Genomic DNA, 55186 nt, shown 5'->3' with positions numbered 1-55186 from the left:
GCCCGCCTGGCTGGACGAGGCCGAGGACGCCTGGAGCGCGCTGCGGCCAGTGGCCGACGCCACCGCCGTGGTGCCCGTCTGGCGGCGGCCGTGGATGGTGCTGGGCAGGGACACCTTCGCGGGCGACGTCCTGGCCCGCCTCGGCGTGCGCAACGCCTACGCCGGTCACGCCGAGCGCTATCCGCGCGCCGGGATCGGGGAGCTGAACGAGCCGGGCCGGGCCGATCTCGTGGTGCTGCCCGACGAGCCGTACCGCTTCACCGCCGACGACGGCCCCGAGGCCTTCCCCGGGCTACCGGCGGCCCTCGTCAGCGGGCGGCATCTGACCTGGTACGGGCCCTCCCTGACCGAGGCGCCGACCGTGCTCGGCGCGGTGCTGGCCGCCGCGCTGTCCGGCCCGCCGACCGCCCCGCCGGCCTGACCGGTGCGCCGTTCTGACCGGAGCGCCCCGCTCCGTCGCGACCGATGGGGGCGCACCGGTCCTCCCGGGCGCCGGTTGCCGCTACTGTGCACGCCGTGAGCATGACGACACCGCCCGGCTGGTACGCGGACCCCGGGCACACGGGCCCCGGCCCGGCGCCCGAGCGCTGGTGGGACGGCTCGGCCTGGACCGCGCACACCCGGACCACCGCCTACGGCACGTACGACGCCTACGGCACGTACGACGCCTACGGCACGTACGACGCCTACGGCACGTACGACGCCTACGGCACGTACGACGCCTACGGCACGTACGGAGCCCGGGACTCCCACGCCCCGTACGGGCGGCCCGTCGCCCCCCCACCGGATCCAAAGGCGGGGCCGTCGCGCGGGCCGCTGGTGGCCGCCGTCATAGCCACCGCGGTCGTGGTGAGCGCGCTCCTGGCGGGAGGGCTGCTCCTGCTCGGCGGCTCCGGCGGCTCCGACGACCGCCGGGCCCGGCCCGGCGCCACTGCCGGCGCGGACGAGACCCCCGGCGGAACGCAGGAGGACGAGCCGGACAAGGACCCGGGGGGCGGGGAGGACGACCGAACGCCCGGCACCGCGATCGACCGCGTCCACGGCGTCGGCGTCCCCGTCCCCGAGGGCTGGAACGAGTCGGAGACCGACAGCGGGATCTGGCTGTCCTCCGGTTCCTACCCCTGCCCCGGGGACGCCTCCCTCACCTGCGTCCGCGCCGGGGTCTCCCTGCGGGCCGCCGACGACTCCGCGGGGGCCGGCCCGCGGGCGACGGCCGAGGCGGACATCGCCCGCAACGCCGAGGAGTCCTACGACACCAGGGGCTACGGCGGGATCGAGGAGCACGAGGTGGTCGCCTCCGGCGAGGTCACCGTCGCGGGGCGGAAGGGCCACCGGGTGCGCTGGCGGATCGCCAACGAGTTGGAGCCCGACGCGTACGTGGAGTCCGTCGCCTTCCCCGCGCCCGACGGCAGCGGCCGGATGCTGGTGATGCGTCTGGGCTTCGACATCCACGCCGACGCCCCGGACCCCGGCGAGATGGACCGGATCGTGGCGGGCGTCCGCGCCGTCGGCGGCCCCGGTATGGAGGTCTGAGACCCCGCCCCCTCCCGCTCCGGGCACGACGGGGGGCGGAGGCCGGTGGAGTCGGCGGAGGCTCACAGGAAGGTGCGGCCCTCGCCGCGGTAGGTCGGCACCGTCGCCGCCACCCGGCCGCCCTCGACCAGGTGCAGTGCCGCGAAACGCTCGCACAACTCCCCGGCCTTGGCGTGCCGGAACCACACCTTGTCGCCGATCAGCAGGTCGTCGGCGGGCGGCCCGAGTAGCGGCGTCTGCACCTCGCCCGGCCCCTCCGCCGGGTCGTAGCGCAGCCCGGACGGCAGATACGGCACCGGCAGCCGGTCCCGGCCCGCCGCGCCGGAGGCCGGATAGCCGCCGCCGAGCACCGTCACCACACCCACCCCGGGCCGCCGCACCACCGGCTGTGCGAACAGCGCCGCGGGGCGGCCGGAGAACGAGGTGTAGTTGTCGAACAGGCGGGGCATCAGCAGCCCCGAACCCGCGGCGATCTCGGTGACCGCCTCCTCGGCGGCGGTGTGCTGCACGCTCCCGGTCCCGCCGCCGTTGACGAACTCCAGGTCCGGCGCCACCGCCCGCACCGCGCGTACCGCCGCCGCGCGCCGCTGGACCAGCTCGCGCCGCGCGGCCGACTGCATCAGCCTTACCGCCCGCGCGCGCAGCGGGCGCCCGGGCGGAGCGTCGCCCACGCCCGCGATGTGCCCCTCGTACGCCATCAGGCCCACCAGCCGGAAACCGGGCCGGCGCGCCACCGACCGGGCCAGATCGGCCAGTTGGGCGGGGGAGTGCAGCGGCGAGCGCCGCGCGCCGATCCGCACCCGGCCCCCCAGCAGCCACAGCGAGGCGTCCAGCTCCAGACAGACCCGTATCTCCTCGCGTCCGCCGCCGCGGGCGGCGTCGATCAGGGCGAGCTGCGCGGGGTCGTCGACCATCACCGTCACGGCCGCGGCCAGCTTCGGGTCCGAGGCCAGCTCGGCGTAACCGGCCCGGTCCGCCGACGGATAGGCGAGCAGGACGTCGTCGAAGCCGCAGCGGGCCAGCCACAGGGATTCGGCGAGCGTGAAGCTCATGACGCCGGCGACCCCGTCCCTCGCCAGCGCGCGCTCCAGCAGGGCGCGGCAGCGCACGGACTTGCTGGCCACGCGCACGGGCTTGCCGCCGGCGCGGCGCACCAGGTCGGCGGCGTTGGCGTCGAACGCCGTCAGATCGACGACGGCGAGCGGCGCGTCGAGATGGGCGGTGGCCCGGTCGTAGCGGGCCCGGTCGGCTGCTGGGTCAGCGGTCGCGTCGAACACCCCGGCAGCTTGCCAGAGTCCACCGGGCCCAGGACAGACCCGGTGGCGGCGGCTCGGCCCCGCGCACGGGATGCAGGACCCCCCCGTGGAGACCGGGACGCGGGTTGCCGCCACCGTGCCGGATCCACGTAGAGTGACGCGCACACCACCGCCGACCACTGGTCGGCGGTGTGATGTCCCGATACCGACCGGCCTGCCCCGAAAGGGACTCGACGGGGTGGCACAGAACACGAGGGGGTGCCGGTGAGCACTGAGGCCGACCCGGTCCGGGCTCCGCTCCCACCCGTCGTCCCGCCGCGGCCCGCCGTGCCGCCGGGAGCCCCCCGGGTCGCGGCCGCCGCGCCCCCGATAGCGACGGGGCCGCCGCCACCGCGGTTCGACGTACCCCTGGTGTACCCGGACGCGCCGGCCGCCGCCCCGGAGCCGGGGCGGCGCGTGCGCGGGCCGGTCCGCACCGCCGCCGCGGTCGTCTGCCTCGTCCTGGGCCTCGGGCTGCTGGGCGGAGCCGCCGCCGGGGTCTGGCTCACCGGCGACTCCGGCGAGCGCCCCGCGGCCGACTACGCCGAGACGCGCTCGCTGTGGCGCGAGATACCCGTCGACACGATCTTCCCCCGCTCCCTGCGCGGCCGGGGCGCCGGACCGGGACGTGCCGACCGGCGCTGGACCCGGGTGGCGGTCGCCCCCGACGCCGACTGCCGCGACGCCTTCGACCCCTCGCTGGCCGAGGTCCTCTCACCGGCCGGATGCGAGCGGCTGCTGCGCGCCACGTACGCGGACGAGACCGGCAGCGGCGTCACCACGGTCGGGCTGCTGTTCACCGAGGCCGACGAGAAGGGCATGCGGGCCCTGCGCGAACGGTTCGACGAGGAGGACCTCGAACTGCGCGCCGATCTGATGCCCCGCCCCTACGCGGCGCGCGGCACCGCCGCGGCCCGCTTCGGCGACGCCCAGCGCGCCAGCTGGACGATCCGGCCGCTCACCGACGCCCCCGTGGTGGTCTACACCGTCTCCGGCTTCGCCGACGGCCGTACCGTCGGCGAACCGCAGCCGGCCTCCGAGGCCGTGCTGGAGGACCAGACCACCGCACCCGCCCAGGCGGGCCTGGGCCACGACGCCCGTGGCATCGCCGACCGCATCGAGCGCGGCCTGCGCCACATCGTCGCCCAGGGAACCGGACAGGACCGATGAACGCCACGGGTCTCCCCGCCACCGCGAACCCCCCGCACATCCGCCGCCCCCGCCGCGTCGCCGGGCTGGTCTCCGCGCTGTCGGCGTTCGCGGTGCTCTGCGCCTCCCTCCTGCTGACCGCGCCCGCCGCGCACGCCGATGAGGTGCGCGACCGGCAGTGGGGCCTGGACGCGGTGAGCGCGCGCGACGCCTGGAACACCACCAGAGGCCAGGGCATCACCGTTGCCGTGCTCGACACCGGCGTCGACGCCGGCCACCCCGACCTGCGTGGACGGGTGCTGAAAGGCAGGGACCTCATCGGATTCGGAGCCCGCCGGGGCGACGAGTACTGGGCCCGGCACGGAACCGCGATGGCCGGGATCATCGCCGGACGCGGCCACGGCCCCGGCGACTCGGAAGGCGTCCTCGGAGTCGCCCCCGAGGCGCGGATCCTGCCCGTGCGCGTCCTGCTGGAGGACGACGACCCGCAGCGGAGGAAGGCCCGCGAGGAGCGCGGCGGGGCACTGGCCGAGGGCATCCGCTGGGCGGCCGACCAGGGCGCCGACGTCATCAATCTCTCCCTGGGCGACGACAGCGCCTCCGCCCACCCCGACCCGGCCGAGGACGCCGCCGTCCGCTACGCGCTGGGCAAGGGCTCGGTGGTGGTCGCCTCCGCCGGCAACGGCGGGGAGGACGGTGACCGGGCTTCCTATCCGGCCGCCTACCCGGGTGTGATCGCCGTGACCGCCGTGGACCGCACCGGCCGGCGCGCCCCCTTCTCCACGCGCCGCTGGTATGCGACCGTCAGCGCCCCCGGCCACGACGTGATCATCACCTACCCCGACCGGGAGTACTACGAGGGCTGGGGGACCAGCGCCGCGGCCGCCTTCGTCTCCGGCTGCGTGGCCCTGGTGCGGGCCGCCCACCCCGACCTCAGCCCGGCGCAGGTCAAGGAGCTGATCGCGCAGACCGCCCGGAACACCCCGCCCGGCGGGCGCAGCGACGACCTGGGCAGCGGCATCGTGGACCCGGCCGCCGCCATCGAGCTGGGCACGAAGGTCGAACCGCGGCCGCAGCGGCCGGTGACCGAGGCGTACCCGAAGGAGTACTTCGGCGCCGGCCCGGCCCCCGAACGCGGGTACGGCGGCCGGCTGGCGCCCGCCGCCGCGGTCGCCGGCCTGTTGCTGGTGCTCTGCGCCGTACTGCTGTACCGGGGCGACCGGCCGGCGGGGCGGCAGGGGGAGCGGACCGGGGGACGGGCCGCCTGACCCGGGCGGATACCCTCGAGGCGTGGCGCTCAAGAACATCCCCGACCCCGGCTTCTCCGGCGACGACGGATCGGCCGACCCCGCACTCGCCCGGGCGCTGGCCGCCTGGGCACAGGACCGCACCGCCGAGCCGGAGGTGCTGGCCGCCCTGGCGAAGGCCCGGCTGCTGGTGCCGGTGGTCGCCGTCCTCGGCGAGACGGAGACCGGCGAGGACGGTCTGCGCCGGGAGAAGACCAGCGACATGGCGGTGCCCACGCTCAACGCGCCGGGCGGACGTAAGGCCCTGCCGGTCTTCACCTCCACCGACAGCCTGGCCCGCTGGCGCCCCGAGGCCCGTCCGGTCGCCGTCCCCCCGCGCCAGGCACTCCAGGCCCTCGCCCAGGAGGGCGCCGACACCCTCGTGCTGGACCTCGCCGGGCCGGTGACCTACCAGCTCACCGGCCCGGCGCTGCTGGCCCTCGCCGAGGGCCGTACGGAGACCGCCGATCCGCTGGAGGACCCGGCCGTCACCGAGGCGCTGCGCACGGTGCTGGCCGCCGAGCCCGCGGTGAGCGCCGCCCGGCTGGGGCCCGGCCGCGGCACCGACGGCGTACTGGCTCTGCGCCTGGATCCGGCCGCGCCGCCGCGCGAGACCGCCGGGCGGGTGGCCGCCGCGCTCGCGGCGGACGAGACCCTCCGCGCGCGCCTGGTGCGCGGTCTGGATCTGGCCCTGCTGCCGCCGGAGGGGGCCCTGCCGGGGCGCCCGCTGTACGACCGCGACTGACGTACGACCGCGGCCGGCAGGGACCGGGAGGCCGGGGCCGGCGGCCCCGGCCTCAGCCGATGACCGGGCCGGTGAACTTCTCGCCCGGCCCCTGACCCGGCTCGTCCGGCACCGCCGACGCCTCGCGGAAGGCGAGCTGGAGCGACTTCAGCCCGTCTCGCAGCGGAGCGGCGTGGTAGGAGCCGATCTCGGTGGCCGCGGCGGTCACCAGCCCGGCCAGCGCCTGGATCAGCTTGCGGGCCTCGTCCAGGTCCTTGTGGTCCTCGCCGCCCTCGGCCAGGCCGAGGTTGACCGCGGCGGAGCTCATCAGGTGGACCGCGACCGTGGTGATCACCTCGACCGCGGGCACGTCCGCGATGTCGCGGGTCATCGTCTCGAAGTCGGCCGCCCCTGCGGTCCCTCCGGCGGTGCCGGGGGAGGGGGTGGGGGTGCCGCTGTCGTCGCTCATCGTTCTCCGCTTCCTGCTGGTCGGGTGCGCTCCAGCCTAGGCTCCGTCCGTCGCGCGCGCGTGCGACGCCCGGGGAGGAAGTTCCCCCCGACCCTGCTATGCTGGGATATCGACCGGCCGGACGGCACTCCCGCCGCGATCACCCGAACGGATCGTCCAGACGATCCGCCCGAGCGATCCGCGTGGAGCGCGTTCCGGCCCGCAAGTGGAGGCTCCGAAGCTCCCACCCGACCGACCTCCGGGCCGGCGGGTCACAGGTCAGGCTGCGCCCCGCGGTGTATCGCGGCGGTGCTCCCGGTCAATGAGGAGCCCCGCCTGCGTCCCGTCCGGGGCGTTTTCGCGTTCCGGTTCGGTGGTCGTACCGAACGCAACCGTGCGCGGCTGTCCGCCAGGCATCCGCGTGGCGCAACCGAGGAGGCCCCATCAGCGCCGAGCCCCGCATCAACGACCGGATTCGCGTCCCCGAGGTGCGACTCGTCGGTCCCAGTGGCGAGCAGGTCGGCATCGTGCCGCTTGCCAAGGCCCTGGAGCTTGCCCAGGAGTACGACCTCGACCTGGTCGAGGTCGCGGCGAACGCCCGCCCGCCGGTGTGCAAGCTCATGGACTACGGAAAGTTCAAGTACGAGTCGGCCATGAAGGCCCGTGAGGCGCGCAAGAACCAGGCGCACACGGTCATCAAGGAGATGAAGCTCCGGCCGAAGATCGATCCGCACGACTACGACACCAAGAAGGGTCACGTCGTCCGGTTCCTCAAGCAGGGGGACAAGGTCAAGATCACGATCATGTTCCGCGGTCGTGAGCAGTCCCGTCCCGAGCTTGGCTACCGGCTGCTCCAGCGCCTCGCGGACGACGTCCAGGACCTGGGCTTCGTCGAGTCGAACCCCAAGCAGGACGGCCGGAACATGATCATGGTCCTCGGTCCGCACAAGAAGAAGACCGAGGCGATGGCCGAAGCCCGTGAGGCGCAGGCCGCCCGCAAGGCGGAGCGCCAGCAGCAGGGGAACGAAGCCCCTGCCGAGGAGCGCGCCGAGGCATGATCCGGCGGCCGCTGAGCCGGCCGCCGGGTCGCACGGGCCCCTTCCCGGGCCCGGACAGCAACCGAAACAGCTGACGCTGCCGCACGCCGGCCCACGGCCGGCTACGGCGGCGCCACCGACGAGGAGAGAACGGCGACATGCCGAAGAACAAGACGCACAGTGGTGCGAGCAAGCGCTTCAAGATCACCGGCTCCGGCAAGGTGATGCGCCAGCGCGCCGGCCGCCGCCACCTTCTCGAGCACAAGCCGTCCACGCTGACGCGCCGCCTTGCGGGCAAGACCGAGATGGCTCCGGCCGACGCCAAGAAGATCAAGAAGCTTCTCGGCAAGTGAGCCCGCCGCCCGCCGCTCTCCGTGATCGGCCGGGCGCAGGACACCGGACACCGGGACCCAATCGAACCTTCGGGCCGACGGCGCCGTAGCACGGCAGCCGGACCACCACACCGGCCCCGCGACAAGGAGTAATTCACGTGGCACGCGTCAAGCGGGCGGTCAACGCCCACAAGAAGCGCCGGGCGATCCTCGAGCAGGCCAGCGGCTACCGCGGCCAGCGCTCCCGCCTGTACCGCAAGGCGAAGGAGCAGGTCACCCACTCCCTCGTCTACAACTACAACGACCGCAAGCGCCGCAAGGGCGACTTCCGGCAGCTGTGGATCCAGCGGATCAACGCCGGCGCCCGCGCCAACGGCATGACCTACAACCGCTTCATCCAGGGCCTGAAGGCCGCCGAGGTCGAGGTGGACCGCAAGATCCTGGCCGACCTCGCGGTCAACGACCCGAACGCGTTCGCCGCGCTGGTCGAGGTGGCCCAGAAGGCGCTGCCGAGCGACGTCAACGCCCCCAAGGCCGCCTGACGACGGCACGGGACGTCACCGGACCCGCGGGCCATCGAGCCCGCGGGTCCGGTCGTTTGCCCCGGCCCACCGGCCATCCGCCCGCCCGCCCGTACGGTCCTTCCGCCCGCCGGGAAGCCCCGAGACACCCGAGAAGCGAGAACGCCGCGCCATGGCTGCCGCCCCGGAACTGACCTCCCCGCGCTCCCCTCGCGTCACCGCCGTCCGGCGGCTGGCCCGCCGCAACACCCGCGGCAAGGAGCGCCGCTTCCTCGCCGAGGGACCCCAGGCCGTACGCGAGGCCGTCGGCCACCGCAGCGGCGGCGAGCCCACGCTCACCGAGCTGTTCACCACCCCCGAGGCCGCCGAGCGGCACGCCGACATCGTCGTCGCCGCCCGCGCCGCCGGGGCCCGCGTCCGCACCGCCACCGACGAGGTGATCGCGGAGCTGTCGCAGACCGTCACCCCGCAGGGGCTGGTCGGGATCTGCCGCTTCCTCGACCTGCCCTTCGACCGGGTGCTGGCCGCCCGCCCCAGGCTGGTCGCCGTCCTCGCCAACGTGCGCGACCCCGGGAACGCCGGGACGGTGCTGCGCTGCGCGGACGCGGCCGGCGCCGACGCGGTGGTGCTCACCGACGCCTCGGTGGACCTGTACAACCCCAAGTCGGTGCGGGCCTCGGTCGGCAGCCTCTTCCACCTCCCCGTCGCGGTCGGCGTCCCCGTCGAACGGGCCGTGGCCGGGCTTCGCGGGGCGGGTGTGCGGGTGCTGGCCGCCGACGGCGCGGGCGAGCACGACCTGGACACCGAACTGGACGAGGGCGGCATGGGCGGCCCCACCGCCTGGATCTTCGGCAACGAGGCGTGGGGGCTGCCCGAGGAGACCCGTGCCCTGGCCGACGAGGTGGTGCGCGTGCCCATCCACGGACGTGCGGAGAGCCTGAACCTCGCGACCGCCGCGGCGGTGTGCCTCTACGCCTCGGCCCGTGCGCAGCGCGCACCCGGAGGGTGCCGCAGCGTCACCCCGAGCTAGTAGGGTGGCGGCCCCGGGTACCGAAGGGGGTGAGCGGGAGTGGACGTGAGGACGTCCGGCGCACAGGGCGGCGGGCCGCCCGAGGCGCCCGGCGTGACCCGCACACTCCGCGACCGCCCCGCGCGGCAGGATCCGCCGCGGCCCGACGGCACGGGGGTGATCCCCGACGACCTCCCCGACGGGCTGGTCGTCGCAGACGCCCGCGGCCTGGTCGTCTGCTTCAACGCCGCCGCCGCCCGTGTCACCGCGCTGCCGCGCGAGGACGCGCTGGGCCGCCCCGTGGAGCAGGTCCTGCCCCTGGAGGACCTGGAGGGGCGGCGCTGGTGGAAGGTCACCGACCCCTACGGGGGCCTGGCCATCCGCACCGGCCAGCCCGAACGCAACCTCTTACTCCCCGGAGGCCGGGAGATCCTGGTCTCCGCCCGGTACGTCCGCGCCCGCCCCACCGGCCCCGTGCAGCGGCTGGTGGTCACCCTGCGCGGCACCGAGGCCCGGCGGCGCACCGAGCGCAGCCACGCCGAGCTGATCGCCACCGTCGCCCACGAACTGCGCTCGCCCCTGACCTCGGTGAAGGGCTTCACCGCGACGCTGCTGGCCAAGTGGGAGAGGTTCACCGACGACCAGAAGCGGCTGATGCTGGAGACGGTGGACGCCGACGCCGACCGCGTCACCCGGCTCATCACCGAACTGCTGGACATCTCGCGCATCGACTCCGGACGGCTGGAGATCCACCGCCAGCCCGTCGACATGGCCGCCGCCGTGGAGCGGCACATACGGGCCCACATCGCCGCGGGCCGCCCCGAGGAGCGCTTCGTCCGCCGGATCGCCACCGTGCTCCCGCCGCTGTGGGCCGACCCCGACAAGGTCGACCAGGTGCTCGGCAACCTGCTGGAAAACGCCGTGCGCCACGGTGCGGGAACGGTCACCATAGAGGTGGCACCGGCACGGACGGAGACGGGCGACGAAGGAACGGCGGTCACGGTGAGCGACGAGGGCCCCGGCATCCCCGAGGAGTCGATGAGCCGCGTCTTCACCCGCTTCTGGCGCGGCAGCAAGCGCGGCGGCACCGGCCTGGGCCTGTACATCGTCAAGGGCATCGTCGAGGCCCACGGCGGGGTGATCACGGTCGGCCGCTCACCCGCGGGCGGCGCCGAGTTCCGATTTATCCTGCCCGCGAGCGTCCCGGCCTTCATGGCCTGAGCGGGCTCCTCCGGGTCAGTAGCGATCTTCCTCGCCCCGTAGACTCGACAACCGGTACCTTCGAGCGGCCCGGGAACCGGCTCCGCCGAGAGACAGGGTGCCGAAGCGCCGAGGCGGGGCGAAGCAACCAACCGAAATCACGGGCCAACCGAAAAGCACGGGAAGAGATGTCCGCACCCAACAAGTCGTACGACCCCGTAGAGGTCGAGGCACTGAAACCGGAAGAGATCGACCGGGCACGGGACGCGGCCCTCGCCGCGATCGCCGCCGCCGGCGATCTGGAGGCGCTGCGCGAGGTGAAGGCCGCCCACGCGGGCGACCGCTCGCCGCTGGCGCTGGCCAACCGCGAGATCGGCGCCCTGCCGCCGCACGCCAAGGCCGAGGCCGGCCGGCGTGTCGGCCAGGCGCGCGGCGCGGTGGGCCAGGCCCTCAAGCGGCGCCAGGAGGAACTGGAGGCCGAGCGCGACGAGCGCGTGCTGGTCGAGGAGGCGGTGGACGTCACGCTGCCCTTCGACCGCGTCCCCGCGGGCGCCCGCCACCCGCTGACCACACTGTCCGAGCGCATCGAGGACGTCTTCGTGGCGATGGGCTACGAGGTCGCCGAGGGGCCCGAGGCCGAGGCCGAGTGGTTCAACTTCGACGCCCTCAACATTGCCCCGGACCACCCGGCCCGCACCATGCAGGACACCTTCTTCGTCCAGGGGCCGGACGGCTCCGGAGAGGGGGAGTCGGGCGTCGTGCTGCGCACCCACACCTCGCCGGTGCAGATCCGCTCCCTGCTGGAGCGGAAGCCGCCGGTGTACGTGATCTGCCCCGGCCGGGTCTACCGCACCGACGAGCTGGACGCGACCCACACCCCGGTCTTCCACCAGGTCGAGCTGCTCGCCGTGGACGAGGGCCTGACCATGGCCGACCTCAAGGGCACCCTGGACCACATGGTCAGGTCCCTGTTCGGCGAGGACCTGCGCACCAGGCTGCGCCCGTCGTACTTCCCCTTCACCGAGCCGTCCGCCGAGATGGACATGGTGTGCTTCGCCTGCCGCGGGGAGTCCGTCGGCAACCCCGGCCGCCCCTGCCGCACCTGCTCCTCCGAAGGCTGGATCGAGCTGGGCGGCTGCGGCATGGTCAACCCGCGGGTGCTGACCGCCTGCGGCGTGGACCCGGAGCGCTACAGCGGCTTCGCCTTCGGGTTCGGTATCGAGCGGATGCTGATGTTCCGCCACAACGTCGAGGACATGCGAGACATGGTCGAGGGTGACGTCCGGTTCACCCGGCCGTTCGGGATGGAGATCTGATGCGGGTCCCGCTTTCGTGGCTGCGGGAGTACGTCGACCTGCCGGCCGGTGAGACCGGCCGCGACGTCGCGGCGAAGCTGATCGCGGCCGGGCTGGAGGTCGAGACCGTCGAGCGGCTCGGCGCCGGCATCACCGGGCCGCTGGTCGTCGGCCGGGTCCTGGCGATCGAGGAGCTGACCGGCTTCAAGAAGCCGATCCGCTACTGCCAGGTCGACGTCGGCGAGGCCAACGGCACGGGTGAGCCGCAGAACATCGTCTGCGGCGCCACCAACTTCGCCGTCGGCGACAAGGTCGTGGTGATCCTGCCCGGCGGCGTGCTGCCCGGCGACTTCCGGATCGGCTCCCGCAAGACCTACGGCAAGCTGTCGGAGGGCATGATCTGCTCGGCCAGCGAGCTGGGCATGAGCGACGACCACGAGGGCATCATCGTGCTCCCGCCCGAGCACGAGGTGGGCACCGACGCGATCGAGCTGCTGGAGCTGGTCGACGAGGTCCTCGACATCGCCGTCACGCCCGACCGCGGCTACTGCCTGTCCATGCGCGGCGTCGCCCGCGAGGCGGCCACCGCCTACGGCCTGCCGCTGCGCGACCCGGCGCTGCTGGACGTCCCCGTGCCCAACGAGCACGGTCACCCGGTCAACGTCGAGGACCGGCGCGGCTGCGACCGCTTCACCGCCCGTACGGTCACCGGTGTGCGGCCCGACGCCCACTCCCCGATCTGGCTCCAGCGGCGGCTGCAGAAGGCCGGCATGCGCCCGATCTCACTGGCCGTGGACATCACCAACTACGTGATGCTCGAACTCGGCCAGCCCCTGCACGCCTACGACCGCTCCCGCGTCGGCGGGGCGATCGGCGTGCGCCGGGCCCGGCCGGGGGAGAAGCTCACCACCCTCGACGGCACCAAGCGCGAGCTGCACCCCGAGGACCTGGTCATCACCGACGACAGCGGTCCGATCGGCCTGGCCGGGGTGATGGGCGGAGCCGACACCGAGATCGCCGACGCACGGGAGGCGACGGGCACCACCGAGGTCGTGATCGAGGCCGCGCACTTCGACGCGGTCTCCATCGCCCGAACCGCCCGCCGCCACAAGCTGTCCTCCGAGGCGTCCAGGCGTTTCGAGCGCGGCGTCGACCCGCAGGCCGCCTCCGCCGCCGCCCAGCGCACCGTGGACCTGCTGGTCCTGCTGGCGGGCGGCACCGCCGAGGCGGGCGTGACCGAGATCGTCTCGCCCAGCGGCCCGCACACCGTCAGGATGCGCGCCGACCACCCGGGCCGGGTCGCGGGTGTGGCCTACGGCCGCGAGACCGTGGCGCGCCGGCTGCAGGACGTGGGCTGCGACGTCTACGGCACCGACGAACTGACCGTGACCGTGCCCTCGTGGCGGCCGGACCTGACCGACCCCAACGACCTGGCCGAGGAGGTCATGCGGCTGGAGGGCTACGACGCCCTGCCCTCCACCCTGCCGCGTCTGCCCTCGGGCCGCGGCCTGACCGAGCGGCAGCGGCTGCGCCGCAGGGCCGGGCGGGCGCTGGCCGGAGCGGGGTACGTCGAGGCGCCGAACTACCCGTTCGTCGGGGACGACGCCTTCGACCGGCTCGGCCTGGAGGCGGACGATCCCCGCCGCCGCACCGTACGGCTGGTCAACCCCCTCTCCGACGAGGAGCCGGCGCTGCGCACCACGCTGCTGCCCGGGCTGCTCGCCGCGCTGCGCCGCAACGACGGCCGGGGCTCCCACGATCTGGCGCTCTTCGAGACCGGCCTGGTCTTCCGGCCCACCGGACAGGAGACCGCCGCCGTCCGGCTGCCGGTCGACCGCCGCCCCACCGACGAGGAGCTGGCCTCCCTCACCGCCGCGCTGCCCGCGCAGCCGCGCCGGGCCGCGGTCGTGCTGGCCGGGGCGCGCGAGCAGGCCGGCTGGTGGGGCAAGGGCCGCCCGGCTACCTGGGCCGACGCGGTCGAGGCGGCCCGCGCCGTCGCCCGCGAGGCCGGTGTGGAGCTGGAGGTGGAGGCCGACCGGCACGCTCCCTGGCACCCGGGGCGCTGCGCCGCGCTGTACGCGGGCGCCGATGGTGAGCGCACCCTGGTCGGGCACGCCGGCGAGCTGCACCCGCGCGTGATCAAGGCGATGCAGCTGCCCGCCCGCACCTGCGCCATGGAGATCGGCCTCGATCTGCTGGAGCGGGCCTCCTCGGGCGCTCCGCAGGCCCCGCACGTGTCCACCTTCCCGGTGGCCACGCAGGACGTCGCCCTGGTGGTGGACGCCTCCGTCCCGGCGGCCGAGGTTGAGTCGGCGCTGCGCGACGGCGCGGGCGAGCTGCTGGAGTCGCTGCGGCTGTTCGACGTCTTCACCGGCGAGCAGCTCGGCGAGGGGAAGAAGTCCCTGGCCTACGCCCTGCGCTTCCGCGCGCCCGACCGCACGCTGACGGCCGAGGAGGCCACGGCCGCCCGCGAGGCCGCGGTGGCCGCGGCGGTCGCGCGCACCGGCGCGGTGCTGCGCGGCGCGTAGCCGCCTCCCGTCCCCCGCCGCCGGCCCGTTTGGTGCCGGCGGCGGGGGACGTGGAACGCCGACGGCGGGGCGCCCCCCTTTCAGAAAGGGGGGCGCCCCGCCGTCGGCGTTCCCGCCTCCGCGGCGGCCCGGCGGGTCTCAGTACGTGTAGAAGCCCGCGCCGGTCTTGCGGCCCAGGCGGCCGGCGTCGACCATCCGCTGCAGCAGCGGCGGGGCGGCGTACAGCGGCTCCTTGTACTCCTCGTACATCGAGTAGGCGACGGAGGCGACGGTGTCCAGGCCGATGAGGTCGGCGAGCTTGAGCGGCCCCATGGGGTGCGCGCAGCCCATCTCCATGCCGTTGTCGATGTCCTCGCGGCTGGCGATGCCCGTCTCGAACATCCGGATCGCCGAGAGCAGGTACGGGATCAGCAGCGCGTTGACCACGAAGCCCGAGCGGTCCTGGGCGCGGATGGCGTGCTTGCCCAGCAGCTTGACGACCGCGGTCTCGGCCCGTGCGATGGTGTCGTCGGAGGTGGTCAGCGCCGGGATCAGCTCCACCAGCCGCTGCACCGGCGCGGGGTTGAAGAAGTGGATGCCGATCACCCGGTCCGGGCGGGAGGTCGCCACGGCCAGCTTCACCAGCGGGATGGAGGAGGTGTTGGAGGCCAGGATCGCGTCCGGGCTGGTCACCACCTGGTCGAGGATCTGGAAGATCTCGGTCTTGATCTGCTCGCTCTCCACGACCGCCTCGACCACCAGATCGCGGTCGGCGAACTCGCCGAGGTCGGTGGTGAAGGAGAGGCGCTCCAGGGTGGCGTCGCGCTCCGCCTCGCTGATCTTGCCTCGTGCGGCGGCCTTGTCCAGGGAGGTCACCAGCCGGGTACGGCCTATCTCCAGGGCTTCGCCGGTGGTCTCGGCGACCATGACGTCCAGGCCGGCCCGCGCGCAGACCTCGGCGATACCCGAGCCCATCTGGCCGCAGCCAACCACTCCGACGCGTTCGATGTCGGTCACATCGTGCCTTTCGCTGATCCACTGGTCCGTGACGCCGCCCCCGTACGGTTCCGGCCGCAGCGCCTCGCCGACCGACGTTACCGCGTCGCGCCGGAGAAACGGTCGGCCGGGGCTTGGCGGCCCCGGCCGGACGGCGGTCCGGACGGCGGTCCGGACGGCGGTTCGGACGGTGGTCCACGTGGTCAGTCCGCCGTGCGGGCCGCTCCGTTGAGCTCGAAGGCGTCGGGGACGCCGTTGGCGCCCGGCCAGGCGCCGGTGAAGCCGAAGGACGCCGGGGCGCCCGGCTCCAGCCGCGCGTTCCAGTCCATCGAGGAGGCCGTCACCGTGGCGCCGCTCCGGGTGAAGGAGGCGTTCCGCACCTGGCCGACCCTCTGGCCGTCCGAAGGAGCAGACCGCCTCCCGGCCGTCGGCGGCCGTGTCGGGGTGTGCCGGGAGGGCGGCGTGGCGCGAGCGGACGCGCACTCGTTCCGTCACACGCAGTTGCCGTGCCGCTACCCGGCCGGGATGATCGGGTGAGTCGTCGTCAGGAGGAGGCAACATGGGGCGTTTGACTCGGAGGACCTTCGGTGCGGCGGCGGTCGGAGTGCTCTCCGGCTCGCTGCTGACGGGTCCGGGGGCGGGCGCGGCGTCGGCCGGGGAGGCGGGCGGCGGGGGCGGCCGGTACCGGCAGCGCCCGCAGCTGCGCGGGATGTGGGTGGCCACCGTCGCCAACATCGACTGGCCGACCAGACCCGGGCTCGCCGCCGGCGAGCAGCGAGGACAACTGCTGGCGCATCTGGACACGGCGGTCGAGCGCCGCCTCAACACGGTGTTCCTCCAGGTGCGGCCCACCGCGGACGCCCTGTGGCCCTCGCCGTACGAGCCCTGGGCGCAGTACCTCACCGGCACCCAGGGCGAGGACCCCGGCTGGGACCCGCTGGGCTTCGCCGTGTGCGAGGCGCACCGGCGCGGGCTGGAACTGCACGCCTGGTTCAACCCCTACCGGGTGGCCAACCACACCGACCCCGGACGGCTGGCCGACTCCCACCCCGCACGCCGCCACCCGGAGTGGGTGGTGACCTACGGCGGCAAGCTCTACTACAACCCCGGACTGCCCGAGGTGCGCGCCTTCGTCCAGGACGCGATGTTCGACGCGGTGGAGCGCTACGACATCGACGGCGTGCACTGGGACGACTACTTCTACCCGTACCCGGTGGCGGGCGAGGTCTTTGACGACGACGAGGCCTACGAGCGGTACGGCGGCGCCTTCGCCGACCGGGCCGACTGGCGGCGCGACAACATCGACCGGCTGGTGCGGGAGACCGCGCTGCGCCTGAGGCGGACCAAGCCGCGCGTACGCTTCGGGGTCAGCCCCTTCGCCGTGTGGCGCAACGCGGGCACCGATCCGGAGGGCTCCGACACCCGCGCGGGCGTGGAGACCTACGACGACCTGTACGCCGACACCCGCAAGTGGGTGCGCGAGCGCTGGGTCGACCACATCGTGCCGCAGGTGTACTGGAACATCGGCTTCGCCGCCGCCGACTACGCGAAGCTGGTGCCCTGGTGGGCCGACGTGGTGCGGGGCACCGGCGTCGAACTCCACATCGGTGAGGCGCTGTACAAGGCGGGCGATCCGGCCCAGGGGCCGGCCTGGCACGACCCGGCCGAGCTCTCCCGCCACCTGACGCTCTGCCGCCGGTACCCCGAGGTCCGCGGCAACGTCTACTTCTCGGCGAAGCACGTCGCCGCGGACCCGATCGGGGCGATGAGCCGGGTGGTGGAGGACCACTACGACCGCCCGGTGCGGGCGCCCCGCTGACCGGTCTCCCGGGGCGGCCCCGCCTCCCTTCGTCCTGTGCGCGGCCCCGGCGTCAGCGGCGCCGGGGCTCGCCGTGCTCCAGCAGGGGTTCGCCGTGGTGCCGTACCACGGAGTCGGGCCCCGGCGACATCACTGTCTCGTGTCCGTCCTCGAAGCGGACCCGGTACGGCGGCTCGCCGTTCGTCCCCAGTACCTCGATGATCTCCGCGACCCTCTCGTGCTGTCCCACGAACCTGCCGTGGACCAGCAGCAGGTCGCCCGCGTTCGCCTGCATCGGCGGTCTCCTTCTGCCTGTATCGAGAAGAAAATACTTTTGATCCCGATTCTAGAGGCGGAGGGGGGCCGGGCGCCTGCGAGCGCGGAAACGGAGAGGCGTAAGGAGACGGAGGAGAGTGGAGGGAAACGGGGGATGTGCGAGGAAACGGGAGGAAGTACGAGGAGAGGCAAAACCGGTCGACGGTCCGCATGGCCGGCTGTCAGGCTCTCCCGCCATGAGCACCTCGTACGAGATCTCCGCCGACCCCGCCCGCCTCGACGCCGCACGCGTCCACCACTGGTTGTCCACCGACGCCTACTGGGCACTCGGCCGCAGCCGCGGCAAACAGGACAGGGCCATCGCGGGCTCGCTCAACCTCGGGGCGTACGACAGGGCCACCGGCGAGCAGCTCGGCTACGCGCGTGTGGTCACCGACCGGGCCACCTTCGCCTGGCTGTGCGACGTCTACGTGGCCCCCGCCGCCCGCGGCCGGGGCCTGGGGAAGGCGCTGGTGCAGGCCGCGCTCACGGAGCTCGAACCGTACGGGCTCGGGCGGGTGCTACTGGCCACCGAGGACGCGCACGGCCTCTACGAGGGGTTCGGCTTCCAGCCGCCCGCGGAGTTCGGACGGCTGATGGCCCTGATCCCCGAGTGATCAGGGCATACGTCCGAAAACAGTCCGTGCCCGACCGTCGAACAATCCGGTTCACGGTTCTACCATCCGGTAATGCATCTGCGGATCACGCTGCTCGCCGCCGCCCGCAGCTCATCCCTGCTGGACGTGCGCTTCGAGGACGACCGTCCCCTGGACGCCGCCGGGTGGCGGGAGGCGGAGCGGGCCATCGCGGCGTACGGGCACCTGGCGGGCGCCGAACTGCGCTACTGCTCGCCGACCATGCGCTGCCGCGAGACCGGGGACGTCCTGGGGATGCGGCCGCTGGCCCAGCCAGCGCTGCGCGAGTGCGACATGGGGCGGTGGCGCGGGCGCACCCTCAGGGAGGTCGCCGCGGTCGAGCCGCGGGCCGTGGACGCCTGGCTCGCCGACCCCCACGCCGTCCCGCACGGCGGCGAGTCGCTGTTCTCCTTCATCCTGCGGGTGGGCGACTGGCTGGACACCCGCCCGGGCGGCGAGGGCGACACCCTGATCGCCGCGGTCGTCGAACCGACGGTGCTGCGCGCGGCCGCGGTGTACGCGCTGAAGGCGCCGCCGCACACCTACTGGCGCGTGGACGTCCGGCCGCTGTCGTCGGTCACCCTGGCCGGGTGGGCGGGGGACTGGACACTGGCCATGGACCACTGACGCGCGGCGGTGCGCGGCCGGCGGTCCCGGCGCAGGCGCTACGACCTGCGGTGGGGCCTGCCGCGCCTGCCGCCGCCGGATCCTCTTGAACGGCCGGATCCCCTGCCGCGGCCGGCCTGCCCGCCTCCCGCGGGCTTCCGCCGGGCTCCGGCCCCGTCCGAGCGCCCCGGCTTCGCCCCGTCCTGCCCGTCCCGCCTGCCCGGCTTGGTCTCCCCGGCGACGGCGGGGCGCCGGCCCCGGGTGCTGTTGACCGTCCGCCCCCGGACGATCCCGATGAAGTCCTCCACCAGGTCGGTGGTCCGGTCCTCCCGCCACGACAGCGCGACGCGCGACTGGGGGGTGTCCGTGACCGGCCGGTAGGTGAGGTCCCTGCGGTGGTGCAGGCGGGCGAGCGACTGCGGTACGACGAGCAGCCCGATCCCCGCCGCCACCAGTTCGATCGCGTCCGCCGTCGTGGCGGGGCGCTCCAGGGCGGGCCGTCCCGGGGGGTGCTCCCAGTCCAGGGTGTCGTCGAGGGGGTGCAGCACGATCTCGTCGGCCAGTTCCCCGGCGGACACCTCCTCGGCCGCCGTCACGAGATGGTCCTTGGGGACGACCACCACCGTGGTCTCGGTGTAGAGGGGGATGGCGCTGAGATCCCTCCGGTCGGTGGGCAGCCGCAGCAGACCTGCGTCGGCGCCGCCGTCGCGCAGCACGCCGGGCGCCTCGGCGGCGGACACCTGGACGAGGTCGAGCGGGATGCCGGGCAGACGCTCGTTCCAGATCCGCACCCACTTGGCGGGTGTCACTCCCGGGACGTACGCGAGCCGGAACGAGGGGGACGCTTCCGAGCGGTTCACCAAGCCAGGCTACCGGCCGGGCGGCGGGAGGAGCGGCGGGCGCTCGATACCCTGGGCTCCATGAAGTCGCAGCAGACCGCCCAGACGATGAAGCCCGCCACCGCGGCGAAGAAGCTGGGTGTGTACCTCGAGGCCACCCCCGCCGAGTTCCGGGAGGGCGTCGTCTCGCGCGCGGAACTGGACGCGCTGCAGAACGACCCGCCCGAGTGGCTGCGGGAGCTGCGGCGTGACGGACCGCACCCCCGTCCGGTGGTGGCGGCGAAGCTGGGCGTCTCCAACTCGGGACTCGCGCGCGGCGGGATCACCGAGCCTCTGACCACCGAGCAGATCGAGGCGCTGAAGGCGGAGAACCCCGAGTGGCTGCGGAAGGAGCGCGCCACCCAGGCCGAGGTCCGCAAGGAGGCGGCGCGCCTGAAGGAGCGGAGGGCGGAGCAGGACGACGGGCCCCGCCCGCCCCGCACCTGACCGGGGTCTCTACCCCCTCGCGGTCCCCGTGTGACGCCGCGCCCGCGGCCGCACCCGCGGTTCAGTCCGGCCCGCCGACCGGTCCTCCCGACCGGTCGGCGGGCCGGACGTCTTCCTCGCCCCCGTTCCCCGATCTCCGAGGCCGCAGGGGCCGTCGCATGCATTCATTGCATAAAACTGCCAACATGCGTATAGTCATGCTGTCGATGAGGAGGATTCCATGGCAGTGCGAGCGGCGGTGGCGGGAGCGAGCGGCTACGCGGGGGGCGAGATCCTGCGTCTGCTGACCGGACACCCCGAGGTCGAGATCGGGGCGCTGACGGGCAACTCCAACGCCGGGCAGCGCCTGGGCGCGCTCCAGCCGCACCTGCCGCCGCTGGCCGACCGCGTCCTGGAGGTCACCACGGTGGAGGCGCTGAGCGGCCACGACGTGGTCTTCCTCGCCCTGCCGCACGGCCAGTCCGCGGCCGTCGCCGAGCAGCTCGGGGACGAGGTGCTGGTCATCGACTGCGGTGCCGACTTCCGGCTGAGCGACCCGGGCCAGTGGGAGCGCTTCTACGGCACTCCGCACGCCGGCACCTGGCCGTACGGCCTCCCCGAGCTGCCGGGGGCACGCGACGCGCTGACGGGGTCCCGGCGCGTCGCGGTCCCCGGCTGCTATCCGACGGCCGTGACGCTCGCGCTCTTCCCGGCGTTCGGGGCCCGTCTGGCCGAGCCCGACGTGGTGGTGGTCGCGGCCACCGGCACCTCGGGCGCGGGCAAGGCGCCCAAGCCACACCTGCTGGGCAGCGAGGTGATGGGCTCGATGAGCCCCTACGGCGTCGGCGGCGTCCACCGGCACACCCCCGAGATGGCCCAGAACCTCTCGGCCGTCGCGAACGAGCCGGTCACCGTCTCCTTCACCCCGACGCTCGCCCCGATGTCCCGGGGCATCCTGGCCACCTGTACGGCCAGGGCCCGGCCCGGCCTGACCGCCGGCCGTCTGCGCGAGACGTACGACAAGGCGCTGGCCGCCGAGCCGTTCGTCCACCTGCTGCCCGAGGGCCAGTGGCCGTCCACCGCCGCCGTGTACGGCTCCAACAGCGCACTGATCCAGGTCGCGTACGACGAGACGGCCGACCGTGTGGTCGTCGTCAGCGCCATCGACAACCTCGCCAAGGGCACCGCGGGCGGCGCGGTGCAAAGCATGAACATCGCCCTCGGCCTGCCCGAGGAGACGGGTCTACCCGTCACCGGGGTCGCCCCGTGAGCCGGGAGCGGCACCTCCCGGCCGCGGCCTGTGACGCACGCGCGGCCGCCGGCCCGCTGTCGACGACGATGCCCGCGCCGTGCCGCGCGGGCGGAGAAGGGAGCGGAACAACACCATGAGTGTGACCGCTGCGAAGGGATTCACCGCGGCGGGGATCGCCGCCGGGATCAAGGACAACGGCAACCCCGACCTGGCTCTGGTCGTCAACACCGGGCCGCGTCTGGCCGCCGCCGGTGTGTTCACCTCCAACCGCGTCAAGGCCGCGCCCGTGCTCTGGTCCGAGCAGGTCCTCAGGGGCGGGCAGGTCTCGGCGGTCGTCCTCAACTCCGGCGGTGCCAACGCCTGCACCGGCCCGCTCGGCTTCCAGGACACCCACGCCACCGCCGAGAGGGCCGCCGAGGTGCTCGGCCACAGCGCCGGCGAGGTCGCCGTCTGCTCCACCGGCCTGATCGGCGTCCGGCTGCCGATGGACCGGCTGCTGCCGGGGATCGAGAAGGCCGCCGAGGCCCTGTCCCCGCACGGCGGCGACAGGGCCGCCATCGCCATCAAGACCACCGACACCGTGCACAAGACCGCCGTCGCCGAGGGATCCGGCTGGGTCGTGGGCGGCATGGCCAAGGGCGCGGGCATGCTCGCCCCGGGGCTGGCGACGATGCTGGTTGTCCTCACCACCGACGCCGACGTGGACACCCCCGGGCTGGACGCCGCGCTGCGCGAGGCCACCCGCACCACCTTCGACCGGATCGACTCCGACGGCTGCATGTCCACCAACGACACCGTGCTGCTGCTGGCCTCCGGAGCCTCGGGCGTCGCCCCGGAGGCGAAGGAGTTCGCGGAGGCCGTGCGGGCCGTCTGCGACGACCTGGCGCAGCAGCTGATCCGGGACGCCGAGGGGGCCTCCAAGGACATCCGGATCGAGGTGGTGAACGCCGCCGTCGAGGACGATGCCGTCGAGGTGGGCCGCTCCATCGCCCGCAACAACCTCCTCAAGTGCGCCGTCCACGGCGAGGACCCCAACTGGGGCCGGGTGCTGTCCGCCATCGGCACCACATCCGCCGCCTTCGAGCCCGACCGGCTGAACGTCGCCATCAACGGAGTGTGGGTCTGCCGCGACGGGTCGGTGGGCGAGGACCGCGAACTGGTGGACATGCGCTACCGCGAGGTCCGCATCACCGCAGACCTGGCGGCGGGCGAGAAGTCCGCCGTGATCTGGACCAACGACCTCACCGCCGACTACGTCCACGAGAACAGCGCTTATTCGTCATGAGTACACGTAGGCACACCGCCCTGCCCAAGGCCCAGATCCTCATCGAGGCGCTGCCCTGGCTGACCCGCCACCACGGGAAGACCGTGGTCGTCAAGTTCGGCGGCAACGCCATGGTGGACGAGGAGCTGAAGGCCGCGTTCGCCCAGGACGTGGTCTTCCTGCGGCACGCGGGCCTCAGGCCCGTCGTCGTCCACGGCGGGGGTCCGCAGATCAGCGCCCATCTGGACAGGCTCGGCCTGGTCAGCGAGTTCAAGGCCGGACTGCGGGTCACCACCGACGAGGCGATGGACGTCGTGCGGATGGTGCTGGCCGGCCAGGTGCAGCGCGAGCTGGTCGGCCTGCTCAACCGGCACGGCCCGCTCGCCGTCGGCATGACCGGCGAGGACGCGCACACCCTGACCGCCACCAAGCGCTACGCGCACATCGACGGCGAGCAGGTGGACATCGGCCGCGTCGGCGAGATCACCCGGGTGGACGCGGGAGCCGTCCAGGCCCTGCTCGACGACGGCCGCATCCCGGTGATCTCCTCCATCGCCCGCAGCGCCGACGACGGGCACGTCTACAACATCAACGCCGACACCGCGGCCGCGGCCCTCGCGGCTGCGCTCGGCGCCGAGACGCTGATGGTGCTCACCGACGTCGAGGGCCTCTACGAGGACTGGCCCAGCAGCGACGACGTGATCAGCCGCCTGACCGCGAGCGAGCTGGAGAAGCTGCTGCCGGACCTGGCCAGCGGCATGGTGCCCAAGATGGAGGGCTGCCTGTACGCCGTGCGCAACGGCGTCAACACCGCCCGGGTCATCGACGGACGCGTCCAGCACTCCATCCTGCTGGAGATCTTCACCGACGAGGGGATCGGAACCATGGTCGTGCCGGACGGCGCCACGCCGGAGAAGGAGGAGCGGGCATGAGCGACACCACCGCCACACCCACCGCCACCACCACGCACGCGCCCCCGCCCGGCAACGCCGGTCTCACCCGGCGCTGGCAGGGCGCGCTGATGGACAACTACGGCACCCCCCGCATCCCGATCACCCACGGCGAGGGCGCCCGGCTGTGGGACGCCGACGGCAGGGAGTACCTGGACTTCGTCGGCGGCATCGCCGTCAACTCGCTCGGCACCGCCCACCCGGCGGTCGTCCGCGCGGTCTCCGGGCAGATCGCGACCCTCGGCCACGTCTCCAACCTCTTCGTCGCCGAGCCTCCGGTCGCCCTGGCCGAACGGCTGCTCCGGCTCTTCGGCCGCACCGGGCGCGTCTACTTCTCCAATTCCGGGGCCGAGGCCGTCGAGGCGGCGTTCAAGATCGGCCGCCGGACCGGCCGCACGCACATGGTCGCCACCGAAGGCGGCTTCCACGGCCGTACCATGGGTGCCCTCGCGCTGACCGGCCAGCCCGCCAAACGCGGCCCCTTCCTGCCGCTGCCCGGCGAGGTCACCCACGTCCCCTACGGCGACGCCGACGCGCTGCGGGCGGCCGTCACCGAGGAGACCGCCCTGGTGATCCTCGAACCGATCCAGGGAGAGAACGGCGTCGTCGTCCCGCCCGAGGGCTATCTGGCCGCCGCCCGTGAGATCACCGCCGCCACCGGCACCCTGCTGGTGCTGGACGAGGTCCAGACGGGAATCGGCCGCACCGGGCACTGGTTCGCCTGCCAGGCGCAGGGGGTGCGGCCCGACGTCGTCACCCTCGCCAAGGGACTGGGAGCCGGTCTGCCCATCGGCGCCACGGTCGCCTTCGGCGAGGCCGCCGAGCTGCTGGGTCCCGGACACCACGGCTCCACCTTCGGCGGCAACCCGGTCTCCTGCGCGGCGGCGCTCGCCGTCCTGGACACCATCGCCTCCGAGGGCCTCCTCGATCACGTCGAGCGGATCGGCGGCCGGCTGCGCGACGCCGTCCAGGGGCTGGGGCACCCGCTGGTCGACCATGTACGCGGCGCCGGGCTGCTGCTCGGTATCGTACTGACCGAACCCGTCGCACCCCAGGTGCAGCAGGCTGCCCAGGACGCGGGCTTCCTGGTGAACGCGTGCGCTCCGGACGTCGTCCGGCTGGCCCCGCCGCTGATCATCGGCGAAGCCGAGGCGGACGCGCTGGTCCGGTCCCTCCCCGCCGTCCTCGACGCCGTCGGCGGGACCCGACGAGCCGGAGACTGACGAGACGATGACCGAGGCGCAGGCGCAGGGCGGCAACCACGGCGGCCCGGCCGTACCCCACACGCGTACGGCCCGGCACCGCCGGATCGTGGAGATCCTGAACCGCGAGCCGGTCCGGTCCCAGAGCCAGCTCGCCAAGCTGCTCGCCGACGACGGGCTGAGCGTCACCCAGGCGACGCTCAGCCGGGATCTGGACGAGCTGGGCGCGGTGAAGATCCGCAACACCGGGGGCGAGCTGATCTACGCCGTCCCCGGCGAGGGCGGTGACCGCACGCCCCGGGCTCCGCTGGGGGAGTCCGCGAGTGAGGCGAGGATGGCACGGCTGGCGGGCGAGCTGCTGATCTCCGCCGAGGCGTCGGCCAATCTGGTGGTGCTGCGCACCCCGCCCGGCGCCGCCCAGTTCCTCGCCTCGGCCATCGACCAGGCGGAGGTGCACGACATCATCGGCACCATCGCCGGCGACGACACCCTGCTGCTGATCAGCCGCCACCCCACCGGCGGGCAGGCCCTGGCCGACCATCTGCTGCGGCTGGCGCAGAAGAACTCCCACCAGGGCAACGGCGCCTGAGGCCCGGACCCCGGCCGGGCCCCGGTCCCAGGCGCCGTTCGCCCCCGTCAGCCGTGTGCGCCCTTCCCGCCGGCCGCCTGCCACTCGTGGGCCAGCACAGCCCAGACCTGGAGGTCTTGACGGCGACCGCTCACGGGGAACGCGCTGCGCAGGGTGCCCTCGTGCGTCATGCCCAGCCGCTTGGCCACCGCGATGCTGGGGCCGTTGTCCGGGGAGACCAGCCACTCCGCCCGGGCCAGGCCGCGCACCCCGACCGCCCAGTCGATCATGCGCCGGGCGGCGGTGGTGACCAGCCCGCGCCCCTGGGCCTCGGGGGCCAGCCAGGCGCCCAGCTCGCAGGAGCCCTCGGAGGCGCTGAACAGCCGGAAGAACATGCCGCCCACCAGCTCGCCGTCAAGCCGGATGCCGTAGATCCGGCCCTCGTCGGCGGCCTGTTTGTCGGCGTACCGCTGGAGGAAGGCACGGGCCGAGGCGGTGTCGGTGACGGTGTGGGCCCACGGCAGCCAGGGCGCCAGGTGGCCGCGCGCCCGGTCGGTGTGCGCGGCCAGCTCCGCCGCCTGCCACGGCTCCAGGGGGCACAGCCGTGCGCCGTCGCCGAGAGGGATGCTGAGCATGAGGACTCCTCGGAAGGTCGCTTGCCGGTGTCGGTGGGGGTGTGTGGCCGCGGCGGTCCCGCCGCGACCGGTGGCCGCCATGACCGGGTCCGCCGTCACACCGGCAGCGCCCGCCGTCAGCCGGCTCGGAGTGGTTTCTTGTGGAAGAGGGTCGTGGGCCGGAGCACGCCCTCGGTGTCGGCGGCGTAGTCGGGGATCGTGCCGGCCTCGGTCCAGCCGGCCGAGCGGTAGAGGCGCTCGGCCGGGCTGCCGGTCTGGGTGTCCAGCACCAGCAGGGAGATCCCCGCGTCGGCGGCCTCCCGTTCGGCCGTCGCCAGCAGCCGCCGGCCCAGCCCCCGGCCCCGGGCGTCCCGGTGCACGATCAGCTTGGCCATCTCCGCACGGTGGCGGCCGTTGGGCGTGCCGCAGAACCTCAGCTGCACGGTGCCCAGGGTCCGGCCGCCGACCCGGGCGACCCACACCGCCGTCCCGCCGTCGGCGACCTCGGGCACCAGGCCCTTCCACCAGGCCGCCGCCTCGGCGGGGTCGAGCGGGGCGAGGAAGCCGATCGAGGAGCCGCCCTCGACGGCGTCGCAGAGCAGGGCGGCCAGCTCCCGGGCCGCGGCGGGGATCTCGGTGGCCGGCAGACGGGTGATCACCGGCGCGGCACTGCTGATGTGTTCGGTTCGCACCGCCCGATGGAACTCCTTCCGGGGCTCCGGCCGCAAGAACGTTCCGCCAGGTGGTCCGGTGTCCGGGCGTTCAGATGGTCAGGCGGGTGTGGGGGGCAGGGGGAGCGGCAGTCCCGGGAGGCCGTCGATGCTGGTGGCGACGTGTTCCTTCTTGTGGAAGTAAGCGTCCAGCGACTCGTCCGTCTCGCGCTCGAAGCGCGAGCCGTGCAGCGGGCGGTCGCTCTCGTACGTCATCAGCGGCACGGCGTAACCGCAGGTGTCGCGTATCAGCTCGGCGGTGACCACGATGACCGCACGCAGGCCGTGCCGGGAGTGGTCGATGCCGGGGAAGCGGGCGATCAGCTCTCCCCAGCGCGGGTCGTCGCGGAAGACGGGCTCCCCGCGGCCGTGGACGCGCACGATGTTCGGCGGGCCGGAGAAGGCGCACCACATCAGGGTGATCCGGCCGTTCTCCCGCAGATGGGCGACGGTCTCGGCGTTGGAGCCGGCGAAGTCGAGATAGGCGACGGTGCGCTCATCGAGGACTGCGAAGGAACCCCTCAGCCCCTTGGGGGAGAGGTTGACGGTGCCGTCACCGGACAGCGGCGCGGTGGCGGTGAAGAAGACGGGCTGGGCCTCGATGAAGTCCCGCAGCCGTCCGTCGATGCGTTCGTATGTCTTTCCCACACGGGCATCATGCCGCCGTGCGCGCGTGCGCGCCCGGTATTTCCGGCGCAGGCTGGGCACATGGCCGAAGGCAGTGGAACAGGCGGGGACGGGCGCGGGGAGCCCGGGGTGCGGGTGCGCCGTGTGTACGAGGAGGCCGGCCCCGGGGACGGCCGGCGGGTGCTGGTGGACCGGATCTGGCCGCGCGGTCTGGGCCGGGACGCGGCGGAACTGGACGAGTGGTGCAAGGAGGCGGCCCCGTCGGACGGGCTGCGCCGCTGGTACGGCCACGACCCGCAGCGGTACGAGGAGTTCGCCGGACGCTACCGCGCGGAGCTGGAGGAGGCGGGGCGGCAAGAGGCGGTGGAGCGGCTGCGGGAGTCGGCCGAGGAGGGGACGCTGACGCTGCTGACGGCCACCAGGGACGAGGAGCGCAGCCACGCTGCCGTACTGGCCGAGGTACTGCGGGAGACCGCCCGGGACGCCCCCGGCTGACGCGTTCAGTGCGCCGCGGCTCATCGGAAGACGGTTGACCTGCGGTTTTCCTGATGGATCACTACTCTTTGACGAACCATACGGAGGAGTGCATACTTATACCAGTCACCGTATGCATCGTAAGGAGCCCCCCGTGACCGAGCGCGTCGTACTCGCCTACTCCGGTGGCCTGGACACTTCCGTCTGCATCGGCTGGATCGCAGAGGAGACGGGCGCCGAGGTCATCGCCGTCGCCGTGGACGTCGGCCAGGGCGGAGAGGACCTGGACGTCATCCGCAAGCGCGCGCTCGCCTGCGGCGCCGTCGAGGCCGAGGTCGCCGACGCCAAGGACGAGTTCGCCGAGGAGTACTGCCTCCCCGCGATCAAGGCGAACGCGCTCTACATGGACCGCTACCCGCTGGTCTCCGCCCTCTCCCGGCCGACCATCGTCAAGCACCTGGTGGCCGCCGCCAGGAAGCACGGCGCCACCACCGTCGCCCACGGCTGCACCGGCAAGGGCAACGACCAGGTGCGGTTCGAGGCCGGCATCTCCTCGCTGGCCCCCGAGCTGAAGTGCGTCGCGCCGGTGCGGGACTACGCCATGACGCGCGATGCGGCGATCGCCTTCGCCGAGGACAAGGGCCTGCCGATCGCCACCACCAAGAAGTCGCCCTACTCCATCGACCAGAACGTCTTCGGACGGGCCGTGGAGACAGGCTTCCTGGAGGACATCTGGAACGCGCCGACCGAGGACGTCTACGACTACACCCGGAACCCGGCCGCCGCGCGCGAGGCCGACGAGGTGGTCATCACCTTCGACAAGGGCGTCCCCGTGGCCCTCGACGGCAGGCCCGTCACCGTCCTGCAGGCCATCCAGCAGCTCAACGAGCGGGCCGGGGCCCAGGGCGTGGGCCGGATCGACATGGTCGAGGACCGGCTGGTGGGCATCAAGTCCCGCGAGGTCTACGAGGCGCCGGGCGCCATCGCGCTGATCACCGCCCACCAGGAGCTGGAGAACGTCACCGTCGAGCGCGAACTGGCCCGCTACAAGCGGCAGGTCGAGCAGCGCTGGAGCGAACTGGTCTACGACGGCCTGTGGTTCTCCCCGCTCAAGCGCGCCCTGGACGGCTTCGTCGAGGAGGCCAACGAGTATGTGTCCGGCGACATCCGGATGACCCTGCACGGCGGCCGGGCCACCGTCACCGGCCGGCGCTCCCACAAGTCGCTGTACGACTTCAACCTGGCCACCTACGACACCGGTGACACCTTCGACCAGTCGATGTCCAGGGGCTTCATCGAGATCTTCGGCATGAGCAGCAAGATCGCCGCCAAGCGGGACCTCGCGCAGTAACCTGCCCCCGCGGCAGCCGCACACCGCCCGCTTCCTCCGCCCCCGTGGTGGGGGAGGCGGGCGCCTTCCCGTCCCGGCCGGGTCCCGACACGGCCCGGCACCGCCCGACAACGCCTGAACCCGCCCGGCACGCCCGGCGCGACCGGTAAGCGCACGAGGAGCACCGATGACCAACGCCCCCCAGACCCCGCCCCCCGCCACAGGCGGCGACGTACGGCTGTGGGGCGGCCGGTTCGCCGACGGACCGGCCGAGGCGCTGGCCGCCCTGTCGGCCTCCGTCCACTTCGACTGGCGGCTGGCCCCCTACGACATCGCCGGGTCGCGCGCCCACGCCCGGGTGCTCCACCGGGCAGGCCTGCTGACCGCCGACGAGCTGGAGAAGATGCTCGCCGGCCTCGACCGGCTGGCCGCCGACGTCGCCGACGGCACCTTCACCGGCACCGTCGCCGACGAGGACGTGCACACCGCCCTGGAGCGCGGGCTGCTGGAGCGCCTCGGTCCCGAGCTCGGGGGCAAGCTGCGCGCCGGGCGCTCCCGCAACGACCAGGTCGCCACGCTGTTCCGGATGTACCTGCGCGACCACGCCCGGATCATCGGTGGTCTGCTCGTCGATCTGAACGAGGCCCTGGTGGCCTTGGCCGAGGCGCACCCGGACGTGGCGATGCCCGGCCGGACCCACCTCCAGCACGCCCAGCCGGTCCTCTTCGCGCACCACGTCCTCGCCCACGTCCAGGCGTTGTCCCGGGACGCCGAGCGGCTGAGGCAGTGGGACGCGCGCACCGCCGTCTCGCCCTACGGCTCGGGGGCGCTGGCCGGTTCCTCGCTCGGCCTGGACCCCCGCGCGGTCGCCGCCGACCTCGGCTTCGAGCACGGCTCGGCCGCCAACTCCATCGACGGCACCGCCTCGCGCGACTTCGTCGCCGAGTTCGCCTTCATCACCGCGATGATCGGCGTGGACCTCTCCCGGATCGCGGAGGAGGTGATCATCTGGAACACCAAGGAGTTCTCCTTCGTCACCCTCCACGACGCCTTCTCCACCGGCTCGTCGATCATGCCGCAGAAGAAGAACCCGGACATCGCCGAGCTGGCGCGCGGCAAGTCCGGCCGGCTCATCGGCAACCTCACCGGGCTGCTGGCCACCCTCAAGGCGCTGCCGCTGGCGTACAACCGCGACTTGCAGGAGGACAAGGAACCGGTCTTCGACTCCTGCGACCAGCTGGAGATCCTCCTGCCGGCGTTCACCGGGATGATGGCCACCCTCACCGTCAACCGCGAACGGATGGCCGAGCTGGCCCCGGCCGGCTTCTCGCTGGCCACCGACGTCGCCGAGTGGCTGGTGAAGCGGGGCGTGCCGTTCCGGGAGGCGCACGAGATCGCGGGGGGGTGCGTCAAGGTCTGCGAGGCCGCCGGGATCGAGCTGGACGAACTGACCGACGAGCAGTTCACGGAAATCTCGCCCCACCTCACCCCCGAGGTCCGCACTGTGCTGAACGTCCCCGGTGCCCTGGCCTCCCGGGACGGACGGGGCGGCACCGCGCCGTCCGCCGTCGCGGTCCAGCTCGCGGAGGTCAGGGAGGACCTGGCCCGGCAGCGGGAGTGGGCCGGGGAGGACCGCCCGGGCGCCGTGGCCTGACCGTCCGCCAGGCCGCCGCCAACCGGGCGGCGGCCACGGCCGGACGGGCCGGCGGCCGGGTGCCCGCCGTACACGGCTCCGGCGTCGCGGCCACCGCTCCGCAGCGCTCGTGCCCCGGGACGCCCACCAGCGGCACGCCCGGCTCCACCGGCCCGTACTCGGGGCTCGCGGTACGTCCGCCCGGACAGCGTCCGCCGGAGGCACCGGGCAGTCCACACACAGGCCGCCGGAACGGCGGCGACGGGGCGCGGGGCGGCGGAGCACCCGCCGCCTCCCCTCCTCGCGCCTCTCGTGCCTCTCCTGGGCCGGCAGCCGTTGCCCTCGCGCAGCAGCCGCAGCTCACCAGCGGGGGCGAGCCGCCGCTCACCGGCGCCCGCGCCTTCCGCCTCCGCGCCCTCCACGCAGTCCGGCCGGCCCTCCCGCGCGGCGCCGCCGGACGGGCAGGCGGCTTTGCGCAGTGCTGTCCGGCGGTGGTTCACAGGAGAGCGCGGCACGTGTTCCTCCGGGGTTGTCGTCGTCCTGGGAAGCATGGACAGCTGCGGGCCCGGGCATGCCGCCGGAAGGAGTGAACCCGGGTGTGCCAAGGGGGACGCGGTCACCCGCGGGAGTGGCTGTCCGCCCGGACACCCGTCCGGGGCACCGTGGACCGCGCCGCTCATCTGCGGCGGTGGTGAGACGGTGGCGACGCGGTGGCGACGAGGAGGAGCGGAGGAGGTGCGGGAGCCCGGTAGGACCGGCAGACCGGACTGGCTCTTCGGCACGGGCGCGACGCCCGCGCAGAAGGGTCTGGCCCACGCCGTGGCGGCGTCCGGGTGCGCGGTCCTCGCGGTGTACGGCCGGGACGAGGGCTGGACCTTGTGGCAGTGGTCGCTGGGCCTGTTGCTCGTGTGGGACCTGGCGGGGGGGCGTGGTGGCCAACGGGCTGGACACGGCCAAGCGCTTCTACCACTCGCCGCCGCCTCCGGGAACGGGGACGGTGGGGCGCTTCCTGCACCATCCGGTGGGCTTCACCGCCGCGCACGTCCAGCCGGTCGCGGCCGGCCTCGCCTTCGACGGCGGGCCCTGGTGGTGGGGCCCCTGTGGTACCTCTGGGCGCTGGCCGGCGCCGTACTGGTGGCCCGGGTCCGCGAATCCCTCCGGCGCCCGGTGGCGCTGGGGGCCGTCGGTCTGGGGGCCATGGTCGCGCCGCTGGTCACCGCACCCGGTGGGATGGCCTGGCTGCCCGTGGTGCTGCTGCTCAAGCTGGTCCTCGCGCATGGTGTTCCCGAAGGAGCCGCCGCGCCGGCCGGACCGCGCGGGCGCCCGCTCCGGTGAGCTGAGCCGTCCGCCCGGTGAGCCGCCCGCCGTCCGGCGGCGGAAGGACGACGGGGCCCGGCACCGCCCGTGGCGGTACCGGGCCCCGGGAGCCGGAGGGCGCTTCAGGCCGCCTTGGCCTTGGTGGCGTACACGTCCACGTACTCCTGGCCCGACAGGCGCATCACATGGCTCATCACCTCGTCGGTCACGGCCCGCAGCACATAGCGGTCGCGGTCCATGCCGTCGTAGCGCGAGAAGTCCAGCGGCTCGCCGAAGCGGACGGTGATGCGGTGGCCCGGGCCGATCCGGGGCAGTCCGCTGCCGCCCGGCTGCACACGGTCGGTGCCGATCATCGCGAACGGGACGACCGGCGCGCCGGTCATCAGCGTCAGCCTGGCGATGCCGGTGCGGCCCCGGTACAGGCGGCCGTCGGGGGAGCGGGTGCCCTCCGGGTAGATGCCGAAGACGTTGCCCTCCTCCAGCACCCGGCGGCCGGTCATCAGCGCCGCGACACCGCCGCGCCCGCCGTCGCGGTCCACCGGGATCATGCCGACGCCGGTGAAGAACCACGCCATCAGGCGGCCCTTGAGGCTCTTTCCGGTGACGTACTCGTCCTTGCCGATGAAGAAGACCTGCCGGTCGACGACGAGCGGGAGGATCATCGAGTCGATGAAGGTCAGGTGGTTGCCGGCCAGGATCACCGGTCCGCTGCCGGGGATCCGCTCCGCTCCCTCGACCTGCGGACGGAACAGCACGCGCAGGAGCGGGCCGAGCAGCGCCTTGATGAGCAGGAAACGGGACAACGTGCCCTCCGGTCGTGATGGTCAGCGCGCGCACCCGCGCAGGTCGGTACGGTACTCGCCGGTCACCGGCGGGCGCGCGCCGGGTCCGTCCCACGGATACCCCGCGATGGCGCGATTTGTCAGCCGTTCACGCCGCGTTTCGTGCGCGGTCTCCCGCGGTGAATTGACGCACACCTACCATGCGCGGGTTCCGTTGCTTGTCAGGTGCGGGACAGTCACACGCGTGTGAAGTCGAGAGGAGTGCCCATGGGACAGGCGCAGAGGCCGGACCGCAGAACCGTGCTGGGCGCGGCGGTGCTGGGCGCGGGCGCGGCGGCGCTGGGACCGGCCGCCGCCGCGGCGGCCGACGGCGGGCGCGATGGAGGGGCGGGCCGGGGACGCACGGCCCTGCCGGTGCCCGCCGTCATCGCCCACCGCGGCGCCAGCGGCTACCGGCCGGAGCACACTCTGGGGGCCTACCAACTCGCCCTCGACATGGGCGCCGACGTCATCGAGCAGGATCTCGTGCCCACCCGGGACGGCCATCTCGTCTGCCGCCACGAGAACGACATCACCGGCACCACGGACGTGGCCGACCACCCGCGGTTCGCCGGCCGCAAGGCCACCAAGACGGTGGACGGCACCGAGATCACCGGCTGGTTCACCGAGGACTTCACCCTCGCCGAGCTCAAGACGCTGCGCGCCACCGAGCGCATCCCCGGCACCCGCCCCGACAACACCCTCTACGACGGCCGCTGGACGGTCCCGTCCTTCGAGGAGGTGCTGCGCTGGGCCGAGCGCGAGGGCCGCCGGCGTCGCCGCCCCGTCTGGCTCCACATCGAGACCAAGCACCCCAGCCACTTCCGCGGGCTGGGCCTGGGCCTGGAGGAGCGGCTGGCGAGGCTGCTGCGCCGGTACGGGCGGCACCGCGCGGACTCCCCCACGTTCCTGCAGTCCTTCGAGCCGAGCAGCATGGAGCGGATGAGCCGGCTGGTGAGGACCCCGCGCGTGGTGCTGCTCTCCTCGGCCTCCTCCCGCCCGTGGGACTTCACCGAGGCCGGCGACCCGCGCACCGTGGCCGACCTGGTCACCCCCGAGGGGCTGGAGTGGATCTCCGGCTTCGCCCAGGGCATCGGACCGACGCTGGACCTGGTCGTCCCCAGGCGGGCGGACGGGCGGCTGGGCGAGCCCACCACCCTGGTGCGCGACGCCCATGCCCGCGGGCTGCTGCTCCACCCGTACACCATGCGCAACGAGAACCGGTTCCTGCCCGCGGACTTCCGCCGCGGCGCCGACCCGGACGCCTACGGGGACGCCTTCGGCGCCCTGCGGGCGTACTTCGGGACGGGCATCGACGGAATCTTCGCCGACCAGCCGGACACGGCCCTGCTGGCAGCCGAGGACTTCCGCCGGAGCTGACGGCCGGACCTGTCCGGAACCGGCCGGAGTCGAGGGTCGCGCGGGCCGCGGTGCTCACCCGTGAGGGTGGCGCACTCGCGGCCCGCGCGGCCGTTTCGCCCTCCCGGCGGGACTCCGCGGGCACCCCGCCCGCCGGAAGCGGCCCGCGAGTTGGGAATCTCACAGGGCGGTCCCGAACCGATTCGTTCCCCTTGCACCGGTCGCCCGCGCAGAATGCTCACGACGGAGGTTGCGCCCCCCGAACCAGGGGGAAGGGTGCGGTGAACCACCGGCGTCATCAGGGCAGACAGTTCCGGCGCGCGACCCTCGTTCGACACGCGTGCCCGGACGCGACGAGACATGGGGAGACGTGCGCACATGGGAACGAGCGTGACCATCTCGGCGGCGACGGACGAAGACGCCGAGCAGATCCTCAAATTGCAGTACCTGTGCTACCAGTCCGAAGCCGCGCTCTACGGCGACTACGGCATCGAGCCGCTCACCCAGACCCTCGACGGTCTCCGCGCCGAACTGGCCCGCGGCTGCGTGCTCGTGGCCCGGCTCGGTGCGGAGGTCGTCGGCTCGGTACGCGGCCGCGTCGAGGACGACGGCACGGCCGTGATCGGCAAGCTGATCGTCCACCCCCGCATGCAGCGGCACGGGCTCGGCAGGAGGCTGCTGTCCGCGGTCGAGGAGCGGCTGGTGCGGGAGCGGTCCGCCCGGCGCTACCGGCTGTCCACCGGGCACCGCGGCGAGGGCAGCATCCGCCTCTACCGCAGGCTCGGCTACACCCCGGTGGCCACCGAGCGGGTCTCCGCCAGGCTGGACATGGTGACCCTGGAGAAGGCGCCGGAGCCCTCGCCGGCGGGCGGGGACGTCTCCCGGACGTACGCCGCCAGCGCCTGACCGCGCCCCCCGCGCGTCCCGCGCACGCACGGCCGCCCCGGCGGGACCCCGCCGGGGCGGCCGTGCGTGCGCGGGAGGGGGTCAGGCCGCACCCGCCCCGGCGGGCGAGCGGCGCAGCCAGAGCAGGCCGATCACCGGCAGGACCAGCGGGAGCAGCAGATATCCCAGGCCGTAGTCGGACCAGACGGTCGCATCGGGGAAGGCCGACGGGTCCAGCACCGTCCAGGTGCCGACCGTGAGCACCCCGGCCAGCTCGGCCGCGCAGCACACCAGCGCCACCCGGCGGGCGCCCCGGCCGCCGCGGACCAGGGCGACGGTGATCACCACGTACACCGCGGCGGCCACCGCCGACAGGAGATACGCCAGTGGCGCCTCGCCGAAGCGGGTGGAGAGCTGGTAGACCGAGCGGGAGGTCGCGCCGATCGCGAAGACCGCGTACAGCGTGACCAGCAGCCGGCCCGGTCCGCGGTTCAGACCCGGCCGAGCCGGAGGGCCGGACGGGACCCGGGGTCCCGAGGGCTCAGCCATGCCCGCCTCCCCACACGTCGTACAGCCGCACCTGGAGGACGGCCATCACCACCGCGCCCGCGGCGACCGTCGCCGAGCCCCAGCGGGTGCGTTCGGCCAGCGACATGAAGCCGACCGCGGGTACGCAGGCCGCCACGCCCAGCAGATAGGAGACGAAGACCACCGTGCCGCCGTCCGGCTTCTCGCCGCGCGCCAGCTGCACGACGCCGACGACCAGCTGAACCAGGGCCAGTACGGTCACCACGGCCATGCCGGCGAAGTGCCAGTCCTTGGTCGGCTGGTCCCGGTAGGCCGCGAAGCCGCACCAGGCGGCCAGGGCGAGCGCGGCCACGGCGACCGCGACCGTCAGCGGGATGAGCATGTCGGCACCTTATTCGAGCCCGTCATCGCGGACGAAACGACCCCTCCCGAAGCCCTGGCCGACCGTGGCCCTGACCACAGGCCGGGTCGCTGACCGCACGGCCCGCGAACAGCGTTCACGCAGGTGGCAGCGGGTGAAGCGGCTTTCCGGCGAGGGCGGGCGGGCCAGCCGCCACGCACTCGCTTGTCCATTATTCGGACAAGGGCGTCCGCTTTTTACGTGTAGGAGGCAGGGGTCTGCTTTACTCGTCCGCATGACCGCGACGAGCTGCCGCATCCGTGCGACCGAGGCGACCACGACGCCCGGTGCTCGCCGTATGTGTCGAATGTGTGACCGCTGAGGGCCCCCGCCTGAGCCGCCTCGCGCCCCGAAGCGAGACCTGAGCCCCCGCCTCCCGGCGGTCCGCCGGGAGGGCGCCGGATGTGCTCGGCCCCGCGCTCGCCCGCCGTCCGCCCGCACAGCCCGCACCGGGCGTGGCCCGGATTGCGGTTTCCCACCCCTTTCGCCAGGAATCCCCCGTGCCCGGCGCCGCATCCCCGCGCCGCGCACTCGACAGTGATGGACACCCAGTGATCACCACCACGGGACTCACCAAGGTCTACCGTTCCCGAGGCCGCGACGTGACAGCGCTCGACGGCGTCGACCTCCATGTCCGCGAGGGCGAGGTCTTCGGCGTCGTCGGCCGCAGCGGCGCGGGGAAGTCCTCCCTCATCCGCTGCGTCAACCTGCTGGAGCGCCCCACCTCCGGCACGGTCGTCGTCGACGGACAGGACCTCACCGCCCTGGCCGGGCGCGGACCGCGGGCCGGCGCCGAACTGCGCCGGGCCCGCAGCCGCATCGGCATGGTCTTCCAGCACTTCAACCTGCTGTCCTCCCGCACCGTCCAGGGCAACGTCGAACTGCCGCTGGAGATCCTCGGCGTCCCCGGCCGCGAGCGCGCCCGCAAGGCCCGCGAACTGCTCGGCCTGGTCGGCCTCGCCGACCACGCCCGCTCCTGGCCCGCACAGCTCTCCGGCGGCCAGAAGCAGCGCGTCGGCATCGCCCGGGCGCTGGCGGGCGACCCCGGGGTGCTGCTGTCGGACGAGGCGACCTCCGCGCTCGACCCGGAGACCACCCGCTCCGTCCTGGCCCTGCTGCGCGACCTCAACCGGCAGCTCGGTCTGACCGTCCTGCTCATCACCCACGAGATGGACGTGGTCAAGACCGTCTGCGACTCGGCCGCGCTGATGCGGGACGGGAAGGTCGTCGAATCCGGCACCGTCTCCGGTCTGCTGGCCACCCCGGGCTCGGAGCTGGCCCGTGAGCTTTTCCCCCTCGGGGGAGCGGCCCCGGCGGGGGAGACGGAGGCCGGGGACGGTGCGGCCCGGGAGCGCACCGTCGTGGACGTGACCTTCCACGGCGAGAGCACCGGACGGCCGCTGATCTCCCAGCTCTCACGCACCCACGGTATCGACGTGTCGATCCTCGGCGCCGCCATGGACACCATCGGCGGCCGCCAGGTGGGCCGGATGCGGATCGAACTGCCCGGCCGCCGCGCGGACAACGCCGTGCCGGTCGGCTTCCTGCGCGAGCGGGGACTGACCGTCGAGTTCCCCGGGGCGGCCGGAGCCGCCCGGGCCTCCGGAATCCCCGGGGCTTCCGAGGCGCCCGAGACACCCGAGACCTTCGAGACCGTGGAGAAGCCCCGATGACCTGGCCGGAGATGCAGCCCATCCTGCTCCAGGGCACCGTCGACACCCTCTACATGGTCGGCTGGTCCACCCTCGTGACCGTCCTGGGCGGCCTGCCGCTGGGCGTACTGCTGGTGCTCACGGACCGCGGCGGGCTGCTGGCGAACAGGGCGGTCAACAAGGCCGCCGGCACCGTGGTCAACGTCGGGCGCTCCCTGCCCTTCATCATCCTGGTCGTCGCCCTGATCCCCTTCACCCGCATGGTCGTCGGCACCTCCATCGGCCCGACGGCCGCCGTGGTGCCGCTGTCCATCGGCGCCATCCCCTTCTTCGCCCGCCTGGTGGAGACGGCCGTGCGCGAGGTGGACCACGGGCTGGTCGAAGCCGTCCTGTCCATGGGCGGCGGCACCGGCACGGTCGTCCTCAAGGCGCTGCTGCCGCAGGCCCTGCCCTCCCTGGTGGCCGGCCTGACCACCACCGTCATCACCCTAGTCGGCTACTCCGCGATGGCCGGCGCGGTGGGGGCCGAAGGACTGGGCAGCAAGGCCATCACCTACGGCTACCAGCGCTTCGAGACCGGCTTCATGCTCGCCACCGTCGTCGTGCTGCTCGCCCTCGTCACCGCCGTGCAGCTCCTGGGCGACGGCGCGGTACGCCTGCTCTCCCGCCGCGAGCGCACCACCTGAACCACCCCCGATCCACCCCCCCCCACACATGGAAGCCGGACCCCTTGTCCGGCACCGACCGGAGCCCCGGCACCCCGGAGCCCGGAGAACGCACAACGGAAAGAGGCACTCTTCGTGCGCACCGTCACCAAGTCCGCCGTTACCAGGGCCGCCCGCACCAGGGCCGCCGCCCTGGCCACCACCGCGCTGGCCCTGTCGCTGACCGCCTGCGGCACCGACTCCGACCCCGCCGCCTCCGGCGGTCCCGGGAACGCCGACGCACCGCTGACCGTCGCCGCCTCCCCGACCCCGCACGCCGACATCCTCGGCTTCGTCAGGGACAACCTGGCCGAGAAGGCCGGACTGAAACTGGAGGTCAGGGAGTTCACCGACTACGTCCTGCCCAACACCGCCACCGAGAACGGCGAGGTCGACGCCAACTACTTCCAGCACAAGCCCTACCTGGACGACGTCAACGCCAAGCAGGGCACCCACCTGGTGCCCGTGACGGGCGTCCACCTGGAACCGCTGGGCCTGTACTCCTCCACCCTGAAGAAGGCGTCCGAACTCGGCGCCGGCGACACCGTTGCGGTGCCCAACGACACCACCAACGAGGGCCGCGCCCTCAAACTCCTGGACGACCACGGCCTGATCGAGCTGAAGGACGGTGCCGGGCAGGACGCCACCCTGGCCGACATAGCCGACGCCAAGGGCCTGGAGTTCAAGGAGCTGGAGGCGGCCGCGCTGCCCCGCTCCCTCGAAGACGTGGACGCCGCCGTCGTCAACGGCAACTACGCCATCGAGGCCGGTCTGGAGCCCGCCGAGGACGCCCTGGCACTGGAGGCGGCCGAGGGCAACCCCTACGTCAACCTCCTCGTCGTCAAGGAGGGCAACGAGGACGACCCGAGGGTGAGGAAGCTGGCCGACCTGCTGGTCTCCCAGGAGGTCGCCGACTTCATCGAGAAGGAGTACCGGGGCTCGGTGGTGGCCGCCTCCGACGCCTCCTGACACCGGTGGGGTGGTGGGCCGGGCCCCGGCGGGGGTCTCCGGGAGCCCGGCCCACCACCGGGGCCCGCGCTGCACACCGCCGGGGTGATGCTGCATGCTGTGCACTCGACCCCGTCAGGCTGGAGCGGCGCATGACATCCATCTTCCCGGAGATCTCGATCAGCACGGAACGGATCGTGCTGCGTCCCCTCGAGACCGAGGACGCCCCCGCGTTCACCGAGATGATGAACGACGAACTGGTCACCGCCTGGACCTCCGTGCCCGTCCCCTACACCGAGGAGCACGCCCTGGAGTGGATAACCCGGGGTGCGCCCGCGGAGCGGACCGGGGGACGCGGCATCGTCTTCGCCGTCACCGAGTTCCTCACCCAGCGCCTGGTCGGCACCGTCCATCTGCGCAAGGCCGACTGGCGGGTGCTGTCCGCCGAGGCCGCGTACGTGATCGCTCCCTGGGCGCGAGGCGAGGGGTACGCCGCCGAGTCGCTGCTCGCGGCCGCCCAGTGGCTCTTCCAGGACCGGAAGTTCGAGCGGCTGGAGATCCGCACCCCGGCCGACAACACCGCCTCCCAGCAGGTCGCCCAGAAGGTCGGCTGCGTCAGCGAGGGCGTGCTGCGCAACGCCTGGATAGCCCGGACCCGCACCGAGGACGGGAGCTGGACCGACATCCGCACCGACCTGATCGTGTGGAGCCTGCTGCCGGAGGACCTGGAGGACGGGCCGGGCGAGGCGGCCGACGCCGGCGGCTACTCCGCCTACCCCGAGGCCGGGAGCTACTCCGCCTACCCCGACTGGCGCTGACGGCCCGGAAGCACGGGGCACCGGAAGCACGGAGTCCGAGCCGTGAAGCCCCGGGCGTCCCCCCGCGCCGGGCGCGGTAACCTCACTGCGGCGGTGCCGTCCCACCGGCACCGCACCCCGAACCCGTGCGCGCCCCCGCAACGCCTTCCGTCCCCGCCCCCACGACACGCCAGGAGAGAGCCGACGATGGCCGACCGTGTCACCGTGATCGGGTGGGACGGCTCGCCGCTGACCGAGGCCGCCCGCGCCGCCCTCGGAGCCGCCACCCTCGTCGCCGGTGCCGCCCACCACCTGGCCCTCCCCGAAGTCCCGTCCGGTGCCGAGCACATCCGGCTGGGCAGCGTGGCGCTGGCCGCCCGCCGCATCGCCGGGCACCGCGGCACCGCGGTGGTCCTCGCCGACGGCGATCCGGGGTTCTTCGGCGTCGTGCGCACCCTGCGCGCGCCCGAGTACGGCCTGGAGGTCGAGGTCGTACCCGCCGTCTCCTCCGTCGCAGCGGCCTTCGCCCGCGCGGGGATGCCCTGGGACGACGCCCGGATCGTCGTCGCCCACGGCCGTACCCTGCGCCGTGCCGTCAACGTCTGCCGCGCCCACACCAAGGTCGCCGTCCTCACCTCGCCCGGTGCCGGGCCCGCCGAACTGGCCCTGCTGCTGGAAGGGGTGCACCGCACCTTCTTCATCTGCGAGGCGCTGGGCACCGAGCGCGAGCGGGTCACCGTACTGACCTCCGACAAGGCCGCCGACCACGTCTGGCGCGACCCCAACGTCGTGATCGTGGTGGGCGGTTCGGCGGCCGCGGCCGGGCCCGGCACGGCGGGCCGGGGCGGATGGCTGGCCGGATGCGATCCGAACTACCCGCCCACCGTGCGGGGCTGGGCCCTTCCGGCCGCCGAGTACACCGGGCAGGACACCCGGGTGGCCGCGGCGGGGACCGCGGACTCCGCGCAGCTGCGCGCCGCCCAGCTCGCCAGGCTCGGCCCCAGACCGGGCGACCTGCTGTGGGACGTCGGCGCGGGCAGCGGAGCCGTCGCCGTGGAGGCCGCCCGCTTCGGTGCCGCGGTCCTCGCGGTCGAGCGCGACGCGGCGGCCTGCGCGCGGATGTCCGCCGCCGCACGGCACTTCGGCGTCCAGCTCCAGGTCGTGCACGGCATCGCGCCCCTGGCGCTGGAGGCGCTGCCCGAACCCGACGTGGTGCGCGTCGGCGGGGGAGGGGCGCGCACGGTCGCCGCCTGCGCCGACCGCAGGCCCGAGAGGATCGTCACACACGCCTCCACCCGCGACGAGGCCGAGGCCGTCGGGAGGGTGCTGGCGGACGGCGGATACGCCGTGGAGTGCGCCCTGCTCCAGTCCCTGGAACTGGACACCCGGGAGTGGACGGAACGCGAACGCGCGGTCGTCTTCCTGCTGTCCGGCAGCCGGATGTGATCTCGTCCGAGACGAACCGGACCAACCGGGGCCAGTCGTCCACCCCCGCCCCCCACGGGGTGCCGTGGCGGGTAGGCTGATGGACCGTTGTGCCGCCTGCCGGTATTGACACTTTGTCTGTCGATGTCCGGACGGGGCGGACGGGGGCACGGCGGGCGCCCGCTGGGGCCGGAAGGAGCACTACCGATGGGCGAGGGGTACGCATGACTGACACCGGCCGGGTCCCGGACGAGGGACAGCCGGAGAACGCAGGCGGACAGCCGGAGCAGCCGGGCGCACCGGCACCCGGCACGTACACCTTCGCGAGCCCGGTCGAAGGTGTGGCTTCGGGCTACGAGGATGATCTGCTGCTGCCCGGCTCCCACGGATGGGGCGAGGCGCCGGCGTCCGCGCAGCCTCAGGCGCCCGCACCCGTACCCGGCCCGCGAGAGCCGGACGGATACGGGCAGCACCCCGCGCCGCCCGCGCAGACGGTCCAGGGGCACGCGCCCCACACCGCCGCGACACCTCCCAGGCCGCCGCACCTGGGGCCGCCCGTGCCCGAGCAGTCCGGCGTGGTGCGCACGCTGGCCGACCGCAGCAGCGCTCCGGCGCCCACGCCCCCGCAGGGTGTGCCCGTGCGGCAGCCTGGGCCACCGACCACGGGGCCCGAGTACTTCGACGTCGTCCACGAGGAGCCCGCGGCGCAGGCCGCTCCCTCCCCGGAGGCACCCGAGTCCGTCGCGCCCGCTCCCGCCGCGCAGCCCGGCACGCTTCCGTCCGACCCGGTGCAGCCCGGCGCCTGGGCGCCGCAGCCCCCGCCGGCGGAACCCGTGACCGCTCCCGTGCGGCCGGAGGCCGGATGGCCGGCCGAGCCGCTGCCCGGCCCGGACCTCGCCTCGATGCCTCCCGTTCCGGAGACCGGTGAGGCGCCGGCCGCGGAGGCCCCCGCCCCCACTCCCGCCCCGGAGGCGGAGGCCGCGCCCGAGACGGAGACCGTGCCCGAGGCGGAGGCGGCAGAGCCGCAGCCCCAGGAGCCCGCGCCGACGCCGGTGGACGAGACGCCCGCTCCCGCTCCCGCTCCCGCTCCGGAGGCGGAGCCCGTGCCCGAGGCGGAAGCCGGGGCGGAGGAGCCCCCCGTGGCCGCCGCACCTGGCGCCGTGTCACCGGCCGCCGAAACCGGCGCACCCGAGCCCCCCGTGGCCGGCCCCGGACCGCAGCCCGTCCACGAGCCGCGGGAAGTGGAGCCGGAGCAGCCCCAACCCGCCGCCCGGCAGGAGCCCGAACCCGAGGCGCGCAGGACCCCGGGAGACCCGGAGAACGCCGGGGAGCCCGTCGCGGCGGAGGCCCCGGTGGACACCTCGGCGGGGGCGGCCCCCGCCGCGCCCGCTCCCGCCGAACCCACCTCCGGGGAAGCCGCTTCCCAGGAGACGGCCGAGGTGCCTGCCTCCGAACCAGCGGTCACCGAAACCGCGCCGGCCCGGGTGCCGTCCGAGTCCTCCTCCGCCGGGGCTCCCGCCCAGGAGCCCGCGCCGGCGCCGGCGGAGGAGGACCCCGAACCGGCCCCCGAGCAGCAGCTCGCCGTGGCCGCGGTACCCGGCGCCGGGCCGCAGGTGATGGAGGCCGTGGCGGTCACCGCCGAGCCCCCCCGGCAGGACGACGCACAGCCGCCCGCCGACGGCGGGCCCGCCGTACCCGCCGCCGGGCAGGAGCCCGGAACCGGGACGCCGGAGGCGGCCGCCACCGAAACCGACGGAGCTCAGCAGGACGCCGCCGGAACCGGCACCGCCCCCGCCGCCCCGGGCTACGACGAGGCCGAACGCGAGACGCTGCACCGCCTCATGCGCGAGCGGCGCGACATCCGCAACGGCTTCCGCTCCGACCCGATCCCCGACGACGTGCTGCTGCGCGTCCTGGAGGCGGCCCACACCGCCCCCAGCGTCGGCCACTCCCAGCCGTGGGACTTCGTCCTCATCCGCTCCGAGGAGACCCGCAGGACGATGCACGAGCTGGCCATGCGCCAGCGCGAGGCGTACGCCCGGTCGCTGCCCCGGGCCCGCGCCAAGCAGTTCAAGGAGCTGAAGGTCGAGGCGATCCTCGACACCCCGGTCAACATCGTCGTCACCGCCGACCCCACCCGGGGCGGCCGCCACACCCTCGGCCGTCACACCCAGCCGAAGATGGCGCCCTACTCCTCGGCCCTGGCGGTGGAGAACCTCTGGCTCGCGGCCCGCGCCGAGGGCCTGGGCGTGGGCTGGGTCAGCTTCTTCGACGAGCGCGAGATGGTCCGGGTCCTCGGCCTGCCCGAGCACCTGGAGGTCGTCGCCTACCTGTGCATCGGGTACGTGGACGCCTTCCCGGACGAGCCCGAGCTGGTGCAGGCGGGCTGGTCCAAGCGCCGCCCGCTGTCCTGGGTCGTCCACGAGGAGTCCTACGGCCGCCGGGTCCTGCCCGGTGCGGAGGAGCCGCACGACCTGCTCACCGAGACCCTGGCGGGTATCCGCCCGCTGGACGCCAAGGCGCTCGGCGAGGCGTGGGAGCGCCAGAAGCGGATGACCAAGCCGTCCGGCGCGCTCGGCATGCTGGAGATCATCTCCGCGCAGCTCAGCGGTCTGGCCCGGCAGTGCCCCCCGCCGGTCCCCGAGCCCGCGGCCGTCGCCGTCTTCGCCGGGGACCACGGGGTGCACGCTCAGGGCGTCACCGCCTGGCCGCAGGAGGTCACGGCGCAGATGGTCGCCAACTTCCTGGGCGGCGGCGCGGTCTGCAACGCCTTCGCGAACCAGGTGGGCGCCGAGGTCTGCGTGGTGGACGTGGGCGTGGCCGCCGATCTGCCGTCCGCGCCCGGTCTGCTGCCGCGCAAGGTGCGGCCCGGCACGGCGGACTTCACCGCCGGACCCGCGCTCGCCCGCGAGGAGGTGCTGCGCGCGGTCGAGGTGGGCATCGAGACCGCCCGAGATCTGGTGGCGGCGGGCAACAAGGCGCTGCTGACCGGTGAGATGGGCATCGCCAACACCACCGTCTCCGCCGCGCTGATCGCGGTCTTCACCGGCGCCGACCCGGCCGAGGTCACCGGTCGCGGCACCGGCGTCAGCGACGAGATGCACGCACGCAAGGTCGAGGTGGTGCGCCGCGCCCTGGAGCTGCACCGGCCCGACGCCTCCGACCCCCTCGGCGTCCTGGCGGCGGTCGGCGGGCTGGAGCACGCCGCGCTGACCGGACTGATCCTCGGCGGCGCCTCGCTGCGCACCCCCGTCGTCCTCGACGGGGTGAGCGCGGGGGCGGCGGCCCTGGTCGCGCGGGCCATCGCGCCCGAGGCGCTGGCGGCCTGCATCGCCGGCCACCGCAGCGCGGAGCCCGGCCATGTGGCCGCGCTGACCAAGCTGGGCCTGCGCCCCCTGATCGACCTCGACCTGAGGCTCGGCGAGGGGACGGGCGCCCTGCTGGCCCTGCCGGTGGTTCAGAGCGCGGCCCGGGCCATGCACGAGGTGGCCACCTTCGACTCGGCGGGCGTCACCGAGAAGGACTGACACATCCCGCCGCCGCACCGACCGCAGGTCGCCGGAGAGCCGCAGGTCCCCTCCGGTGATCTGCGGCACAGCGGATCCGGGCCGCCGCGTCGTACGCTGCCCGCGCCCACTGCCCTCCGCAGCCAGTCCCGTCTTCGCCGCTCCAGCGCCGCAGCGGCCCGCGATCCTTTGAGGAGCCGCACCGCCATGTCCGAGCACTTCGCGCACCCCGCCTACCCCGTGGGCCTGCGTCTGACCGGGCGCCCTGTGGTCGTCCTCGGCGGCGGGACCGTCGCCCAGCGGCGGCTGCCCGCGCTGCTGGCCGCGGGCGCCGACGTCCTGGTGATCGCGCCCTCGGCCACCCCCTCGGTGGAGGCCATGGCCGAGGCGGGCGAGCTGCGCTGGGAGCGCCGCGCCTACCGCCCGGGGGACCTGGACGGCGCCTGGTACGCGATCGTCGCCACCGACGACGCCGGCGCCAACGAGGCCGCCTCCGCCGAGGCCGAGGAGCGCCGGGTGTGGTGCGTCCGCAGCGACGACGCCGACGCCGCCACCGCCTGGACCCCGGCCACCGGACGCAGCGAGGGCGTCACCGTCGCCGTCCTCACCGGACGCGATCCGCGCCGCTCGGCCGCCGTGCGCGACGCCGTGGTCGAGGGGCTGCGCGACGGCACCCTGACCGCCCCCCGGCACCGAGCCCGCAGGGCCGGCGTCGCACTGGTCGGCGGAGGCCCGGGCGACCCGGACCTGATCACGGTGCGCGGCCGCCGGCTGCTGGCCGAGGCGGACGTGGTGATCGCCGACCGGCTCGGCCCGCGCGACCTGCTGGATGAACTGCCGCCGCACGTCGAGGTGATAGACGCCGCCAAGATCCCCTACGGCCGGGCGATGGCACAGGAGGCCATCAACGCGGCCCTCGTGGAGCACGCCAGGGCCGGAAGGTTCGTCGTACGCCTCAAGGGCGGCGACCCCTATGTCTTCGGCCGCGGCATGGAGGAGGCGCAGGCGCTGGCCGAGGCCGGGATCCCGGTCACGGTGGTGCCCGGCATCTCCAGCTCCGTCAGCGTGCCCGGCGCCGCGGGCATTCCGGTCACACACCGCGGGGTGGCCCACGAGTTCACCGTCGTCAGCGGCCATGTCGCCCCCGGCGATCCGCGTTCGCTGGTGGACTGGGCGGCCCTGGCGAAGCTGCGCGGCACCCTGGTGATGCTGATGGCGGTGGAGCGCATCGGTGCCATCGCCGAGGCCCTCGTCGAGCACGGACGGGCCCCGGACACGCCCGTCGCCGTGGTCCAGGAGGGCACCATGGTCGGCCAGCGCCGGGTGGACGCCACCCTGGCGACCGCGGCGCGCACGGTCGAGGAGGAGGGCGTACGCCCGCCCGCGGTGATCGTGGTCGGAGAGGTGGTCGGCGTGAACCGGGCCGGGGCCGGCCGGTGACGGCGCGGAGGGCCGAGGGCACCGGGAGGACCGGGGCGCAGGGCGTGGACACCGCGGCGCCGGAGGGCGGGACCGGGGCGGCCCGGGACCCGATCAGCGTCGAGGACCCCGGTGATCCGCGCCTGGGCGACTACACCGGCCTGACCGACGTCCGGCTGCGGCGCGTGCGCGAACCGGCGGAGGGCCTGTTCATCGCCGAGGGCGAGAAGGTCATCCGGCGCGCCCTCGCGGCCGGCTACGAGATGCGGTCGATGCTGCTGACGCCCAAGTGGGCCGATGCGATGCGCGACGTGGTCGCCGGTACCCGGGCGCCCGTATACAGCGTCGGCCCGGAGGCGGCCGAGCGGGTGACGGGCTACCACGTGCACCGCGGGGCCCTGGCCTCGATGCGGCGCAAGCCCCTCCCGGACCCGGCGGACCTGCTGGCGGACGCGCGCCGGGTGGCGGTGCTGGAGGCCGTGAACGATCACACCAACATCGGCGCCCTGTTCCGCAGCGCCGCGGCACTGGGCATGGACGCGGTACTGCTTTCACCGGACTGCGCCGACCCTCTCTACCGGCGTTCGGTCAAGGTCTCCATGGGCGCGGTCCTCCAGGTGCCGTGGACCAGGCTGGAGTCCTGGCCGGGGGGTATCGACGTGCTGCGGGAGGCGGGGTACGTCACCGCGGCGCTCGCCCTGGACGAGAACGCGGTCGGGCTCGGCGAGTTCGCGGCCCGCCGGCACCCCCGGACCGCCCTGATCCTCGGCTCGGAGGGGGAAGGTCTGCGCCCGTCCACGGTCGCGGCCGCCGACGTGGCCGTGCGGATCCCCATGAGCGCGGGCGTGGACTCCCTCAACGTCGCCGCGGCCGCGGCCGTGGCCTTCTACGCGACCGGCCCCGCCGCGGTGTGAGTCCGTCCGTGTGCCCCCTGTCCGCCAAAGCGGGCATCTGGTGACACTGGGTGATAAAGTGGGCGCGCCAGTACTCGGTCGGCGCGGCCGACGGCGGGCCGACCGCCGACCGGCCCGCTCACGTCGATGACACGCAGGTCTGTACTGGGGGTGCAGATCTCGACTTTGCCCCATCCAGAGGGCGGTCGGGTCGGGGCTGTCCGTGCTCGCCCAGGCCGTCCTCCCGAAGGGAAGGAAGACGACCGATGAGCACCCAGCCCGTCTCACACCCCCCGGTGGTCAGAGCCCTGTGGGTCCTGGTCGCCGTTCTGTTCTCCGCCCTCGTCGCACTGGTCGCGGGCATCCTCTCCGGCGCCGCGGGCAGTACCCTCCCCGAAGCCGCGCTGCACGCGGGCGGCGCCTTCGCCGCGACCCTCCCGTTGTGCCTGACCGTCCTGTCGGCGCTCGGCGCGCTGTAGACACCGGAAGTGAGCGGGCGTCAACGAGCCGGGTGCTCCGCCGGACCGGTGGAGCCCGGCACCCCGGCCCCGGTCGCGCCCGCAACCGCGTCCCCGTTTCCGACGGCCGGACCCGCGGGACGCCCCAGCCCCCGCGCCGGCCCCTGACAGCCCTGTGCCGCCGCGATGCCGAGTGCGACCAGCAGCGTCACCGTCACGAACACGACCAGGCGCTGGCGCAGCAGACGGGGGTTCGCCGGCCGCCGAGGCCCCGGCCGGGTGCCGCCCGCGGTCCGTACCGGACGACGGGCCGACGCCCCTCCCGCCGCGCCGCCCGCCCGCCCGCCGGTGGAGGGACGGGATGTGCTCCGGGCCGGTGTACGAGGCGCAGGGCCCCTGGACGTGCCCGCCCCGTCCCGGTCGGCGAGACCCGCGCGGCCGGAGACACCCTGGGAGCCGCGACCGCCCGAGGGGCGGTCGCCGTCGCGCGAGGTGCGCTGCCGAAGATACTGCTCGGCCCGTTTCCCGGTCGGCCGCGCCGGGCGTACGGCTGCCCCCGTGGCCGCGCCCTCGGGCAGCCCGCGCGCCTCCCGGGCGGCGATCTCCCGCAGCCGCAGCGACAGCTGCAGGGTGCTCGGCCTGTCCTCCGGATCCTTCGCCAGGCATGTCCGCACCAGTGGCGCCAACGCCGCGTGCACACCGTGCAGCTGGGGCTCCTCGTGCACCACCCGGTACAGCATCACCTCCGAACTGCCGTGCCCGAAAGGCGAGTCCGCGGTCGCCGCATACGCCAGAGTCGCGCCCAGCGAGAACACGTCCGTCGCCGGGGTCACCGCCGCCCCCCGCACCTGCTCGGGCGCCAGGAAGCCCGGGGAGCCCACCGCCGTGCCGACGTGGGTGAGGGTGCTGGCGCCGGTCGCCCAGGCGATGCCGAAGTCGATGATGCGCGGGCCCTTGGGTGACAGCAGGATGTTCGACGGCTTCAGGTCCCGGTGCACCACACCGGCCTCGTGCACCGCCACCAGCCCCTCGGCCAGCGCCGCGCCGATCGAGGCGACCTGTGCGGCGGGCAGCGGGCCCTCCTCGCTCACCTTGTCGTGCAGCGAGGGCCCCGGCACGTACTGGGTGGCGAACCACGGGCGGTCCGCCTCCAGGTCCGCCGCCACGAGCCGGGCCGTGCAGCCGCCGCGGATCCGGCGGGCGGCCGACACCTCGCGCGCGAAGCGCGAGCGGAATTCGGGGTCCTCCGCGAGATCCGGCCGGATCACCTTCAGCGCCACCCGCTGACCGCGCCGGTCGGAGCCGAGGTACACCACGCCCATGCCGCCCGCGCCCAGCCGCCGGTGGAGCCTGAACGAGCCGACGACTCGCGGGTCCTCGCGCCGGAGCCGCATCATCGCCATGTCCTTCCCCTACCTCCGGCCGGGAGCCCGTCCCGCCCCGGTGGGCGGCCCCGCACTGCCCGGTCCCTCTGACGTGCCACAGCTTACGGACTGCGGCCCCCTCCCGCCGACAGGCCGCGCATGGGGAACAGACCGGTTGTCAGTGCCCGGTGGGAGACTGAAGGGGTGGGCGCGCGGTGGTCAGGGGCGGGAGAAGTCCTGCTCAGGAAGCGTCCGACAGGCCTTCCCGGAAGGGGGATCGCACGATGAAGGGCGATTGGGTGGAGATCGTGGTGGACGCCGGAGACACCACCCGCACCTATGAGATGGCGGCCACGCGTGCGGGTCGGCGGGTGGAGACGCAGGTGCGCAGGGGAGTGGTGGAGGTGAGCGAGATCACCCGCAGCGGCACGGTGGTGCGCACCGCGCGCTTCATGGCCAACCGGGTCCTGGCCCTGGTCGAGCACCCGGTGCCGCGGGAGGACGCCGCACAGGAGCCGGCCCGCTGACCGGCGGCGCGGGTGAGTGCCCTTCCCCTCCGGGAAGACCCGGGCCCCGTAAGGCGCCCCTCCACCCTGGGGAGTACCCGGGGAGGAGGGGAGTCATCCTGCGGGAGGCCTCCGTTCGGTACGCGGGCATGACGCCGAGGGACGCCCCCACTCCTAGTGTTGTTCTCAAGCGGCGGGTGCAGCACTCGTCCCCCGAGGTCAGACGCCCGCCGCCCCGTACCACGACAGGAGCGGAACCATGGCGCACACAGCACAGCGCCCGGCGTCCCGGACGCAGGGACGCCTGGCGGACCTCGCCGCCCTCGGCACCCGGCCGGGCGGACGCCGCCACCCGCTGGTGGCCGCCGTCATGGTCCTTCCGCTGGCCGTCCTGCTGGCCGTCGTCTTCGGCGGGGCGGAAGCGGTGATCACACAGGCGTCGTCCGTGGCCGGACTGCTGGGGCTCTGACACAGGGCCCCGGGCTCGGGAGAGCGGCCCGAGCCGGGACATCCGGTCACCCAACCCCGTGGGGACGGGGGTACGGCGGACGGCGTGAGGCCCGGGCAGTTGGGGAACTGCCCGGGCATCGCGCCGTTTTGGGCCGTACGATCCGCCGCACGGCCCGCGCCCGCGGGCCCGGGAGGGGCAAGAACACCGTGGCGCACGCACCGCTCATCGCACATCTCGCCCACCGGGCGGCCCTGGCCGACGCCGCGGCATCCGCCCGCCCCGCGGCCGCCGGCGGTACCGGCCGGCCCGTGGTGCTGGCCGAGCGGGCCGACGCCACCGTCGTACGCGGAGGGAGCGTCGTGGCCAAGGCGCACGCCCCATGCGGCGACCTCGGACGGCTCGCGCTCCGGCTGGACGTCGCCGCCCACCCGCTGCTCGACCGCGTCCTGCTCGCGCCGCTGCCCGCCGCCGAAAGCCCGTGGACCGGGGCCCGGGAAACGGGGGAGGGGCCGAAGCGGCGGCTTGTGGACACCCTGCCCGACGGCCGTCCGGTGAGCCTGTGGCCCTACGGCACCCCCGTGGACCCCGGCGCGCCCGAGGCCGCCCCCTGGGAGGCGCTCGGCGCGCTGCTCGCCCGCCTGCACGCCGTACCGCTCGCAGCGCTGCCCGGAGCGCTCCCGCCGATGCGCGGTCCCGACAAGGCCGTCCGCGCCCTGGAGTCCCTGCGCCGCACGGTCCGCCGCACCGCCGCTGCACGGGCGGTCGAGGCGGCCTGGGCCGCCCTGCCCGCGTGGACGCGCGACGAGGCCCCGCCACCGCGTGCGGACGCCCTCTGCCACGGCGACCTCCATCTGGGCCAACTCGTCCGGCACCCGGCGCCCGACGGCCCCTGGCACCTCATCGACATCGACGACCTGGGCCTGGGCGACCCGGCCTGGGACCTGGCCCGGCCTGCCGCCTGGTTCGCCACCGGGCTGCTGGCCCCTGCGGACTTCGGCCGCTTTCTCGACGCCTACCGGGCCGCCGGCGGTACCGCGCTCCCCGGCGGTGCGGACGGCCTCCCTCTCGACCCCTGGCCTCGGCTGGACGCCCCCGCGCGGGCGCTGACGGTCCAACTGGCGGCCCGCGCACTGGTCCGGGCCGAGGCCGAGGGCCGCGCGCCGGACGAGACCGACCGTGCCCTGGTCGACGCCTGTTCCCGCATCGCGGGGTCCTGAAGGAGCCGCGAGCCCTACGCTGGGCGCGCCCGGACGGCCCGCCCCCACCGATCCGACCGGTACGCGGACGCATCCGGAACACCCCGCGGCGCGTCTGTACGACCACACAGTCCCTACCGTCACGGAGGCGAGAGACGATGCAGTGCCCCAAGTGCCGAGCGCACATGCAGACGTACAACCGCAGCGGAGTCCAGATCGAGCAGTGCGGCGGCTGCCGGGGGGTCTTCCTCGACTACGGGGAGCTGGAGGCGCTCACCCGTCTCGAGTCGCAGTGGTCGCAGCCGGCGCCGCCCCCGCCGGGTCCGGCCGCCCAGCCCTACCCGCCGGCCCCTCCGGCGTGGGGAGCCCCGCACCACGGCCACCACGGTCATCACGGCCGCCACAAGAGCTTCAGCCGGATGCTGTTCTCCTCCTGACCGTGCTCCGGCCGTGACCGCGGGAAGGCCGGGAACACGATGAAGGGCCGGAGCAACAGGCTCCGGCCCTTCGGGATGTGGACGATACTGGGATTGAACCAGTGACCTCTTCCGTGTCAGGGAAGCGCTCTCCCGCTGAGCTAATCGTCCGCAGTGCGGTGTGCCGCGTGCGCGATACTGGGATTGAACCAGTGACCTCTTCCGTGTCAGGGAAGCGCTCTCCCGCTGAGCTAATCGCGCGGAACAAGGACCCCGAGCGAGGGGCCCTCAGTGGACGATACTGGGATTGAACCAGTGACCTCTTCCGTGTCAGGGAAGCGCTCTCCCGCTGAGCTAATCGTCCGAGGTGGAGACGGGATTTGAACCCGTGTAGACGGCTTTGCAGGCCGTTGCCTCGCCTCTCGGCCACTCCACCAGTGCGGGGGCCGCGGGGCCCCCATCGAGCGGACGACGAGACTCGAACTCGCGACATCCACCTTGGCAAGGTGGTGCTCTACCAACTGAGCTACGTCCGCAGTGCCTCCCCCGGGTGATGCCCGGGAGGTGCCGCCACCTCCCGCTGCCGCGCTCGGTGACGACATGAACTCTAGCGGATTCCCGGGCCAGCTCAAATTCCGTTTCCCCAGCGTGCCCGCCATAGACTCGCCGCGTGCACGATCCGGCCCCTGCAGCCCGCTTCGGCGGCCTTGTCGCCACCGACCTGCGCGACGTCACCAGCGACCCCGCCGCCCTGGACTCCACGGGCTGGTGGGCGGTGGTCGCCGACTTCGAGGGGCGTCTGGTCTGCGCCCGCTTCGGCGACGTGCGGCCCGCCCCCGTACCCCGCCCCCGGCCGGGGCGCTGGCGCGGACCGGACACCGGCGCCTGGACGTCCTCCCTGGACCGCGCCGCCTACACCGCGGGCGTGCGACGCATACGCGAGCACATAGCGGCCGGCGAGGTCTACCAGGCCAACCTCTGCCGCGTGCTCACCGCGCCGCTGCCCGACCCGTCCGCCGCCGACCCCGACGAACTGACCGCGCTCCTGGCGCGCGGCAACCCCGCCCCCCACGCCGGCACCGTCCGCCTCCCAGCCCACGGGGTCGAGATCGCCACGGCCTCGCCCGAGCTCTACCTGGCCCGCCGAGGGCGCACCGTGGAGTCCCGCCCCATCAAGGGCACCGGACGCACGGCCGCCGACCTGCTGGACAAGGACCACGCCGAGAACGTGATGATCGTGGACCTGGTCCGCAACGACCTCGGCCGTGTCAGCGCCACCGGGTCGGTCACCGTCCCCGCCCTGTGCGCCGTCGAGCCGCACCCCGGGCTCGTCCACCTGGTCTCCGCCGTCCGCGGCGAACTGGCGCCCGGGACCGGCTGGGCCGGACTGCTGGAGCACACCTTCCCGCCCGGCTCGGTCACCGGCGCCCCCAAGTCCAGCGCCCTGCGCGTCATCCGCTCGCTGGAGACCGCCCCGCGCGGCCCGTACTGCGGCGGCATCGGCTGGGTGGACGCCGACCGCGGCACCGGGGAACTGGCCGTGGGCATCCGCACCTTCTGGATCGACCGCACCGCGCCCGGCGGCCCGGTGCTGCGCTTCGGCACCGGCGCCGGGATCACCTGGGGGTCGGACCCGGAGCGGGAGTGGGAGGAGACCGAACTGAAGGCGGAGCGGCTGCTCACGGTAGCGTCGGGGGAGTACGCGAAGACGCCTCCTGAGAGCGGCGCGATCCGGACCACCGGCGCGGCGGGCACGACAGGCGGGACCGGAGGAGCTGGGGCATGACGCTGATCTGGGTGGACGGAGAACTGCGGGACGCCGACGCCGCACGGGTGTCCGTGCTCGACCACGGACTGACCGTCGGCGACGGGATCTTCGAGACGGTCAAGGCCGTCGGCGGGCGCACCTTCGCCCTCACCCGCCACCTGGAGCGCCTGGCCGCCTCCGCCCGCGGCCTGGGCCTGCCCGAACCGGACCTGGACGAGGTGCGCCGCGCCTGCGCCGCCGTGGTGGAGGCCAACCCCGTGCCGCTGGGACGGCTGCGGATCACCTACACCGGCGGGCTCTCCCCCCTCGGCTCCGACCGCGGCGACGCCGGGCCCACCCTGGTCGTCGCCGTCGGCGAGGCGAAGCCCCGCCCCGACACCACCGCCGTCGTCACCGTCCCCTGGGTCCGCAACGAGCGCGGCGCGCTGGCCGGCCTGAAGACCACCTCCTACGCCGAGAACGTCGTCGCGCTGGCCCACGCCCGCCGGCAGGGAGCCTCGGAGGCCCTGTTCGGCAACACCGTCGGGCAGCTGTGCGAGGGCACCGGCTCCAACGTCTTCGTCGTCCTCGACGGCGAGACGCACACCCCGCCGCTCGCCTCCGGCTGCCTCGCCGGGATCACCCGCGCACTGGTGGCCGAGTGGACGGGGGCGCAGGAGACCGACCTGCCGGTGGACGTCCTGGAGCGGGCCGAGGAGGTCTTCCTCACCTCCACCCTGCGCGACGTCCAGGCCGTGCACCGGGTCGACGGACGCGAACTGCCCTCCGCGCCCGGACCGGTCACGGCCAAGGCGATGCGGGTCTTCGCCGAGCGCTCGGCGGCCGACATCGACCCGTGAGGCGCCTCAGGGGATCCCGGTGTCCCAGGTCTTCCCCGTACCCGGGTGACAGCGGGGCCCCGCGGTGGGTAGGACCCGGGCGATGACCACCACCCTGCGCCCCACCGGACCCGAGCGGCGCGCCGCGGACGGCGCCCGCTCCCGCTCGTACGACATCTGCGTCAACGGCCGCCCCGCCGGCAGTCTGCGCCTGGCCACGGACGAGCGCTTCGGCCCGTCGGCCGGCCGCATCGAGGAGCTCGCCGTCCACGGGCCCGACCGCTGCCGCGGCCGGGCCACCGTCGCCGCGCTCGCGGCCGAGGAGGTGCTGCGCGGCTGGGGCTGCCGCCGGATCGAGGCGAGCGTCCCGGCGGACGCCGACCCCGCCCTGCGGCTGGCCGCGGCCCTGGGCTACACCGAGCGCAGCCGGAGCATGGCCAAGGAACTGTCCGGGGCGCCCGTGCTGCCGCCGGGCAGCACGGTGCGCCCCCTGGAGGCGGACGAGTACCCGGCGTGGCTGGAGAGCCGCCGGGAGGCCTACGTCCGCCTCTGGACCGAGCGGGGCATGGACCCGGCACGGGCCCGCACCAGGTCCGGGGCGGACCACACCGAGCTGCTGCCCGGCGGACCGGACACCGCGGGCACCGCCCTGCGGGTCCTCGTCCACGGGGGAGCGGACGTCGGCACGCTCTGGCTGGCGACGGCTCGCGCGCGTGGATCCGGTGCCTGGGTATTCGACATCGAGGTGGACCCGGCGCACCGCGGCCGGGGCCACGGCCGGACGCTGATGCTCGCCGCCGAGCGCGAGTGCCTGGCGGCCGGGGTGCGCACGCTCGGGCTGAACGTCTTCACGGACAACACCGCGGCCCTGCGGCTGTACGAGTCGCTCGGCCACCGGCCGACCGCCCACCATCTGCACAAGCCGCTGCTCTGAGCGTCTC

55 protein-coding genes, 5 tRNA genes and 1 pseudogene (1 of these 61 cut by a window edge) are annotated in these 55186 nt (G+C 74.2%); 43 read left to right on the top strand and 18 right to left on the bottom strand.

The features are described from left to right. Together IQ279_RS10725 and IQ279_RS27945 are read left to right on the top strand one after the other, a co-directional pair. Positions 1-421, top strand: partial view of a helical backbone metal receptor gene (locus IQ279_RS10725; RefSeq protein WP_206348158.1) — the 3' portion only. The gene continues 338 nt to the left of window position 1, outside the view; only the last 421 of its 759 coding nucleotides appear in the window; its start codon lies beyond the left edge, outside the window; it ends in the stop codon at positions 419-421. A gap of 101 nt (positions 422-522) precedes the next feature. Further along, positions 523-1533 carry a DUF2510 domain-containing protein gene (locus tag IQ279_RS27945; RefSeq protein ID WP_241027944.1) on the top strand — a complete coding sequence of 337 codons (1011 nt, stop codon included), beginning with the start codon at positions 523-525 and terminating at the stop codon, positions 1531-1533. A 62-nt stretch (positions 1534-1595) separates the two neighbouring features. Here IQ279_RS27945 and IQ279_RS10715 read toward each other — a convergent pair whose 3' ends face one another. Continuing rightward, positions 1596-2810, bottom strand: coding sequence for an amino acid deaminase/aldolase (locus tag IQ279_RS10715; RefSeq protein WP_206348157.1), 1215 nt, complete (start codon positions 2808-2810; stop codon positions 1596-1598). A gap of 243 nt (positions 2811-3053) precedes the next feature. Here IQ279_RS10715 and IQ279_RS10710 point away from each other — a divergent pair, with 243 nt between their 5' ends. From IQ279_RS10710 to IQ279_RS10700, 3 genes are read left to right on the top strand one after another with little or no spacing between them, the layout of a single operon-like run. Beyond that, a complete protein-coding gene (locus tag IQ279_RS10710; RefSeq protein ID WP_307792298.1) occupies positions 3054-3998 on the top strand; it encodes a hypothetical protein in 945 nt (314 codons plus the stop codon). Continuing rightward, positions 3995-5245 (top strand): type VII secretion-associated serine protease mycosin, encoded by a 1251-nt coding sequence (mycP, locus tag IQ279_RS10705; RefSeq protein WP_206348156.1) that lies wholly within the window; start codon positions 3995-3997, stop codon positions 5243-5245. The genes IQ279_RS10710 and mycP overlap by 4 nt, the downstream gene beginning before the upstream one ends. Before the next feature lie 22 nt (positions 5246-5267). Continuing rightward, on the top strand, positions 5268-6008 hold the full coding sequence (locus tag IQ279_RS10700; RefSeq protein WP_206348155.1) for an SseB family protein: 741 nt from the start codon (positions 5268-5270) through the stop codon (positions 6006-6008). Between the two features lie 52 nt (positions 6009-6060). Here IQ279_RS10700 and IQ279_RS10695 read toward each other — a convergent pair whose 3' ends face one another. Then, the gene (locus IQ279_RS10695) at positions 6061-6456 is read right to left on the bottom strand and encodes a DUF1844 domain-containing protein (protein ID WP_206348154.1); all 396 of its coding nucleotides are present in this window, start codon (positions 6454-6456) and stop codon (positions 6061-6063) included. A gap of 422 nt (positions 6457-6878) precedes the next feature. Here IQ279_RS10695 and infC point away from each other — a divergent pair, with 422 nt between their 5' ends. From infC to pheT, 7 genes are all read left to right on the top strand, one after another. Beyond that, entirely contained in the window at positions 6879-7493 is a 615-nt protein-coding gene (gene infC, locus IQ279_RS10690; RefSeq protein WP_093850869.1) for a translation initiation factor IF-3, read from the top strand. Between the two features lie 137 nt (positions 7494-7630). Further along, the gene (gene rpmI / locus IQ279_RS10685; protein WP_093850868.1) at positions 7631-7825 is read left to right on the top strand and encodes a 50S ribosomal protein L35; all 195 of its coding nucleotides are present in this window, start codon (positions 7631-7633) and stop codon (positions 7823-7825) included. Between the two features lie 137 nt (positions 7826-7962). Continuing rightward, entirely contained in the window at positions 7963-8346 is a 384-nt protein-coding gene (rplT, locus tag IQ279_RS10680; RefSeq protein WP_093662401.1) for a 50S ribosomal protein L20, read from the top strand. A gap of 151 nt (positions 8347-8497) precedes the next feature. Further along, positions 8498-9355, top strand: a complete 858-nt coding sequence (locus IQ279_RS10675; protein WP_206348153.1) for a TrmH family RNA methyltransferase — start codon at positions 8498-8500, stop codon at positions 9353-9355. A 93-nt stretch (positions 9356-9448) separates the two neighbouring features. Next, entirely contained in the window at positions 9449-10555 is a 1107-nt protein-coding gene (locus IQ279_RS10670) for a sensor histidine kinase (RefSeq protein WP_206348152.1), read from the top strand. A 167-nt stretch (positions 10556-10722) separates the two neighbouring features. Further along, positions 10723-11850, top strand: coding sequence for a phenylalanine--tRNA ligase subunit alpha (pheS, locus tag IQ279_RS10665; protein ID WP_206348151.1), 1128 nt, complete (start codon positions 10723-10725; stop codon positions 11848-11850). After that, the gene (gene pheT / locus IQ279_RS10660) at positions 11850-14357 is read left to right on the top strand and encodes a phenylalanine--tRNA ligase subunit beta (protein WP_206348150.1); all 2508 of its coding nucleotides are present in this window, start codon (positions 11850-11852) and stop codon (positions 14355-14357) included. Before pheS ends, pheT begins: the two co-directional genes overlap by 1 nt. Before the next feature lie 138 nt (positions 14358-14495). Here the strand turns inward: pheT and IQ279_RS10655 are convergent, their stop codons facing one another. Next, positions 14496-15353 (bottom strand): 3-hydroxybutyryl-CoA dehydrogenase, encoded by an 858-nt coding sequence (locus IQ279_RS10655; RefSeq protein ID WP_206348149.1) that lies wholly within the window; start codon positions 15351-15353, stop codon positions 14496-14498. Between the two features lie 182 nt (positions 15354-15535). Continuing rightward, positions 15536-15721: pseudogene (locus IQ279_RS10650) on the bottom strand (cellulose binding domain-containing protein); the annotation flags it as partial. Between the two features lie 170 nt (positions 15722-15891). Here IQ279_RS10650 and IQ279_RS10645 point away from each other — a divergent pair. Continuing rightward, positions 15892-17151: a glycoside hydrolase family 10-like protein gene (locus tag IQ279_RS10645; RefSeq protein WP_206348147.1), complete on the top strand. Its 1260-nt coding sequence runs from the start codon at positions 15892-15894 to the stop codon at positions 17149-17151. Positions 17152-17203: 52 nt separating this feature from the next. Here IQ279_RS10645 and IQ279_RS10640 read toward each other — a convergent pair whose 3' ends face one another. Then, positions 17204-17425 carry a DUF1918 domain-containing protein gene (locus IQ279_RS10640; protein WP_101257188.1) on the bottom strand — a complete coding sequence of 74 codons (222 nt, stop codon included), beginning with the start codon at positions 17423-17425 and terminating at the stop codon, positions 17204-17206. 217 nt (positions 17426-17642) lie between these two features. On the opposite strand from IQ279_RS10640, the gene IQ279_RS10635 reads away from it, so the two are divergent. Continuing rightward, positions 17643-18062, top strand: coding sequence for a GNAT family N-acetyltransferase (locus tag IQ279_RS10635; protein WP_206348146.1), 420 nt, complete (start codon positions 17643-17645; stop codon positions 18060-18062). A gap of 72 nt (positions 18063-18134) precedes the next feature. Then, positions 18135-18707, top strand: coding sequence for a histidine phosphatase family protein (locus IQ279_RS10630; RefSeq protein ID WP_206348145.1), 573 nt, complete (start codon positions 18135-18137; stop codon positions 18705-18707). Between the two features lie 38 nt (positions 18708-18745). Here IQ279_RS10630 and IQ279_RS10625 read toward each other — a convergent pair whose 3' ends face one another. Continuing rightward, positions 18746-19546, bottom strand: a complete 801-nt coding sequence (locus IQ279_RS10625; RefSeq protein WP_206348144.1) for a LysR family transcriptional regulator substrate-binding protein — start codon at positions 19544-19546, stop codon at positions 18746-18748. Positions 19547-19606: 60 nt separating this feature from the next. Here IQ279_RS10625 and IQ279_RS10620 point away from each other — a divergent pair, with 60 nt between their 5' ends. The 6 genes from IQ279_RS10620 (at position 19607) to IQ279_RS10595 (ending at position 25247) form a co-directional block, all read left to right on the top strand. Beyond that, positions 19607-20011, top strand: coding sequence for a DUF5997 family protein (locus IQ279_RS10620; protein ID WP_206348143.1), 405 nt, complete (start codon positions 19607-19609; stop codon positions 20009-20011). A 220-nt stretch (positions 20012-20231) separates the two neighbouring features. Beyond that, on the top strand, positions 20232-21260 hold the full coding sequence (gene argC, locus IQ279_RS10615) for an N-acetyl-gamma-glutamyl-phosphate reductase (protein ID WP_206348142.1): 1029 nt from the start codon (positions 20232-20234) through the stop codon (positions 21258-21260). A 115-nt stretch (positions 21261-21375) separates the two neighbouring features. Continuing rightward, positions 21376-22527: a bifunctional glutamate N-acetyltransferase/amino-acid acetyltransferase ArgJ gene (gene argJ / locus IQ279_RS10610; protein ID WP_206348141.1), complete on the top strand. Its 1152-nt coding sequence runs from the start codon at positions 21376-21378 to the stop codon at positions 22525-22527. After that, positions 22524-23438, top strand: a complete 915-nt coding sequence (argB, locus tag IQ279_RS10605) for an acetylglutamate kinase (RefSeq protein ID WP_206348140.1) — start codon at positions 22524-22526, stop codon at positions 23436-23438. The genes argJ and argB overlap by 4 nt, the downstream gene beginning before the upstream one ends. After that, positions 23435-24679: an acetylornithine transaminase gene (locus IQ279_RS10600; protein ID WP_206348139.1), complete on the top strand. Its 1245-nt coding sequence runs from the start codon at positions 23435-23437 to the stop codon at positions 24677-24679. The genes argB and IQ279_RS10600 overlap by 4 nt, the downstream gene beginning before the upstream one ends. Before the next feature lie 7 nt (positions 24680-24686). Then, positions 24687-25247: an arginine repressor gene (locus tag IQ279_RS10595; protein ID WP_093850851.1), complete on the top strand. Its 561-nt coding sequence runs from the start codon at positions 24687-24689 to the stop codon at positions 25245-25247. Between the two features lie 47 nt (positions 25248-25294). On the opposite strand, the gene IQ279_RS10590 is transcribed toward IQ279_RS10595, so the two are convergent. The 3 genes from IQ279_RS10590 to IQ279_RS10580 all read right to left on the bottom strand — a co-directional run bounded on the left by IQ279_RS10590 (position 25295) and on the right by IQ279_RS10580 (position 27198). Further along, a complete protein-coding gene (locus tag IQ279_RS10590) occupies positions 25295-25861 on the bottom strand; it encodes a GNAT family N-acetyltransferase (RefSeq protein WP_206348138.1) in 567 nt (188 codons plus the stop codon). A 116-nt stretch (positions 25862-25977) separates the two neighbouring features. After that, positions 25978-26499 carry a GNAT family N-acetyltransferase gene (locus IQ279_RS10585; protein WP_206348276.1) on the bottom strand — a complete coding sequence of 174 codons (522 nt, stop codon included), beginning with the start codon at positions 26497-26499 and terminating at the stop codon, positions 25978-25980. A 111-nt stretch (positions 26500-26610) separates the two neighbouring features. After that, complete coding sequence (locus IQ279_RS10580) at positions 26611-27198, bottom strand: pyridoxamine 5'-phosphate oxidase family protein (protein ID WP_206348137.1); 588 nt, start codon at positions 27196-27198, stop codon at positions 26611-26613. A 60-nt stretch (positions 27199-27258) separates the two neighbouring features. On the opposite strand from IQ279_RS10580, the gene IQ279_RS10575 reads away from it, so the two are divergent. From IQ279_RS10575 to IQ279_RS10560, 4 genes are all read left to right on the top strand, one after another. Then, complete coding sequence (locus IQ279_RS10575) at positions 27259-27672, top strand: DUF488 domain-containing protein (protein WP_206348136.1); 414 nt, start codon at positions 27259-27261, stop codon at positions 27670-27672. 133 nt (positions 27673-27805) lie between these two features. Continuing rightward, a complete protein-coding gene (locus IQ279_RS10570) occupies positions 27806-29002 on the top strand; it encodes an argininosuccinate synthase (RefSeq protein ID WP_206348135.1) in 1197 nt (398 codons plus the stop codon). Positions 29003-29168: 166 nt separating this feature from the next. After that, positions 29169-30635 carry an argininosuccinate lyase gene (argH, locus tag IQ279_RS10565; protein ID WP_206348134.1) on the top strand — a complete coding sequence of 489 codons (1467 nt, stop codon included), beginning with the start codon at positions 29169-29171 and terminating at the stop codon, positions 30633-30635. 1065 nt (positions 30636-31700) lie between these two features. Further along, positions 31701-31949, top strand: coding sequence for a hypothetical protein (locus IQ279_RS10560; protein ID WP_206348133.1), 249 nt, complete (start codon positions 31701-31703; stop codon positions 31947-31949). A gap of 104 nt (positions 31950-32053) precedes the next feature. On the opposite strand, the gene IQ279_RS10555 is transcribed toward IQ279_RS10560, so the two are convergent. Then, on the bottom strand, positions 32054-32734 hold the full coding sequence (locus tag IQ279_RS10555) for a lysophospholipid acyltransferase family protein (protein ID WP_206348132.1): 681 nt from the start codon (positions 32732-32734) through the stop codon (positions 32054-32056). A gap of 246 nt (positions 32735-32980) precedes the next feature. Between IQ279_RS10555 and IQ279_RS10550 the strand changes: the two genes are divergently transcribed. Continuing rightward, entirely contained in the window at positions 32981-34132 is a 1152-nt protein-coding gene (locus IQ279_RS10550; RefSeq protein ID WP_206348131.1) for a glycerophosphodiester phosphodiesterase, read from the top strand. Between the two features lie 357 nt (positions 34133-34489). Continuing rightward, the gene (locus IQ279_RS10545; RefSeq protein ID WP_206348130.1) at positions 34490-35017 is read left to right on the top strand and encodes a GNAT family N-acetyltransferase; all 528 of its coding nucleotides are present in this window, start codon (positions 34490-34492) and stop codon (positions 35015-35017) included. An 81-nt stretch (positions 35018-35098) separates the two neighbouring features. Here the strand turns inward: IQ279_RS10545 and IQ279_RS10540 are convergent, their stop codons facing one another. After that, positions 35099-35545, bottom strand: a complete 447-nt coding sequence (locus IQ279_RS10540) for a hypothetical protein (RefSeq protein WP_206348129.1) — start codon at positions 35543-35545, stop codon at positions 35099-35101. Further along, a complete protein-coding gene (locus IQ279_RS10535) occupies positions 35538-35906 on the bottom strand; it encodes a hypothetical protein (RefSeq protein WP_206348128.1) in 369 nt (122 codons plus the stop codon). Before IQ279_RS10535 ends, IQ279_RS10540 begins: the two co-directional genes overlap by 8 nt. A gap of 569 nt (positions 35907-36475) precedes the next feature. Here IQ279_RS10535 and IQ279_RS10530 point away from each other — a divergent pair. From IQ279_RS10530 to IQ279_RS10490, 9 genes are all read left to right on the top strand, one after another. Then, positions 36476-37597 (top strand): methionine ABC transporter ATP-binding protein, encoded by a 1122-nt coding sequence (locus IQ279_RS10530; protein WP_206348127.1) that lies wholly within the window; start codon positions 36476-36478, stop codon positions 37595-37597. Then, on the top strand, positions 37594-38262 hold the full coding sequence (locus IQ279_RS10525; RefSeq protein WP_206348126.1) for a methionine ABC transporter permease: 669 nt from the start codon (positions 37594-37596) through the stop codon (positions 38260-38262). Before IQ279_RS10530 ends, IQ279_RS10525 begins: the two co-directional genes overlap by 4 nt. 114 nt (positions 38263-38376) lie before the next feature. After that, positions 38377-39249 (top strand): MetQ/NlpA family ABC transporter substrate-binding protein, encoded by an 873-nt coding sequence (locus IQ279_RS10520; protein ID WP_206348125.1) that lies wholly within the window; start codon positions 38377-38379, stop codon positions 39247-39249. A gap of 131 nt (positions 39250-39380) precedes the next feature. Then, positions 39381-40046, top strand: a complete 666-nt coding sequence (locus IQ279_RS10515) for a GNAT family N-acetyltransferase (protein ID WP_206348124.1) — start codon at positions 39381-39383, stop codon at positions 40044-40046. Between the two features lie 186 nt (positions 40047-40232). Then, positions 40233-41471: a precorrin-6y C5,15-methyltransferase (decarboxylating) subunit CbiE gene (cbiE, locus tag IQ279_RS10510; protein ID WP_206348123.1), complete on the top strand. Its 1239-nt coding sequence runs from the start codon at positions 40233-40235 to the stop codon at positions 41469-41471. Between the two features lie 203 nt (positions 41472-41674). Then, positions 41675-44977: a nicotinate-nucleotide--dimethylbenzimidazole phosphoribosyltransferase gene (gene cobT, locus IQ279_RS10505; RefSeq protein WP_206348122.1), complete on the top strand. Its 3303-nt coding sequence runs from the start codon at positions 41675-41677 to the stop codon at positions 44975-44977. A 186-nt stretch (positions 44978-45163) separates the two neighbouring features. Further along, positions 45164-46396, top strand: a complete 1233-nt coding sequence (gene cobA, locus IQ279_RS10500) for a uroporphyrinogen-III C-methyltransferase (protein ID WP_206348121.1) — start codon at positions 45164-45166, stop codon at positions 46394-46396. A 44-nt stretch (positions 46397-46440) separates the two neighbouring features. Continuing rightward, entirely contained in the window at positions 46441-47289 is an 849-nt protein-coding gene (locus IQ279_RS10495; RefSeq protein ID WP_206348120.1) for a TrmH family RNA methyltransferase, read from the top strand. Between the two features lie 245 nt (positions 47290-47534). Then, positions 47535-47747, top strand: a complete 213-nt coding sequence (locus IQ279_RS10490; protein ID WP_206348119.1) for a hypothetical protein — start codon at positions 47535-47537, stop codon at positions 47745-47747. A 20-nt stretch (positions 47748-47767) separates the two neighbouring features. On the opposite strand, the gene IQ279_RS10485 is transcribed toward IQ279_RS10490, so the two are convergent. Next, complete coding sequence (locus IQ279_RS10485; protein WP_206348118.1) at positions 47768-49129, bottom strand: serine/threonine-protein kinase; 1362 nt, start codon at positions 49127-49129, stop codon at positions 47768-47770. 245 nt (positions 49130-49374) lie between these two features. Here IQ279_RS10485 and IQ279_RS10480 point away from each other — a divergent pair, with 245 nt between their 5' ends. The 4 genes from IQ279_RS10480 to IQ279_RS10465 all read left to right on the top strand — a co-directional run bounded on the left by IQ279_RS10480 (position 49375) and on the right by IQ279_RS10465 (position 51680). Beyond that, the gene (locus IQ279_RS10480) at positions 49375-49617 is read left to right on the top strand and encodes a DUF8836 family protein (RefSeq protein ID WP_093850830.1); all 243 of its coding nucleotides are present in this window, start codon (positions 49375-49377) and stop codon (positions 49615-49617) included. A 238-nt stretch (positions 49618-49855) separates the two neighbouring features. Then, complete coding sequence (locus tag IQ279_RS10475; protein WP_206348117.1) at positions 49856-50065, top strand: hypothetical protein; 210 nt, start codon at positions 49856-49858, stop codon at positions 50063-50065. Between the two features lie 188 nt (positions 50066-50253). Continuing rightward, entirely contained in the window at positions 50254-51264 is a 1011-nt protein-coding gene (locus IQ279_RS10470) for a phosphotransferase family protein (protein WP_372445118.1), read from the top strand. Between the two features lie 137 nt (positions 51265-51401). After that, positions 51402-51680, top strand: a complete 279-nt coding sequence (locus tag IQ279_RS10465) for a TFIIB-type zinc ribbon-containing protein (RefSeq protein WP_206348116.1) — start codon at positions 51402-51404, stop codon at positions 51678-51680. A gap of 78 nt (positions 51681-51758) precedes the next feature. Here IQ279_RS10465 and IQ279_RS10460 read toward each other — a convergent pair. The 5 genes from IQ279_RS10460 to IQ279_RS10440 form a co-directional block, all read right to left on the bottom strand. Beyond that, a tRNA-Val gene (locus IQ279_RS10460) sits at positions 51759-51830 on the bottom strand. An 18-nt stretch (positions 51831-51848) separates the two neighbouring features. Further along, positions 51849-51920 (bottom strand) — tRNA-Val (locus tag IQ279_RS10455). A gap of 31 nt (positions 51921-51951) precedes the next feature. Then, a tRNA-Val gene (locus IQ279_RS10450) sits at positions 51952-52023 on the bottom strand. A 1-nt stretch (position 52024) separates the two neighbouring features. Further along, positions 52025-52095: transfer RNA gene (locus tag IQ279_RS10445), tRNA-Cys, on the bottom strand. Between the two features lie 27 nt (positions 52096-52122). Beyond that, positions 52123-52195, bottom strand: a tRNA-Gly gene (locus tag IQ279_RS10440). Between the two features lie 134 nt (positions 52196-52329). On the opposite strand from IQ279_RS10440, the gene IQ279_RS10435 reads away from it, so the two are divergent. The 3 genes from IQ279_RS10435 to IQ279_RS10425 all read left to right on the top strand — a co-directional run bounded on the left by IQ279_RS10435 (position 52330) and on the right by IQ279_RS10425 (position 55179). Beyond that, positions 52330-53445: a chorismate-binding protein gene (locus tag IQ279_RS10435; RefSeq protein ID WP_206348115.1), complete on the top strand. Its 1116-nt coding sequence runs from the start codon at positions 52330-52332 to the stop codon at positions 53443-53445. Continuing rightward, entirely contained in the window at positions 53442-54266 is an 825-nt protein-coding gene (locus IQ279_RS10430) for an aminotransferase class IV (protein WP_206348114.1), read from the top strand. Before IQ279_RS10435 ends, IQ279_RS10430 begins: the two co-directional genes overlap by 4 nt. A gap of 82 nt (positions 54267-54348) precedes the next feature. Beyond that, a complete protein-coding gene (locus IQ279_RS10425; protein WP_206348113.1) occupies positions 54349-55179 on the top strand; it encodes a GNAT family N-acetyltransferase in 831 nt (276 codons plus the stop codon). Positions 55180-55186: the final 7 nt, after the last annotated feature.

It is taken from the genome of Streptomyces verrucosisporus, assembly GCF_017114865.1.
Lineage (GTDB): Bacteria > Actinomycetota > Actinomycetes > Streptomycetales > Streptomycetaceae > Streptomyces > Streptomyces fenghuangensis.
This window is presented reverse-complemented; position numbering and strand designations above follow the sequence as displayed.

Coding starts and splice junctions, on each gene's coding strand:
- IQ279_RS27945 (WP_241027944.1), top strand. CDS start 523: ATGACGACACCGCCCGGCTGGTACGCGGACCCCGGGCACACGGGCCCC.
- mycP (WP_206348156.1), top strand. CDS start 3,995: ATGAACGCCACGGGTCTCCCCGCCACCGCGAACCCCCCGCACATCCGC.
- IQ279_RS10695 (WP_206348154.1), bottom strand. CDS start 6,456: ATGAGCGACGACAGCGGCACCCCCACCCCCTCCCCCGGCACCGCCGGA.
- rpmI (WP_093850868.1), top strand. CDS start 7,631: ATGCCGAAGAACAAGACGCACAGTGGTGCGAGCAAGCGCTTCAAGATC.
- IQ279_RS10675 (WP_206348153.1), top strand. CDS start 8,498: ATGGCTGCCGCCCCGGAACTGACCTCCCCGCGCTCCCCTCGCGTCACC.
- pheS (WP_206348151.1), top strand. CDS start 10,723: ATGTCCGCACCCAACAAGTCGTACGACCCCGTAGAGGTCGAGGCACTG.
- pheT (WP_206348150.1), top strand. CDS start 11,850: ATGCGGGTCCCGCTTTCGTGGCTGCGGGAGTACGTCGACCTGCCGGCC.
- IQ279_RS10645 (WP_206348147.1), top strand. CDS start 15,892: ATGGGGCGTTTGACTCGGAGGACCTTCGGTGCGGCGGCGGTCGGAGTG.
- IQ279_RS10640 (WP_101257188.1), bottom strand. CDS start 17,425: ATGCAGGCGAACGCGGGCGACCTGCTGCTGGTCCACGGCAGGTTCGTG.
- IQ279_RS10635 (WP_206348146.1), top strand. CDS start 17,643: ATGAGCACCTCGTACGAGATCTCCGCCGACCCCGCCCGCCTCGACGCC.
- IQ279_RS10630 (WP_206348145.1), top strand. CDS start 18,135: ATGCATCTGCGGATCACGCTGCTCGCCGCCGCCCGCAGCTCATCCCTG.
- IQ279_RS10620 (WP_206348143.1), top strand. CDS start 19,607: ATGAAGTCGCAGCAGACCGCCCAGACGATGAAGCCCGCCACCGCGGCG.
- argC (WP_206348142.1), top strand. CDS start 20,232: ATGGCAGTGCGAGCGGCGGTGGCGGGAGCGAGCGGCTACGCGGGGGGC.
- argJ (WP_206348141.1), top strand. CDS start 21,376: ATGAGTGTGACCGCTGCGAAGGGATTCACCGCGGCGGGGATCGCCGCC.
- argB (WP_206348140.1), top strand. CDS start 22,524: ATGAGTACACGTAGGCACACCGCCCTGCCCAAGGCCCAGATCCTCATC.
- IQ279_RS10600 (WP_206348139.1), top strand. CDS start 23,435: ATGAGCGACACCACCGCCACACCCACCGCCACCACCACGCACGCGCCC.
- IQ279_RS10595 (WP_093850851.1), top strand. CDS start 24,687: ATGACCGAGGCGCAGGCGCAGGGCGGCAACCACGGCGGCCCGGCCGTA.
- IQ279_RS10590 (WP_206348138.1), bottom strand. CDS start 25,861: ATGCTCAGCATCCCTCTCGGCGACGGCGCACGGCTGTGCCCCCTGGAG.
- IQ279_RS10575 (WP_206348136.1), top strand. CDS start 27,259: ATGGCCGAAGGCAGTGGAACAGGCGGGGACGGGCGCGGGGAGCCCGGG.
- argH (WP_206348134.1), top strand. CDS start 29,169: ATGACCAACGCCCCCCAGACCCCGCCCCCCGCCACAGGCGGCGACGTA.
- IQ279_RS10550 (WP_206348131.1), top strand. CDS start 32,981: ATGGGACAGGCGCAGAGGCCGGACCGCAGAACCGTGCTGGGCGCGGCG.
- IQ279_RS10545 (WP_206348130.1), top strand. CDS start 34,490: ATGGGAACGAGCGTGACCATCTCGGCGGCGACGGACGAAGACGCCGAG.
- IQ279_RS10540 (WP_206348129.1), bottom strand. CDS start 35,545: ATGGCTGAGCCCTCGGGACCCCGGGTCCCGTCCGGCCCTCCGGCTCGG.
- IQ279_RS10535 (WP_206348128.1), bottom strand. CDS start 35,906: ATGCTCATCCCGCTGACGGTCGCGGTCGCCGTGGCCGCGCTCGCCCTG.
- IQ279_RS10525 (WP_206348126.1), top strand. CDS start 37,594: ATGACCTGGCCGGAGATGCAGCCCATCCTGCTCCAGGGCACCGTCGAC.
- IQ279_RS10515 (WP_206348124.1), top strand. CDS start 39,381: ATGACATCCATCTTCCCGGAGATCTCGATCAGCACGGAACGGATCGTG.
- cbiE (WP_206348123.1), top strand. CDS start 40,233: ATGGCCGACCGTGTCACCGTGATCGGGTGGGACGGCTCGCCGCTGACC.
- cobT (WP_206348122.1), top strand. CDS start 41,675: ATGACTGACACCGGCCGGGTCCCGGACGAGGGACAGCCGGAGAACGCA.
- cobA (WP_206348121.1), top strand. CDS start 45,164: ATGTCCGAGCACTTCGCGCACCCCGCCTACCCCGTGGGCCTGCGTCTG.
- IQ279_RS10490 (WP_206348119.1), top strand. CDS start 47,535: ATGAGCACCCAGCCCGTCTCACACCCCCCGGTGGTCAGAGCCCTGTGG.
- IQ279_RS10485 (WP_206348118.1), bottom strand. CDS start 49,129: ATGGCGATGATGCGGCTCCGGCGCGAGGACCCGCGAGTCGTCGGCTCG.
- IQ279_RS10480 (WP_093850830.1), top strand. CDS start 49,375: ATGAAGGGCGATTGGGTGGAGATCGTGGTGGACGCCGGAGACACCACC.
- IQ279_RS10475 (WP_206348117.1), top strand. CDS start 49,856: ATGGCGCACACAGCACAGCGCCCGGCGTCCCGGACGCAGGGACGCCTG.
- IQ279_RS10465 (WP_206348116.1), top strand. CDS start 51,402: ATGCAGTGCCCCAAGTGCCGAGCGCACATGCAGACGTACAACCGCAGC.
- IQ279_RS10430 (WP_206348114.1), top strand. CDS start 53,442: ATGACGCTGATCTGGGTGGACGGAGAACTGCGGGACGCCGACGCCGCA.
- IQ279_RS10425 (WP_206348113.1), top strand. CDS start 54,349: ATGACCACCACCCTGCGCCCCACCGGACCCGAGCGGCGCGCCGCGGAC.